We start from the raw sequence: 56,702 nt of genomic DNA on the forward strand, positions 1-56,702 counted from the left end.
CCTCGGCCGAGGAGGTCGTCACCACCAACCTGCTCGGCCCGATCCGGCTGATCGGCGCGCTCGTGGAGCACCTGCGGGGCAGGCCGGTCGCGTCGGTCGTGACCGTCTCGTCGGGGCTGGCGTTCGTCCCGCTCGGCGCGACACCCAGCTACAACGCCACCAAGGCCGCGGTGCACATGCTCACCGAGTCGCTGCGCCTGCAGCTCTCCGACACCACCGTCGAGCTCATCGAGATCGTGCCGCCGTCGGTGGCGACCGAGCTGCTCCCCGGCCAGCAGGACAGCCCGATCGCGATGCCGCTCGACGACTTCGTGGCCGAGGTCCTCGCCCTGCTCGAGGCCGGAGCGCCGGACGGGGAGGTCCTCGTCGAGCGGGTGCTGCCGCTGCGCCGCGCGGAGGCCCGCGGCGAGTACGCCGACGTCGTCGCCCGGCTCAACGCGGCCGACCCGCACTGACCACCACGCCGTACCCGGCCGTCCACCCGGGACAGGAGACACCCGTGCCGTTCGCCGACCTCGAGGTCCCTGCGGGCCTGCTCGACGCCGACGCCGAGCGCGAGCTCGTCGAGAAGGTCACCGACGTGTACGCCGCCACCTTCGGCGACGAGGTCCGCGCCACCACCATGGTCCTCGTCGACGAGGTCGTCGACGGCGGCTGGGGGATCCGGGGGCAGGTCCTGACCCTCACCGACCTGAGGGGACGGTGACCGTCCCGCCCGCCACCCGCCACCGCAGGCGATCCCGGTCGCCGTCGTCCCGGGGCGGGCGGCGCGGCCCGTAGGCTGGCCGCGCGACGACGGGGGAGGGCGCCATGACGGCACCGGGCCGGGCTCGGCAGGAACGGATCTACCGGTACGGCGTCTCCGGCGTCCGGCCCCGCGTCCCGACCGGTCCCGACGAGCGGGAACGCCGCGCCCGGCGGGCGATGAGCCGGCGGGCCGACGCCTACGTCACCGGCGGTGCGGGCGCCGAGACCACGATGCGCGCCAACCGGGCCGCGTTCGCCCGTCACGAGATCGTGCCGCGGGTGCTGCGCGACGTCGGCGAGCGCGACCTGACCGTCGGGCTGTTCGGTCGCACGCTGCCCGCCCCGCTGCTGCTCGCCCCGATCGGCGCGCTGGACCTGGTGCGCCGTGGCGCCGACCTCGCGGTCGCCCGCGCCGCCGCGGCCGCCGGGGTCCCGATGGTCATCTCCAACCAGGCCGGCACGCCGATGGAGGACCTCGCCGCGGTCGGCGGCCCCACCTGGTTCCAGCTCTACTGGTCCACCTCCGACGACCTCGTCGACAGCTTCCTGGGCCGTGCCGAGGCAGCCGGCTGCGACGCCGTCGTGGTCACCCTGGACACCACGATGCTCGGCTGGCGTCCCCGGGACCTGGACCTGGGACACCTGCCCTTCGCCCGTGGCATCGGGATCGCCCAGTACACCTCGGACCCGGTCTTCCACCGGCTGGTCGAGGAGACCCTCGCGGCACCGTCGGCCGGGGCCCGGCCGACGGTCACCCCACAGGCCGTGCGCACCCTGCTGGAGATCACCCGCAACGCCCCCGGCCGGTTCCGGGACAACCTGCGCTCGCCCGTCCCGCGGGCGGCGGTGGAGACCTTCCTGCGGGTCTACTCGCGACCCCGGCTGTCCTGGGAGGACCTGGCGACCCTGCGCTCGCGGACCCGGCTCCCGATCGTCCTCAAGGGAGTCCTGCACCCCGACGACGCCCGCCGCGCCGCCGACGCGGGCGTGGACGGCGTCGTCGTCTCCAACCACGGCGGTCGCCAGGTCGACCACTCCGTGGCCTCGCTCGACGCGCTGCCCGGTGTGGTCGACGCGGTCGGGGACGCGCTCCCGGTGCTGCTCGACTCCGGGGTGCGCACCGGGGCCGACGTGGCCACCGCCGTGCGGCTCGGTGCCCGCGCCGTGCTGCTCGGTCGCCCGTTCGTGCACGGCCTCGCCCTCGACGGGGCCCGCGGTGTCGCGCAGGTGCTGCAGGACGTCGTCGCGGAGCTCGACCTGGTCTGCGGGCTGGCCGGCGCCACGAGCCCCGCCGGGATCGACCTGCGCGGGCGCCCCTGACGGGTCGCCCGCCGCGCCCGTGGGCACCCTCCGTGGCACGGTCGGACCATGACCCGTGTCAGCACCCGTACCCGGCAGGACGCCGCCCGCCTCGCGCTCGGCGCGATGCTGGTCCTCGCCGGGGCCTCCCACCTCACCGTCGCCCGCCGCGAGTTCCGGGCCCAGGTCCCGCCGTGGATCCCGATGGACACCGACGACGTCGTGCTGCTCTCCGGCGCGGCCGAGATCGCGCTGGGTGCCGCGCTGGCCGGCCTGCCGAAGGAGCGGCGCCGGGTCGGCGGCCTGGCCGCGGCGTTCTTCACCGCGATCTTCCCCGGGAACATCTCGCAGTACCGCAACCGGGTCGACGGTTTCGGGCTCGACACCGACACGAAGCGCGCGGCGCGGCTGGCCGGACAGCCGCTGCTGGTCGCGTGGGCGCTCTACGCGGGCGGGCTGGTCCCGCGCCGGTGAGCCGGTGCCCGGCGGGGACCGGGCGTCGGCCATGATCACCCGGTGGACGCGATGGTGCGGATCGGGCTCGTCGAGCTCGCGCTCGGTGCGGTGCTGGGCTGGGCGGTCGTGGTGTCGGTGACCCGTCCCGACGCCTGGCGGCGGATCGGGATCGTGGAACCGCGCCGGCTGTTGCAGGCCCACCTGGACTTCGTGCTGATGGGGCTGATCCTGGTCGCGGTCGGGCTGGCCGCCCCGGACCTGCCCGGCTGGCTCGTCGCCGTGCTGGTGTTCGGCACCTGGGTCAACCCGGCGCTGTTCCTGCCGATGGCCTGGGGGCCGGGCGTCGTGCGCCACCCGGTCTTCCGGGTCGTCAGCGGACTGTCGTTCGTCGCGACCAGCGGCGGGCTGGTGCTGGCCGCGGTCCTCGGCTGACGTCCCGCGGGCCGACGGGAACGGGGCGAACGGGACGGACGGTGCGACGCGCCGGTACCCGATCGCACGTCGCCTGTAGCACGGCGGGGTCCGGTGCGGCTAATGTCCACCCCGTAGGAACCGGCAAGACGCGAGGAGACATCCGGATGCCACAGGGAACCGTCAAGTGGTTCAACGCGGAGAAGGGGTACGGGTTCATCACGCCGGACGGAGGCGGGCAGGACCTGTTCGTCCACTTCAGCGCGATCCAGTCCTCCGGATACCGCAGCCTCGACGAGGGGCAGACCGTGACCTTCGAGGTCACCCAGGGTCAGAAGGGTCCGCAGGCGGACCAGGTCGTCCCCACCTGACCGCCTGATCCGACGCCGACGCCCGGGGTGCTCACGCGAAGCACCCCGGGCGTCGTCGTGTCCGGGTCAGGACGCCAGACGGGTCTCCAGGCCCGCGACGACGAGCTCGACGCGGCTGAGGGTCCAGCTGCGGGGAGGGTCGTCGATCCGGTCCCGGACCACCGCGCGGACCGCGGCGTCGAACGGCTCGGCCGAGTCCAGCAGCTGCTCGCGCCGCCGCGCGTCCCCGGTGCCGGGGGAGTGCGCCGTCAGCCACGGCTGCATTCCCATGTGGATGGCGGTCGAGGCGCCCAGCACCGCGTCCTCCGCGGTGAACCCGGCCTCCAGCAGCCGGTCGGCGAGCCTGCGGAAGGCCGACAGCAGGGCCTCGGGGGACTCCGGCAGCCGCACCATGGCGGGGGCGAGGCCGGGGTGCTCGGCCATCACGTCGAACGTCGCTGCGGCGAAGGCGAGCATCTGCTCCTGCCAACGGCCCTCGTCGGTCGCGGGGAACACGTCGTCGGTGACCACGTCGTCGACCAGGGCGGCGACGAGCGCCTCCAGGCTGGGGAAGTGGCGGTAGAACGTGGAGTACTTCACCCCGACCCGCGCGGTCACCGCGCCGACCGTCAGGTCGGAGAAGCCGAGCTCGCGCGCTGCGGCCAGGAGTGTCGCGCGGTCGGTCAGGGGCGGGCGGCCGGTGCGCCGTGCCGGTCTGCTCTCGGTCTCGGTCACGCTCGCATGCTACTGCCCGTGCCCACGTCCGGGACAGGGTAGTCGCGATCGGCCTGACGACTACCTGTGACCTGGCCCATCTCCGGTTCGGAACCGGGTCGTAGCGGTAGCCGCCCGGGCGTGCGGTGGTCTCGCAAAGCAGTCCGGACGTGACCCAGCGTCACGGCGGGACGGGCGCCCCGGCGACGATCCGGCCGAGCGTGGACAGGCTCGGTGATCCGGGGTCCCAGTAGCCGCCGTGGGCGGAGGCGAACGCCGTCTCGTCGTTCGGGGTGGCCGGGTCGTCCGGCCGCGGCAGCGGCGACCCCGGCGCCGAGGCGAACACCCGGGCGCCGAACCCCGGTGCCGCCGGGTCGGGGCCGTGCAGGAGCCCGGTCGGGGAGAGCCCCCGCGACGTGGCGAACACCTCGACCCCGGGCACCCGGCCGATCGGGTCGTGCCCGGCGGTCGTGGCCCACACGTGCCCGGGCGCGGTGCCGAGGTCCGAGGCGTGGGCCGCGCCGGTCCCGGGGCTGCCGACGAACACGACGTCGTCGGCGGCGAGGCCGGCGCCCCGGGCGGCGTTCCCGGCCACCACCGAGCCGTAGGAGTGCCCGACGACGGTCAGGTGCACCGGCCCGTCGTGTCCGGTCCGCAGACCGTCCTGGAAGTCCCGCAGGTCCCCGGCGGCGGCGCGGGCGGCACCGGGGTCGGCCGCGGCGAGCAGGTCCGGGGGCGCGTCGTAGCCGGTCCACAGCACCGCGGCCACCGACCCGCCGGGCGCGACCGCCCGTGCGGCGGCCCGGGTCGCCTCGACCCGGGCCAGGTCGCCGGGCACCGTGTCCCAGCCCGCGGTGGTCCCGGGGACGTGGGTGAGGACGTGCGTGGCGCGTTCCGGGTCGCCGACGGCGAGCACGATCCGGCCGCCCGTGGTGCCGCGCTCGAGGCGGAGCAGGCTCGCGCCGCCGGCGTCCAGGCGGCGGCGGGTCGCCTCCAGCCCGGCCGCCGTGCGTCCGGCGCGGTCCGCGCCGACCGTGTCCCCGGCCCGTTCCAGCAGCGCCACCCGGGCCCGCAGCCGGGACAGCTCGTCCTCGAGCAGGATCCGGTTCGCCCGGTCCCGGTCGGGGACCGGTACACCGTCGCGCCCGCCGACGAGCGCGGGACGGGTGCGCAGCAACCGTTCCCGCTCGGCCGCCGCCAGCCCGGTCCACCAGGCGCGCACGGTGCCGGGGCCCGCACCGGCGGGCGGTTCCGCTGCGGGGGTGACCGGGAGGGGAGCGGGGCCGGGCGCCGGGCGGAGCGCGTCCAGCGCGGCGGCCGTGGCGCGGTCGGACCGGGGCGCCGCCCCGACGGCGTCGGCGACCGCACCGGACAGGCGGACCAGGTCCGCGGCGAAGCGCGCGACCGTCGCGGGCAGCCGCCACATGCCGAGCGGGAGCGCACCGGCACCGGCCGAGAGCGTGCCGCGCTCGAGGTCGACCGAGAACTGCGGGTGCACCGCCAGCGCGGCGACGACCAGGCGCCGCTGGGCGTCGAGCACCTCGCCGGCGTGGGCGCCCAGGACGTGTGCGGCCCGGGTGGCGGTCCCCGCGTCGTCGCGCAGCCGGCGTACCTGCTCGGCGCGGGACCGGGCGGCCGCGTCGGCGTCGGCTCCGGCCCAGGCGCCCGGCGCCGAGCGCTCCAGCTCCGTCGCCCGGTCGGACAGCGCCCGGGACAACCCGTCCCAGGTGCCGGCGCGGCGCAGCCACGCGCCGGGGTCGGCCGCCACGACGTCGCCCAGCGCGGGCCCGGCGCTCACGACGTGCGCCCGGCGAACGCCGACGCGGTGTCGTCGTCGGCCGCACGCCAGGCGGCCGCCGCCGCACGCAGGGCCGACGCGTGGGACGCGGTCCGCCCCGCCTGCTCCCGGACCGCCCGCACCATGGAGTCCTCCCAGGCCGTCGCCGCCGATCCGGTCGCGAAGCCCGGTACCGGTGCGGCGCCGCCGAGCAGCGCCGCGTCGGCGGCGAGTCCGTCGGCGGTCCGGTCCAGGGCCGCGGCGGCGGCGTCGAGCGCGTCGGGATCGGAGCGCACCGGTCCGCCGGGGGACGGGTGCGGCGCGGTCGGGCACCGCCCGGTCCACGGCGTCCCGGGTCGGTCTCGGTCGTGCACCGCGGCACCTCCGTCGTCGGTGGCGGACCCACCGGGCCCGCGTCGGGAGGAGTGTGCGTGCCGCGCGGCCGCGGCACGGGCGATCGGAGGAATCCGACGCGGGCGCTCTCGATCATGAGAGGTCGTCGTGAGACCATCTGCGCCGGTCGGGAGCAGCGGGCCGGGCCCGCGGCGCCCGGCCGGGGAGAGGAGCGTCGTGGTCGGCGTCCAGCGGGTGATGACGGTGTCCACCCCTGTCCCGACGGTGCTCGGCTACCTCGCCGACCACGGGCACAGCGAGGTCTGGGACCCCACGGTGCGCGCCAGCACCCGGTCCGACGGGGGCGGCCCCGTCGCGGTCGGTGCCGCCTGGCGCACGGTGTCGGTGTGGAGCGGGCGGGAGAGCGAGCTCGACCACACGCTGTGCGAGCTCACGGCGCACCGGGTCGTGTTCGTCGGGGAGAACGCGACGGTCACCGCGACCGAGGAGATCGTCGTCGAACCCACCGAGACCGGTGGGAGCGTCGTGAGCTTCCACGCCCACGTCCGGCTCAAGGGGCTGCTGAAGCTGGCGGCGCCGTTCCTGCGGCGCGAGTTCGAGCGCCACGGCGACGAGCTGGAACGCACCCTGCCGCCGGTACTGGAACGTCTGCAGGGCCCCGCCCCCGCACCACCCCGGTAGACGCCGCTCAGCGCTCGCGCCAGAACCCCATCCGACGGCTGATCTCCCGCCCGGCGGCGACGACCTCGGGCGTGATCCGTTCGATCCGGTCGGCCGGGAGGCGGTAGGCGGGGCCGGACACCGACAGGGCCGCGACGACGGCCCCGCCGTGGTCGAGCACCGGTGCGGCGACGGCGTTGAGCCCGGTCTCCAGCTCCTCGAGCGACCACGCGTAGCCGCGGTCGCGGACCCGGTGCAGCTCGTCGACGAGCGTGTCGCGACCCTGCTCCGGCACCGTGTCCGGCATGGTCGTCGGGTCGTCGAGGACGACCGAGGCGAGCAGCACCTTGCCGCTGGAGGTGTTGTGCATCGGGGTGATCCGGCCGAGCCAGTTGAACGTGGTGACCATCGACGGGCCGCGGGCCTGGTCCACGTTCACCGCCCATCCGCGGTCCGGGATGGCGATGTTGACGGTCTCGCCGAGCCGCTCCGCGAGCGTCTCGCAGACCGGGTGGCCCTGGGTGGTGACCTCCAGCCGCTCGGCGACCCGTCCGGCCAGCGGGATCAGGCCGAACCCGAGGCGGTACTTGCCGCGCTCGGCGATCTGCTCGACGAGCCCGCGCTCCTCCAGGGCGCCGAGCAGCCGGAAGGCGGTGGACTTGTGCACCTCGAGCGACGCCGCGAGCTCGCTGACCCCCGCCTCGCTCCGGTCGGCCAGCAACGTCAGCAGGGTGATGGCCCGGTCGACCGACTGCACCCCGGGCTCCCGTCCACGCACCGTGTTGCCCATGGCGCAACTCTAACCGGGCATCCGGGGCGTCGCCACGCGGGGACCGGAATGCGGGACCGTGTCCTGGCGCACCGGACGCCGGTCCGGTTTGCACAGCGACCTGTTCCCGGTGAAAGCTCGCGCCGTGCCGAGCCTGTACATCGACGGAAGCTGGACCACCGGGTCCGCCGGGACCGTCCCGGTGATCAACCCCTACGACGCCTCGACGGTCACCGAGGTCGACCAGGCCGGGCCCGACGACGTCGACCGCGCGGTCGACGCCGCCCGCCGGGCCTTCGACGACGGGCCGTGGCGGCGGACGACGACCGGGGAGCGCGGCGCGCTGCTCGGTCGGATCGCCGACCTGCTGGTGCGGGACCGGGAGCGGATCGCCCGGCTGGAGACCCTCGACACCGGCAAGACGATCGCCGAGGGCCGTCAGGACGTCGACGACGTCACCGCCGTCTTCCGCTACTACGCCGGGCTCGCCGACAAGGACGCCGGCCGGATCGTCGACACCGGCAACCCCGCCGTGGTGTCGCGGATCGTGCACGAGCCGGTCGGCGTCTGCGCCCTGATCACGCCGTGGAACTACCCGCTGCTGCAGCTGTCCTGGAAGGTCGCCCCGGCGATCGCCGCGGGCAACACGATGGTGATCAAGCCCAGCGAGGTCACCCCGCTCACCTCGATCGTGCTGGTCGAGCTGTGCGAGGAGGTCGGGATCCCGGCCGGGGTGGTGAACATCGTGCTGGGCGACGGTCCCTCGGTCGGCGCCCCGCTCACCGAGCACACCGACGTCGACATGGTCAGCTTCACCGGCGGCCTGTCCACCGGCCAGAAGATCATCAGGGCCTCGGCCGAGACGGTGAAGCGCACCGCCGTGGAGCTGGGCGGGAAGAACCCGAACATCGTGTTCGCCGACACCGACTTCGAGCTCGCCGTCGACTACGTGATACTCGCGGTGTTCCTGCACTCGGGGCAGGTCTGCTCCGCGGGCGCCCGGCTGATCATCGAGGACTCGGTCGCCGACGCCGTCGTCGACGAGGTGGTGCGCCGCGCGCAGCGGATCCGGCTCGGCGACGGCCTCGCCGACGGCGTCGAGGTCGGCCCGCTGGTCTCCGCCGCGCACCTGGCCAAGATCGAGGACTTCGTCGCGGCCGCCCGCGCCGAGGGCGCCACCATCCGGTGCGGCGGTGCCCGCCCGGACGACCCGGACCTGGCGCAGGGCTACTTCTACCTGCCGACGGTGATCACCGACCTGGCCCCGGGGTCGCGGCTGATCCGCGAGGAGACCTTCGGTCCGCTGCTGACCGTGGAGCGGTTCCGCACCGAGGACGAGGCGGTCCGGCTCGGCAACGACACCGAGTACGGCCTGGCCGGTGCGGTGTTCACCGCCGACATGGGCCGCGCCCACCGGGTGGCGTCCGCGCTGCGTCACGGCACCGTCTGGATCAACGACTTCCACCCGTACTTCCCGGGCGCGGAGTGGGGCGGCATGGGCCGGTCCGGCAACGGCCGCGAGCTCGGACCGACCGGCCTTGCCGAGTACCAGGAGATCAAGCACGTGTGGACCAACACCGCTCCGCAGCCCCAGGGATGGTTCTCGGGCCGTTGAGGCCGCCATGATGACGCGACGCAACGGCCCAGGAGGTCCACGATGACCGTTCCCGAACCGACCCGGCGGGACCCCTCCCGCGACGCGGACGGAGACGGGGGAGGGCTCGCCGAGTTCGGCTACAGCCAGACCCTCGACCGCAGCATCGGCAAGTTCGCCAGCTTCGCGGCCGGGATCAGCTACATCTCGATCCTGACCGGCACGTTCCAGCTGTTCTACTTCGGCTTCGGCACCGGCGGCGCGGCCTACTGGTGGTCCTGGCCGATGGTGTTCGCCGGCCAGTTCATGGTCGCGCTGTCCTTCGCCGAGCTGGCCGGGCGCTACCCGGTCGCCGGATCGGTCTACAACTGGTCCAAGCAGCTCGCCGGGCCGACCGTGTCCTGGCTGGCCGGCTGGATGATGTTCACCGCCTCGGTGGTGTCGCTGGCGGCGGTCGCGCTGGCCGCGCAGCTCACGTTCCCGCAGATCTGGTCGGGCTTCCAGCTCGTCGGCGACGCCTCCGACGCGGGAGACGCCGCCGTCAACGGCGTGCTGCTCGGTGCGATCCTGATCGTGCTCACCACGGTGATCAACGCCGTCGGTGTGAAGCTGATGGCGCGGATCAACTCCACCGGTGTGTTCATCGAGCTGATCGCCGCCGTCGTCATCGTCGTGGCCTTGCTGCTCAGCATCCGTAACCCCGTCTCGGTGCTGTTCGAGACCCCGGCCCCGGCCGCGGGTGGCGGCGGGTACTTCGGCACGTTCCTCGTCGCGGCGCTCGCCTCGGCCTACGTGATGTACGGCTTCGACACCGCCAGCTCGCTCGGCGAGGAGACGGTCGACCCGCGCCGGACGGCCCCGGCGGCGATCCTGCGCGCGGTGGTCGCCTCGTTCGTGCTCGGCGGGCTGATCCTGCTCGGCATCATCCTGGCCGCGCCCGACCTGGCCGACCCGCGCCTGGGCAGCAAGGACGGCGGGGGGCAGCTGGTGCTGCTGGAGGTCGCCGGCGGCACGATCGGCCGGGTCTTCCTGATCACGATCAGCATCGCGGTGATCGTCTGCCTGCTCGCGGTGCACACCGCCGCGATCCGGCTGATGTTCGCGATGGCCCGCGACAACGCACTGCCCGCCGGTTCGGTGCTCGCCCGGATCGACCCGAAGCACAAGACGCCGGTGGTGCCGGCGATCGTCGTCGGTGTCGTCGCGATCCTGATCCTGGTCGCGAACATCGGTGTGCCCGAGGTGTTCACCGCGGTCACCAGCGTGGCGATCATCATGATCTACATCGCGTACCTGCTGGTCACGGTGCCGATGCTGGTCCGGCGGCTGCGCGGGCAGTGGCCGGACGAGGGGCAGGAGGGGTACTTCTCCCTGGGGCGCCTCGGCCTGCCGGTGAACGTGCTGGCGGTGCTGTGGGGCGCGGCGATGGCGATCAACCTGGCCTGGCCGCGTGAGGAGGTCTACGGCACCGGGTGGCTGCGGTTCGTCGCGTTCCTGTTCATCGGCGTCGTCGCGCTGGCCGGGCTGGCGTGGTTCCGGTTGCGCGGCAGGCACGGGCTGGGCTGCCTGCCCGAGCACCGGGCGAAGGAGATCGAGCAGGGCATGGGGGAGACGGCATGACCGACCGGTTCGACTACGTCGTGGTGGGGGGCGGCTCGGCGGGCTGCGCGCTCGCCGCGCGGCTGTCCGAGGACCCCGCGGCGCGGGTGCTGCTGCTGGAGGCCGGGCCGTCCGACGTCGGCGACCCGAACATCCTGCGGCTCACCGACTGGATGGCGCTGCTCGACTCCGGCTACGACTGGGACTACCCGGTGGAGCCGCAGGAGCGCGGCAACTCCCACATGCGCCACGCCAGGGCCAAGGTGCTCGGCGGCTGCGGCTCGCACAACTCCTGCATCGCCTTCTGGACCCCGCGCGAGGACCTCGACGAGTGGGCCGCGTCCGGCCTCACCGGCTGGTCCGCGGACGAGTGCTGGCCGCTGATCCGCCGCCTGGAGACCAACGACGGCGACTGGGACGGCCACGGCCGCTCCGGTCCGGTCAACCTCATGCAGATCCCGGCGACCGACCCGTGCGGCGACGCCGTGCTGGCCGCCGCCGCACAGGTCGGCATGCCGACGGTGCGGTTCAACGAGGGCCACACCGTCACCGACGGCGCCGGGTACTTCCAGATCAACTCCTTCCCCGACGGCACCCGCGCGTCGGCGTCGGTGTCCTACCTGCACCCGATCCTGGACTCGCGCCCGAACCTGGAGGTGCGCACCGACTGCTGGGCCTCCCGGGTGCTGTTCGACGGCACCCGCGCCACCGGCGTGGAGTACCAGCGGGGCATCGGCCCGGGCCGCGAGACCGTGCAGGCCGGGCGTGAGGTCATCCTCTCCGCGGGCGCCATCGACACCCCGAAGCTGCTGATGCTCTCGGGCATCGGCCCGGGCGAGCACCTGCGCGAGTTCGGCATCGAGGTCCGCTCGGACCTGCCCGGTGTCGGGTCGAACCTCGACGACCACGTGGAGGGCCTGGTCTTCTGGGACGCGGCGAAGCCGATGGTCACCGAGTCCTCGCAGTGGTGGGAGATCGGGCTGTTCCACCGCACCGACCCGGCCCTGGACCGGCCGGACCTGATGATGCACTACGGCTCGGTGCCGTTCGACATGAACACGCTGCGCTGGGGCTACCCGACCACCGACAACGGGTTCTGCCTCACCCCGAACGTCACCCGCGGCCGCTCGCGGGGCACCGTGCGGCTGCGCACCCGCGACTTCCGCGACCGGGCCCGGGTCGACCCGCGCTACTTCACCGACCCCGAGGGCCACGACATGCGGGTGATGACCGAGGGCGTCCGGCTGGCCCGCCGCATCGCCGAGCAGCCGCAGCTGAAGGAGTGGATCGCCGCCGAACTGGCCCCGGGGCCGGAGGCCGTCACCGACGACGAGCTCGCCGACTACATCAGCAAGACCCACAACACCGTCTACCACCCGGCGTGCACGGCGAGGATGGGGACCGACGACGACCCGGGCGCCGTCCTGGACCCGGCGCTGCGGGTCCGCGGGGTGCAGGGGCTGCGGGTCGCCGACGCCTCCGCGATGCCGTTCCTGCCGGCGATCAACCCGAACATCACCACCATGATGATCGGGGAGAAGTGCTCGGACCTGGTGCGGGCGGCGCACGCCTGAGCGGGTGCCTCACCCCTGCGCGACGACCTCGACGTCGGCGTGCAGCGGGGTGTCGGTGACCGAGAACCCCAGGTGCAGCGTCCAGGTCCCGGGCTCGGTGGCCCAGGTGGCGCCGGCGCGGTGCCGGAACGCACGGCGGGAGACCGGGACGGTGACCGTCGTCGTGCCGGGGGCGGCGTCGACGACGGCCCAGCCGGCCAGCCACCGGGCCGGGCGCTCGACCTCGCCGCCGGACCGTGCGAGGTAGGCCTGGACGACCTGGCGCCCGGCCCGGGTGCCGGTGTTGGTGAGCGTGACCGTCACCGCGACGCCGTCGGCCGACCAGGGACCGGCGGTGGCGGCGTCGAGGGTCCAGCTCGTGTAGCCGAGACCGTGCCCGAACGGGTACGCCGGCGTCTCGCCGTGCCGCAGCCAGTTGCGGTACCCGAGGTGGATGCCCTCGTCGTAGCGCAGTACCCCGTCGGTCGGGGCACCGGTGAGCACCGAGCGCTCCCGTCCGGTCGCGGGCCAGGTGGTGGGCAGCCGTCCGCCCGGCTCGGCCACACCGAGCAGCACGTCGGCGACGGCCTCGCCGAAGCGCTCACCGCCGAACCAGCCGAGCAGGACCGCGGCCACCTCCTCGCGCCACGGCAGCAGGACCGGCGCGCCGGCGTTCACCACGACCACGGTGCGCCGGTTCGCCGCGGCGACCGCCCTGACCAGGGCGTCCTGGTGCCCGGGCAGCGCGAGGGTGGTCCGGTCGAACCCCTCGCTCTCGATCCGGTCGTTCGTCCCGACCACGACGACCGCGACGTCGCACTCCGCGGCGAGCGCGGCCGCGGCGGCGACCTCGGCGTCCGGGTCGGCGACGACGGTCTCGGTCCCCACGGTGACCGCGCACAGTGCCATCCCCGCCTCCCGGCCGGACGGACGGAACCGCAGCACCACCTCGACCGGCCCGTCCACGGTGACCCCGGCGGTCACCGACGGGGCCTCGAAGATCGCCGCGCCGGGGCCCTCGTCGCCGGTCAGGACGCCCTCGGTGTCGAGCACGGTGGTGCCGTCCACGTCGAGCGTGACGTGTCCGACGGCGGCCGCGCCGAGCCGGTGCGTCCCGGCGGGTGCGTCCCAGCGCAGGGAGATCTCGACGTGGTCGGCGCCCTCGGGGATCTCCGGGCCCATCCAGATCAGCGCGGCCCCGAGGCGGTCCTCGGCGCGCAGCGCGGCGCCGTCGGCGTCCCGGAACACCGCGCGCAGCCCGGGGCCTCCGGTGACCGGGTTGGTGATGCGGTCCGGCGCGAACGGCTGCACACCCTCGGCGACCTGCGCGCCCAGCCGGTACCGGACGCGGTCCGGGCCCAGCGCCCCGCGCAGACCCTCCAGCGGGGAGACGACGGCGGCCGGCCGCACGGTCGCGCTGCCACCACCCTGGGTGCGGGCGAGTGCTGCGTTGTGGCCGAGCACCGCGACCGTGCCGAGCGCCGTGGCGTCCCACGGCAGCTCACCGGTGTTGCGGACCAGGACGCTGCCCGCCGCGGCCAGCCCGCGGGCCACGGCGGGCCCGTCCTCGGCGGGCCCACCGGAGACGCCGGACACGGGCGGGGAGCCCGCGGCGTCCAGTGCGCCGACCCGGGCGGCCAGGCGCAGCAGCCTGCGCACCTTGTCGTCCACCGTGGCCTCCGCGACCCGGCCGTCGCGCACGGCGCCGACGAGCCGCTCGCCCCAGACCCCCACCGGCCCGGGCATGACCAGGTGCTGCTCGGCGTTCGCCGAGGCCTCGGTCGTGCGCACGGCGCCCCAGTCGGACACGACCGGCCCGTCGAAGCCCCACTCGCCGGTCAGCGGCTCGCCGAGCAGCGGGTTCTCGCTCATCGTCGGCCCGTTGACCGCGTTGTAGGCCGACATCACCGCCCAGGCCCCGGCCCGGGTCACGACCGGCTCGAACGCGGCCAGGTACAGCTCGTGCAGCGCGCGCTCGTCGACCCGGTTGTCGACGGTGAACCGTTCGGTCTCGGCGTCGTTGGCGACGTAGTGCTTCGGCGTCGCGGCGACACCGTGGGACTGCACCCCTTCCACGTAGGCCGCGGCGAGCTCCCCGGTCAGCAGGGGGTCCTCGGACAGCGACTCGAAGTGCCGGCCGCCGAACGGGCTGCGGTGCAGGTTGATCGTCGGACCGAGGACGACGTCGGCGTGCTGACGGCGGGCCTCCGCGCCCAGGGCCGCGCCGTAGCGGCGGGCCGCGGCCGGGTCCCAGGTCGCGCCCAGCGCGGTCGACGAGGGCAGCGAGAGCGACGGGTCGCGCTCGTCGAAGCTCTCCCCGCGCACCCCCGACGGACCGTCGGACAGCACCATCCGGCGCAGCCCGACGGACGGCTCGGCCGGGGTGGACCAGAAGTCGGCCCCGGTCAGGAGCCGGACCTTCCGTTCCAGGTCGAGCCGGGAGACGAGCGTGCTGATCAGGTCCTCGTCGACGGGTGCCATGGCCCCACCGTACGCACCAAATTCTAGTGTCACTAGGTATTGGCGCGGTAGCCTCCGCCGGTGACGACGGCACGCGGGCGCTACGACAAGGGCCGCCGGCGCCGGGCCCAGATCCTGGACACGGCGCTGGAGGTGTTCACGACCGGTGGGTTCCACGCGTCGTCGACGAAGGAGATCGCGCGCCGGGTGGGGGTCACCGAACCGACGTTGTTCCACTACTTCGGGTCCAAGCAGGCGTTGCTGGCGGCGGTCCTCGAGGCCCGCGACGAACGCTCGGCCGCGACGTCGCCCGGGCCGGAGGGGCTGCTGGACGCCGTGCGGGACAACAGGTCCGAGCCCGGCCTCGTACGGCTCTACGCGGTCACCTCGGCGGAGGCGACCGACCCGGACCACGCGGCCCACGCCTGGTTCACCGACCGCTACGCCCGGCTGCGCTCCTCGATCGCCGCGGACCTGGAGCGCCGGTCCGGTGCGGAGCCGCCCGCGGCGGTGCCGTCGGGAGCGGAGCCGCCCGAGGCGCTGTCGTCCGGTGCGGTGTCGTCCGGGGCGGTGCCCTCCGGGGCGCCGGCCGCCGCGGGCCTCGACCCGCAGCGGGTGGCGCGGCTGCTCCTCGCCGCGGCCGACGGGCTGCAGATCCAGTGGCTGCTCGATCGCGCCGGCGCCGACCCCGAGGGCATCGACATGGCCGCCGACCTGCGAGCCCTGGCCGAGGTCCTCGTCGGGCCTCCCGGCTGAGGTGGCTCAGCGAACGTCGAGTGCGGCGGGCAGCTCCCGCGCCGCCTCCAGCAGGCTGGGCCCGTACCAGGTCAGCAGCCGGCCGCTGACCAGCACCGACGGCGCGTCGAAGGCCTCGGGGCCGTCGTCGGCGGTGAACAGGTACGGCTCGTCGGGCAGCACCACGAGGTCGTGGGCGGGCAGGTCGGCGGGGTCGAACCGGGGATAGCGCTCCGGGGAGTCGTCCAGGACGTTGACGGCGCCGAGCCGGTCCAGCACGGCGCCGGTGAAGGTGTCCGAGCCGACCGCCATCCACGGCCTGCGCCAGATCGGCACCACGGCGCGGCGACGGACCGGGGCGGGCTCGACCGCCGCCCACAGCGCGCGGGCCTCCCGCAGCCAGTCCGGCTCGTCGAGGCCGCACGCCGCGAGCATCCGGCCCAGTGAGGCGAGACCGCCGTCGACGTCGCGGATGTCGGTCACGTACACCGGCAGGCCCGCCGCACGCAGCGCGTCGAGGTCGGGCAGCCGGTTCTCCTCCTGGTTGGCGACGACCAGGTCCGGCGCCAGCGCGACGATCCGCTCCACGTCGGGGTTCTTCGTCCCGCGGATCCGCTCCGCCCCGAGGTCGGCGGGATGGGTGCACCAGTCCGTCGCGCCGACCACGATGCCGGGCGCGGTCGCCTCCAGCGCCTCGGTCAGCGACGGCACGATCGACACGACCCGTCGCACGGTGGCCGGGACGGCGACCGCACGGCCCTCGTCGTCGACCGGTGCCGCCACTCGCGCAGTCATGGGACCGACCGTAGCCCGGCGGCCGCCGACCGGCCGGGGCCGGGCGGCCGGGCCGGGCCGCGGCGCCGGGTCAGCCGGCGGGCGCCAGCCACCGTGGCCCGTGCTCGGTGACGAACGCCCGCAGGTCCCGCACGGGCGCGGTCGGCCGCGGGTCGGCCGCGTGCACCATCCCCAGCGTCCGCACGGTGTGCGGGTGGCGCACCGGCACCTGCACCACTCCCGGCACGTCGGGGCCGGCCGGGAGCAGCGCGACGCCCAGTCCGGCCCCGACCAGCCCGCGCAGCGTCGCCGTCTCGCCGCCCTCGAACGCCCGGTGCGGCCGGAACCCGGCCTGGGCGCACCACGACTCCACCACGCCCTGCAGCCCGTAGCCGCGGGCGAACAGCAGGAACGGGTCGTCGGCGACCTCGGCGAGGTCCGCGGCACCCGCCCCGGCCAGCCGGTGCCCGGACGGCACCGCCAGCCGCAGCTCCTCCTGCGCCAGCGGGGTCGCGACCAGGCCCGGCTCGTCGGGCATCGGGGAGGTGAGCGCCAGGTCGACCCGCCCGTCGCGGACCCGCTCCACCAGTGCCGCGTGCGGCACCTGCACCAGCTCGATCCGCACCCGCGGGTGGTGTTCCCGGAACTCGCGCAGGATGCCCGGCACGGCACCGGTGCCCAGCGTGCCGAGGAAGCCGAGGGCGACCCGGCCGGTGACCGGGTCGGCGTCGCCCGCCAGCTCCGCGACGCCCGCGGTCAGCTCGGCCAGCGCGGCCTCGGCCCGGGGCAGCAGGGTCCGCCCGGCGGCGGTCAGCACCAGCCCGCGCCCGGCCCGCCGGAACAGTGCGACGTCCAGCTCGTCCTCCAGCCGGGCGATCGCCCGGGACAGCGTGGGCTGGGGGACACCGATCCGCTCGGCGGCGCGGGTGAGGTGCCCCTCCCGCGCGACCGCGACGAAGCGGTGGAGCGCCGGGGCCAACGACTCATGCACATACGCATGGTACCGAGAAAGAACATGCATTGGACGCATGCGACCTCCGCGCCTACGGTCGTGTGCGATGACAACGACCGAGCGTCCCACGGCTCCGACCGCCACCCGGCCCGCCCCGCCGCACGAGCGGGGGACCCCCGGGTACCGGCGCCTGGGCATCGCCCTGTGGCTGTCCGGGATGGCCACGTTCGTGCTGGTCTACAGCGTGCAGGGACTGCTCCCGACGCTGTCGGCGGAGTTCGGCGTCTCCTCGTCCACGGCGAGTCTCGTCCTGTCGGCGACCACCGGCACCCTCGCCCTGGCCGTGCTGCCGCTCTCCGCGCTCACCGAGTCGTGGGGCCGGGCGCGCGTGATGACCTGGGCACTGGCCGCGTCGGCGCTGCTGGCGTTGCTGGCCCCGCTGGCGCCCACGTTCGAGACCCTCGTGGTCGTGCGCGGGCTGCAGGGGATCGCCTTGGCGGCGCTGCCCGCGTTGTCGATGGCCCACCTCACCCACGAGGTCGCCCCCCGGCACCTCGGCGGTGCGGTCGGGCTGCTCATCGCGGGCAACACCCTGGGCGGGCTGTCCGGGCGGCTCGTCGCCTCGTGGGTCGCCGAGCTGGGGGGATGGCGCGCCGGACTCGCCGCCGTCGGTGCGGTCTCGGTGCTCGCGACCGTCGCCTTCCGGCTGCTGCTCCCGCCCGCGACGGCTCCCACCCCGGCCCGCAGCCGGCTGCGCGACCTCGGCGGCCCGCTGCGCCGTCATCTCACCGACCGGGGCCTGCTCTGCCTGTTCGGGATGGCGTTCCTGCTCATGGGCGCGTTCGTGACCGTGTACAACTACCTGGGCTTCCGGCTGCTGGCGCCGCCGTTCTCGCTGCCCGGCACCCTCGTCGGGCTGGTGTTCCTCGGCTACGTCGCCGGCAGCTGGGCCTCCACCCGCGCCGGAACGCTGGGTGACCGGTTCGGTCGCCGTCCCGTGCTGTGGGTGGCGACGGTCCTCGCGCTCGCCGGGATCTGGGTGACGCTGCCCGACCTGCTCGTCACCACCCTGGCCGGGCTGCTGATGGTCACCGTCGGGTTCTTCGGGGCCCACTCGGTCGCCAGCTCGTGGGTGGGGCGCCGCTCGGCGATGCTGCCGGGAGCGGTGCCGGCCCAGGCCTCGTCGCTGTACCTGGTCGGCTACTACGCCGGGTCCAGCATCGGCGGTGCCCTCGGCGGGGTCGCCTACGACCACGCCGGCTGGGCCGGGGTGACCGGCTACGTCAGCGCCCTGCTGCTGGGGGCCCTGGTCCTGGCGCTGGTGCTGCGCCGGACCCCGGCGCCCGCGGTGTGACACACGCTTCTGCCCACCTGGAGCAGTGATCCGCGGTGTCCGGCCGCTCGCTGCTCCGTCGGTGCCGCCGCCACCCGACACGCCGCACGGCGATGGTCCGAGCGGGTGGCGGACGCCCGGAGCGGGGAGTGGCGCCTGTCCGGTTCGTCACCCTCACGGAGCAGTGCCCCCGTGCTCGGGGTCCGTCGCGGTCTGTCACGGTGGGGTCTCGTCCCCAGCACCACAGAACTTTCGGAGGAACCCGATGCGGAAGGCCGGACGCAAGCTCTCCAAGGCCGCCGAGTCGTTCGTCGAGGCGATCGGCATCCTCGGCGGCTGGAACCGCGGGCGCCGCCGCAGCCGCTCGCGCCGCTGACGGCGGGCGGGCGGTCGATCCGCCCGAGGTGTTTAGCTTGTGGTAAGCACATCATGTCCGGTTCCTCCGGGAAGATCAGGTGTGCCCACCACGTGACCGACGCCGCCCACGACACCCACCACCACCCCGAACGCACTCCCGCCGGCCCGCCCGGCGACGACCCGCTGCCGCGCCGGGTGCCGGTCTTCGCCGTCGTCGGGCTGGCGCTGCTGATGTTCTCCCTCGACGGGACGTCGGTCGCCACCGCGCTGACCACGATCAGCGGTGACCTGGGCGCCGACCTGGCCTGGACCGGCTGGGTGGTGACCGTCGCCGCCGTCGGGCAGATCCTCGCGCTGCCGCTCGGCGGGTGGCTGTCCGACCGCTTCGGCGGGCGCCGGATGTTCCTCGCCGGGGTCGCCGTGTTCACGGTGATGTCCGGGCTGAGCGCGCTCAGCCCCTCGATCGGTGTGCTCATCGCCTGCCGCCTGGTGCAGGGGCTCGCCGGCGGCGTGATGCTGCCGGCCGCCAACGGGATCGTCGCGCACCAGTTCGGACGGGACCGCGACCGGGCGCTCGCGCTGTTCACCAGTGTGTTCCCGATCGGCGCGATCCTCGGGCCACTGGTGGGTGGGCTGGTGCTCACCTCGTGGACCTGGCACGGCATCTTCCTGGTGAACCTCCCGATCGGGATCCTGCTCGTCGCCGTCGGCCTGGCCCTGGTCGACGACCCGCCGCACCGGCGGACCGCACGGATCGACAGCGCGGGCATCGCGTTGCTGGTCGTGACCCTGCTCGCGGCCATGCTCACCATCACCCGGCTCGGTTCCCCGGGATCGGGCCCGGGCTGGACGGTCCTGGCCGGCGTGGTCGCCCTGGTGGCGGGCGGGGCGTTCGTCCGGCACGCCCGGCGGCGGCCCGACGCGGTCGTCCCGATGCACCTGCTCGCCGGCCGCGGCCTGGGGATCATGAACGTCACCAACGTCGTCTTCGGCGCCGTGGTGATCGGGTTCTCGGCGACCCTGCCGCTCTACGCCCAGGTCCGCTACGACCTGCCCGCGTTCGTCGCCGGGGCGCTGCTGACCGGACGCGCGGTCGGCACCATCGTCACCTCCGCGGCCGCGGTGGCGCTGCTGCGCCGGCTGGGCTTCCGGCCGCTGCTGCTCGGCGGGCTGGTCGCCGTCGTCGCCGGGCTGGTGGTCACCGCGGTGACGCCCCCGGTCGGGGGGCCCACGGTGTGGCTGCTGGCCGGGTCCACCCTGCTCGGGCTGGGCACCGGGCTCTCCGGCCCGGCCGCCAACAACGCCGGGATGCACCTGGTGCCCGACGAGGTCGCCGCGGTGTCCGGGCTGCGCATCATGTTCCGCCAGATGGGCGGGATCGCCGCGGTGTCGGTGCTGACCGCCGCCGACGACCCGGGCGTCGCCGCGGGGATCGCCTACGGGGTCCTGGCGGTGGCGCTCACCGCGGTCGGTCTGGCGGCCGCGCGGATCCCGAACCGGCGCGGTCGCTGGTGAGGGACCCGGCCCCCGCCGGTGCGGGTGCGGCGCCCGCGGGCGGCCGGGGAGTGCCCGGCCCGCCCGCGGCGTCACATGTTGCGCCGGTACTGCCCGCCGACCTCGAAGAACGCCGTCGTCAGCTGACCCAGCGAGCACACCCGCGCGGCCCGCATCAGCTCGTCGAACACGTTGCCGTCACCGGTCGCGACGTCCTGCAACCGGCGCAGCGCCTGCTCGGCCTCGGTGCGGTGCCGGGACTGGAAGTCCGCGAGCCGGTCGAGCTGGGACTGCTTCTCGGCCTCGGTGGCGCGGGCCAGCTCGATCTCCTGGTGCTGCTCGTCCGGGTCGGCCGGCTTGAGGAAGGTGTTCACGCCGACGATCGGCAGCTCGCCGGTGTGCTTGCGGTGCTCGTAGAGCATCGACTCGTCCTGGATCCGGCCGCGCTGGTAGCCGGTCTCCATCGCGCCCAGCACGCCGCCGCGCTCGGCGATCGACTCGAACTCCCGCAGCACCGCCTCCTCGACGAGGTCGGTCAGCTCATCGACGACGAACGAGCCCTGCAGCGGGTTCTCGTTCAGCGACAGGCCCCACTCCTTGTTGATGATCATCTGGATGGCCATCGCGCGGCGTACCGACTCCTGCGACGGCGTGGTGACCGCCTCGTCGTAGGCGTTGGTGTGCAGGGAGTTCGCGTTGTCGTAGAGCGCGCAGAGCGCCTGCAGCGTGGTGCGGATGTCGTTGAAGTTCATCTCCTGCGCGTGCAGGGACCGTCCCGAGGTCTGGACGTGGTACTTCAGCTTCTGGGAACGCTCGTTCGCGCCGTAGCGCTCCTTCATCGCGATCGCCCAGATGCGGCGGGCGACCCTGCCGATCACCGTGTACTCGGCGTCCATGCCGTTGGAGAAGAAGAACGACAGGTTGGCCGCGAAGTCGTCGACGTCCATCCCGCGCGCCAGGTAGCTCTCCACGAAGGTGAACCCGTTGGCGAGGGTGAACGCGAGCTGGCTGATGGGGTTCGCCCCGGCCTCGGCGATGTGGTAGCCGGAGATCGAGACCGAGTAGAAGTTGCGCACCTTGTGCGCGATGAACCACTCCTGGATGTCGGCCATCATCCGCAGCGAGAACTCGGTGGAGAAGATGCAGGTGTTCTGGCCCTGGTCCTCCTTGAGGATGTCGGCCTGCACCGTGCCCCGCACGTTCGCCAGCGCGTAGGCGACGAGCTCCTCGCGCTCGGCCGCGTCGGGCTCGCGGCCCTGCTCGTCACGGAACCGCTCGACCTGCTGGTCGATGGCGGTGTTGAGGAAGTAGGCGAGGATCGTCGGGGCCGGCCCGTTGATCGTCATCGACACCGAGGTCGTCGGCGAGCACAGGTCGAACCCGTCGTAGAGGGCCTTGAGGTCCTCCAGCGTCGCGATCGAGACGCCCGAGGTGCCGACCTTGCCGTAGATGTCGGGACGGGTGTCGGGGTCGTGTCCGTAGAGGGTGACCGAGTCGAACGCCGTCGACAGGCGCTTGGCCTCGGAGTCCTGCGAGAGGTACCGGAAGCGCCGGTTGGTGCGGAACGGGTCGCCCTCGCCGGCGAACATGCGCGCCGGGTCCTCGCCCTCGCGCTTGAACGGGAACACCCCGGCGGTGAACGGGTAGAAGCCCGGCAGGTTCTCCTTGCGCAGGAAGCGCAGCAGCGCGGCGTGGTCGTCGAACCGGGGCAGGGCGACCCGGCGGACCTTGCTGCCCGACAGCGTCTCCTTGGTCAGCTTCGTGCGGAACTCCTTGTCCCGCACGGTGTAGACGTACTCGTCGCCGGAGTAGTCCGCGACCCGCGACGGCCAGGCCTCCAGCAGCTCCGCGGACTCGGCCGGGACCTTCTTCTCGGCGCTGCGCAGCGCCTCGGCCAGGTCGTCGCCGCCGACGACCTCGGCCGCGGTGCGCAGGTGCTGGGCGGTGCGCGCGGCCTGCGCGTGGGCCTCGGTGTCGGCGTGGTAGCCGCGCACGGCCTCGGAGATCTCGGCGAGGTAGCGGACCCGGTCGGGCGGGATGACCGCGGCGTAGTCGCTGGAGGTCTTGGTGTCGACGCGGGGGAGGCGGCCCTCGCCGACGGTCAGCCCGCCCTCGGCCAGCAGGTCGCGCAGGTGCTGGTAGAGCGCGGTCACGCCGTCGTCGTTGAAGGTGGCGGCCGAGGTGCCGTAGACCGGCATGTCCTCCCAGGTCGCGCCGAACTCCTCGCGGTTGCGCACCAGCTGACGGCCCACGTCGCGGCGGGCGTCCTCGGCGCCGCGACGCTCGAACTTGTTGATCGCGACGACGTCGGCGAAGTCCAGCATGTCGATCTTCTCGAGCTGGGAGGCGGCACCGAACTCCGGTGTCATCACGTACAGCGAGTGGTCGACGAACGGGACGATGCCCGCGTCGCCCTGGCCGATGCCGGGCGTCTCCACGATCACCAGGTCGAACCCGGCCGAGCGGAGCACGGCGATGGTGTCGCCGAGCCGCTCGGGCAGCGAGCCGCCCTCGTTGCCGCGGGTGGCGAGACTGCGGAAGAACACCCGGTCGCCGGACAGCGCGTTCATCCGGATGCGGTCGCCGAGCAGCGCACCGCCGCCCTTGCGCCGTGTCGGGTCGACCGCCAGCACCGCGATCCGGAGCTTGTCCTCCTGGTCGAGGCGGAACCGGCGGACCAGCTCGTCGGTCAGCGACGACTTGCCGGAGCCGCCCGTGCCGGTGATGCCCAGGACCGGCACCGGACGCTCGGAGGCGGCGATGCGCTCGCGGACCCCCTCGGGCAGCGTGCCGGACTCGGCCATCGTCAGCGCGCGGGCGAGGGTGGAGGTCTCGCCGGAGAGCACCCCGTCCGCGAAGGCGGAGCCCGCCGAGCCCCCGGACACCGTCGACGGCGGCTCGGCCGCGAGGTCGGTGTCGCACTCGCGGATCATGATGTTGATCATCCCGGGGAGGCCGAGGTGCTGGCCGTCCTCGGGGGAGAAGATCCGTGCGACGCCGCGGGAGTGCAGCAGCTCGATCTCCTCGGGGGCGATCACGCCGCCGCCCCCGCCGTAGACCCTGATGTGGCCCGCGCCCCGCTCGCGCAGCAGCTCGACCAGGTAGGAGAAGTACTCGACGTGCCCGCCCTGGTAGGAGGAGATCGCGACGCCCTGCACGTCCTCCTGGATGGCGGCGGTCACGACCTCGTCCACCGACCGGTTGTGGCCGAGGTGGATCACCTCGGCCCCCTGGCGCTGCAGGATCCGGCGCATGATGTTGATGGCCGCGTCGTGTCCGTCGAACAGGCTGGCCGCGGTCACGAATCGGACCGGGTGCGTGGGGACGTGCAGCTCGGCCTGCGTGTTCGTGCTCATCGGCGACGTTCCTCCCGCCGGGCGGACGGCGGTGTCCCGGCCGGTTTAGTTTGACATCCTAGTATCGGACGTACAAGGAACCGGGCGAGCGTCACAGGGGGCTGCGGTGCGGCTCAGGCGGCGTCGCGGGCGACGGGCTCCTCGCCGGTCGGGGCGGCCTGCTCACGGACCCGGCGGGCGTGCCGTCCGGTGGGCCAGGCGACGTCGGGACCGGACGCGTCGGACTCCGCCGCGGGCCCGGTGGTCCCGCCCGCGGTGGGCAGCAGCGGCTCGGCGGCGTCGGACAGCAGGCGCCGGGCACGGGCGAGCCTGCGCGCACGCCACCGCTTCCCGGCGAGACCGGCGACGAGGCCGAGAGTGGGCAGCAGGATCCCGGAGGCGATGACCAGCACCACGGAGTACGCGGGGAACGCGGCCACCAACAGGAAGGCCGTCAACGGCCAGTACAGCAGCGCCCGCCCCGCGCCCCGTCGCGTCCAGTCGCGATGAGGCGGCATGATCCATGCCTACCCGAACCGGGTGATCGTCATGCACGACTCGCCGCAACCCGCCCACATGTTCCGCGACCGGGGGTACGAATTCATGACCACGACACCGGACCGCAGCACCGTCGACCCGTACGCCGCCGTCCTCCTCTCCGAGAACGACCGGCTCGCCGCGATGCTGACGACGGCCGACCCGGTCCCGACCTGCCCGGGCTGGTCGCTGCTCCAGCTGCTCCGCCACGTCGGGCGCGGGCACCGGTGGGCGGCCCGGATGGTCGCCACCGGCGCGACCGAGGCGCTCGACCCGCGGCAGGTGCCCGGTGGGAAGCCGCCCGAGGGTGGTCCGGAGGTCGCGGCGCAGTGGCTGCGCGACGGGGCGACCGAGCTGCTCGACGCCGTCGCCGCGGCCGGCCCCGCCGCGCCCGTGTGGACCTTCACCGGGCCCCGGCCGTCGGCCTGGTGGGTCCGGCGCCGGCTGCACGAGGCGACGGTGCACCGTGCCGACGTCGCCGTCGCGCTCGGAGTGCCGTTCCCGATCGACCCGGCGGTGGCCGCCGACGGTGCCTCGGAGTGGCTGGGTCTGCTCGCGGCCCGTCCCGCCGCCGAGGAGCCGCCACTGGCCGACGGCGCCACGCTGCACCTGCACGCCACCGACGACCTGCCCGGAGCGGCGGGGGAGTGGATGGTGCGCGGCGAGGGCGGGCGGGTCGTCTGGGAGCACGGGCACGGCAAGGGCGACGCCGCCGTCCGCGGCACCGCGGCCGACCTGCTGCAGGGCCTCACCCGCCGGATCCCCGCCGACGACGACCGCCTGCAGGTCCTCGGTGACGCCGGCGTCTGGACCGCCTGGCTGGAGCGCACCGGGTTCTGAGCACCGGGGCCGCGCTCAGGCCGCCGGGGCGGTCCCCCTGCGCTGCCGGGCCGCCGCCGGCGGGGCCTGCGGGGTCAGCACGACCTCGGCCGCGGTGTCCAGCGCCGCGGCCGAGCGGGGCCGCTCGAACCGGCACGACGCGCGGCGCCCGTCGGTCTCCAGCGTGGCGACGAGGTTGCCGAACAGCGGCCCGGCCGTGCGTTCCCAGGCCACCCCCGCGCGCTCGGCACCGGTCCGCCGGGTCCACCGGGTCGTGAGCCGGCCCAGCAGTCCCGACCAGGTGATCCGGAACATCACCCGCATCACCGCGGGCACGACGTTGTGCACCGGTGAGCAGGTCAGCTGGTGGACCCGGGTGCCCTCCGGGCCGCGTCCCGGCCGGCCCCCCGGCTCCCGGGTGTGCACGTCGGCGACGGCGGCGTAGGAGTGGTGGACGTCGCCCGACAGCACCGACACCGTGGCGGGCGGGGCGTCCCCACCGCGCGGGCGGCAGGCCGCGCGGACCAGGTCGGCGAGCCGGGCGAACGAGTGCCCGAACGCGGGCCAGTGCTCCAGGTCGGCCTCCTGGCGGGCCCATTCGGCGGCCGCGGCGACCCGGCCGGTGCCGTTCGCGCCCTTCTCGGTCGCGGCCTCCAGGTCGGAGATGACCTGCGGCATCAGCCAGGGGACCGAGGTGCCGAGCACGAGGTGGTCCATGTCGCCGGGCGCGAGCGCCCTGGCCGAGATCCAGTCGAACTCGGCGTCGAAGACCATCCGCCGCGGTGTGGACTCGACGATCCGTCCGTTGCGGGAGTCGATGACGATCAGCCGGGTGCGGCCGAGCTCCCAGCAGAAGGAGAAGCGCTCGTCCTTGTGGGTGTCGTCGCCGTCGCCGGTCTCGCGGTCCCAGAGGGCGGCCCGCTCGGACAGCAGCGGCCAGACGTCGCCCTCGGCGGCCTGCACCTCCTGCCAGGTCCGGTCGGCGGCCAGCTCGGCGGGGGAGAGGTTGCCCAGGTGCTGGTGCACCCAGTAGGAGGCCAGGCCGGACCGGATGCGCTCGGACCACCACGGCAGGCGGGCGATCTGCTCGCGCCAGGCGCCGGAGGTGTTCCAGTCGTCGCGGACGTCGTGGTCGTCGAAGATCATCGCGGTCGGGACGGTCGACAGCATCCACCGCACCTCCGGGTCCGACCAGGTGTCGCGGTAGAGACCGGAGTACTCGTCGAAGCCGACGATCTCGTCGTCGGGCCAGTCGGGGTGCCGCTCCCGGCGCCCGGCGATCCGCCGCCGGGTCTGCGGGGTGAGCTCGTCGGCGTAGACCTGGTCGCCGAGCAGCAGCAGCGTGGTCGGCCACGTCTCCGGGGGCAGCCCGGCCATCCGGCCGGCGTAGGCGTCGAGCGCGTCGAGGCCGTACTGCCGGGCCAGCTTCGGGTCGGCCAGCTTCACGTACCGGCAGGACCCGAAGACGATCCGCTGGTGGTCGTCGGTGTCCGCGCCGCGCGTCGCGATCAGGCTCGGGGGGAACGGCGAGTGCGGCAGCGGCCAGACCTGCTCGCCGTCGAGGTGGACCTCGTAGGCGGTGCGGGTGCCCGGCGTCAGCCCGGTCACCCGCACCAGGGCGAAGTGGTGACCGGCCACCTCGAAGGTCGCGGCGTCGCTGCCGAGCACCGAGACGCGGCACGGGCCGGAGGTCCGGACCCAGATCAGTGCGCTGGTCTCGTCGACGTGCCGCAGCACCGGTCCGAGCAGGAGTGTCACCCGTCCGAGCGTAGTCGTGCCCCGGTGCGGTTGCGGAGCGAGATCAGGTCTCCTCCAGTGCCAGCAGGCCCGCGCCGATCTTCCCGGCGTCGCCCTTGTAGGTGGCGGGCAGCACCGGCGGGATCGGGCGCACCTCGGGCGGTCCGTAGTGGAACTCCCGGGCCGCCCGGCGGGCCGGCTCGAGCAGCAGCTCGCCGGCGTCGACCAGGCCGCCGCCGATCAGCACGACCTCGAACTCGAAGATCGCGTTGATGCTGGCGATCCCGATACCCAGCGAGCGCCCGAGCCGCTGGAACAGCGACGCCGCCGTGCTGTCGCCCGCCATCGCGGCCATGGTCACGTGCTGGCCGGTGACCTCGCCACCGGCCTCGGCGGCCAGGGTCGCGATCATGCCCTTCGGGTCGTGCAGAGCGGCGCTGCGGCCCATCCGGGTCAGCGCGGTGCCCGAGGCGACGGCCTCGAGGCAGCCGTGGTTGCCGCAGCCGCACCGCGGGCCGTCGGGGTTGACGTTCATGTGCCCGACCTCGGCGCCGAGCCCGTGCGGCCCGCGGTAGATCCGGCCGTCGAGCACGATCCCCGCTCCGACGCCGGTACCCACGGTGAGCAGCACCATGTCGTCGTTGCGGGTGTCCCCGAGCCGGGCCTCGGCCAGGCCCGCGACGTTGCCGTCGTTGTCGACGACCACCGGCAGCCCGCAGGCGGACTCCAGCAGGCCGCGGACGTCCCAGTTCTCGTAGTTGTTGTTCGGCGCCCAGCGGATCCGGCCGACCGGCCACTCGACGGTCCCGGCGGCGCCGACGCCGATCGCGACGACGCCCGCCCCCTCGGTGCCGTCCCGCAGCTCCTCGACCATCTCCCGCAGCAGGGTGGTCATCGTGTCCGCATCGGACGTGTCCGGGGTGTTGCGCCGCAGCTCGGCGTGGACCGTGCCATCCTCGCCCACGATCGCTCCGGCGACCTTCGTTCCTCCGATGTCGAGCCCGATGGCCCGCCGTCCGTTCGTCACCCGGGCATGATTGCCACTCCCCGGCGGTGACGCCACACCCACCCCGGGTTTGCGGACGGACGAGCCGGGGAAAGGTGCCCCATGCCAGTCTTGCGACGTGTAGCCCGACCCGCCCTCGCGGCCGTGTTCATCTACGGCGGTATCAACGAGCTGCGGAACGCCGACGCGTTGACTTCCGCCGCACAGCCCGTCCTCGACCAGGCCGCCCCGGCCATCGACAAGGTCGTGGAGAACGCCCCGCTGGACCGGCGCCCGGACAACGAGACCCTGATCAAGGTCGACGCCGGGGTGAAGATCGTGGCGGGCTCGCTGCTCGCCCTGGGCCGGTTCCCCCGTCTGTCGGCGACCGCGCTGGCCGCCTCGCTCGTGCCCACCACGCTGGCCGGGCACCGCTTCTGGGAGGAGACCGACCAGCGCAAGCGCGCCGACGAGCAGATCCACTTCCTGAAGAACGTCGGTCTGCTCGGCGGGCTGCTCATCGCGGCCGCCGACACCCACGGCAAGCCGTCGACGGCCTACCGGACGCGCAAGGCGGCCGAGCGGGCGCAGGCCCGGCTGTCCGGCTCGGGCTCGGACACCGGCGCCCAGCTCGCCGCGGGACTGGCCGGCGCGGGCACCTCGATCGCCGCGGCCGCCGCGGGCAGCCGGGAGAAGCTGGCCGGGGCCGTCGAGGAGTACGGCCCGGTCGTGCGTGAGCGCGCCACCGAGTGGGGCGGCAAGGCCTCCGAGCAGGCCGCACACCTGAGCGAGGTCGCCTCGGACAAGGCCTCGACGTGGTCCGAGCAGCTCTCCGCCGCCGCCGAGCGGACCTCGAAGGCCGCCGCCACGCAGGCCGCAGCCGCCGAGAAGCGCGGTGCGAAGCTGGCCAAGGCCGCCGAGAAGCGGGGCGCCCAGCTGGAGAAGGTCGTCGACAAGAAGGGCGCCCAGTACCGCAAGGCCGCCGGGAAGACCGGCGACCGGTGGGTGCGTGAGGCCGAGAAGCGTCGCGTGCGCTGGGAGAAGCAGGCCCGCAAGGCCGCCGCCCGCGCGGAGAAGCGTGCGCCCGAGTACGTGGACCGCTTCTCCACGCTGGTCACCCAGGCCCAGTCGCAGGCCGCGAAGCTCGGCTCGGACCTGGCAGACCGCGCGTCGGTGGCGGGCGCCGAGGCCGCGAAGCAGGCCAAGGCGTCGGCGAAGGACGCGCGCAAGCGCGCCAAGGCCGTCGCCCGCTGACCCACCGCGACACCCGTCCCGGCCCTCCCGACCGGCTCCGCGCCGGCCGGGAGGGCCGCGGTGTGTCCGGGGTCAGACCGGGCGCAGCACCTGCAGCTCGCCCGACTGCAGCGACCGCACCTCGACCACGACCCGGCCGTCCCACGTGGGGGACCGCAGTGCGTTCGCCATCCGCGTGAACAGCGCCTGGCTGCGGGCGTTGGCTGCCGCCTGGTCGGCGATCAGGTTGGGCATCATCCCGCCGGAGCGCTTGCGCACGGTCTGCGGCAGCGTCGACAGCGTGGTCAGCAGCCGCCGCAGCCGCGCGACGTCGGCGGCCCGGCCCGCGAGATCGCTCTCGATCAGCGGCCGGAGCGCGGGCAGCGGCCGGTTCGGGGCCCGCAGCAGGTGGTCGGTCGCGCTGAGCAGGATCCGGCGCGCGTCCAGGACGAGCGCCTGGTAGGCGCCGTGCACCGCGGCCGGGAACCCGGTCCAGCCGAGCTTGCCGACCTCACCGAGCGCGTCGCGCATCGCCGGCCCCGGTGTGCCCGAGGGGTCCGCGCCGGCGACGACCCGTTCCCAGCCCGCGATCCAGGCGTGGGTCTGGTGGCGCAGCACCGACAGGTTCGCCACCGCGGTCTCCAGGCCGCGTGACGGGGAGCCGCTGTCGGTCGCGTCGCGGTCCACCACGAGCGACCCGCGTTCGAGCAGCTCGGTCTGGGCCTCGCGCAACGACTCCTCGGCCGCCCGCAGCCGCGAGTCCAGCCGCATCACGCAGGACGGGGCCAGCTGGTCGACCGCGGCGGTCAGCTCGTCGAGCACCCGGGTCTGGGTGCCGGTCGCGGCGATCTCGGCCGCGGTGGTCAGGGTGAGCAGACCCAGCCCGGCGCCGTGCCGGTCGCCGGGCGCGGTCGGGGCGACCGGCACCAGTGCCGAGGACCCCGGAGCGGCGGGGACCGTCTCACCGCCGGCCAGCCGCAGGAGCGGCTCGGCGCCGAACGCCTCGGGCATCGCGAGCCGGAAGGTGAGCCCGGCCGCGGGGGCGCGGCCCGCGTCGGGCGCGAGCCGGCGCGCCAGCTCACCGGCGGCCGACACCGTCGCCCAGGTGCGGTCGTCGTCGACGGCGGGGGTGCGGGTCCAGCTCAGCAGCAGCGCCGGGCCGGGCGGGGTCCCGTTGCGGAGGGGACGCGGGCCACCGCCCCGTTCCGGGGCGCCGGTCTCCGCCCCGCCGGGCCGCCCGTCGAGCGTGAGCACGATGCCACGGGGATCGTCCGGTTGACCGAGCATGTCTCTCCAACGACGTCACGGGCCCTCAGGTCACGAGCCCGGCGGAAGGGGGCGGTGCCCATGGTGCCCTGCGCCGTCCGGGCTCCGGCTCTCGCCCCGGGCACCCGGCAACCGGTAGAACTCCGGTGTGGGGACCGCATACGTCGTCGGGACGTTCGACACCAAGGGCGCGGAGCTCGGCCACGTGGCCGAGCTGATGGCCGCCGACGGTGCCGAGGTGTGCCGGGTCGACGTCTCGACCTCCGGCGTCGCGGCCCCCGGGCCGGACGTCACCGCCGCCGCGGTGGCGGCGTGCCACCCGGGTGGGGCGGACGCCGTGTTCACCGGTGACCGCGGCAGCGCGGTGGCGGCGATGGCCCGGGCGCTGCGGGCGTTCCTCGCCGGCCGCGACGACGTCGGCGGCGTCCTCGGGCTGGGTGGCTCGGGCGGGACCGCGCTGGTCACCCCCGCGATGCGGGACCTGCCGGTGGGCGTGCCGAAGCTGATGGTCTCCACCGTCGCCTCCGGGGACGTCGCCCCCTACGTCGGCGCGAGCGACGTCGCGATGCTCCACGCCGTCACCGACGTGGCCGGGCTCAACCGCATCTCGCGCCGCGTGCTCGGCAACGCCGCGCACATGCTCGCCGCCGCCGTCACCGCGCCGCCCCCGGAGGCCGGCCGGGACCTGCCCGCGGTCGGCCTGACGATGTTCGGGGTGACGACACCGCTGGTCACCGCGGTGCGCGAGCGGCTCGGCGACGGGGTCGACGCCCTGGTCTTCCACGCCACCGGCTCCGGCGGGCCGTCGCTGGAGAAGCTCGTCGACTCCGGTCTGGTCGACTCGGTGCTCGATCTGACCACCACCGAGGTCGCCGACCTGCTGGTCGGCGGCGTGATGGCCTGCGGCCCGGACCGGCTGGACGCGATCGCCCGCACCGGCGTGCCCTGGGTCGGTTCCTGCGGCGCGCTGGACATGGTCAACTTCGGCGCGCGGGACACCGTCCCGGCCCGGTTCGCCGACCGGCTGTTCCACGAGCACAACGCGAACGTGACCCTGATGCGCACCACCGTGGCCGAGAACCGGGAGATCGGGGCCTGGCTGGCGGCGAAGCTGAACGCGCTCACCGGGCCGTGGCGCTTCCTGCTGCCGCTGGGCGGGGTGTCCGCACTGGACGCGCCGGGCGCCCCGTTCCACGACCCCGAGGCCGACGCCGCGCTGTTCGCGGCGGTCGAGTCCGCTGTGGACCACCCGGACCGGGTCCGGCGGGTCGGGCACCACGTCAACGACCCCGAGCTCGCCGCCGCGGTGCTCTCGGCCTGGCAGGAGGTACGGCGATGAGGCGCTTCACCCGCGCGGAGCTGATGGAACGCTTCACCGACATGGCCGCGCGCGGCGAGCCGATCGTCGGCGGCGGCGCCGGCACCGGGCTCTCGGCCAAATGCGAGGAGGCCGGGGGCATCGACCTCATCGTCATCTACAACTCCGGCCGCTACCGCATGGCGGGCCGCGGCTCGCTGGCCGGGCTGCTGGCCTACGGCAACGCCAACGACATCGTCGTCGAGATGGCGGCCGAGGTGCTGCCGGTGGTCCGCCGCACCCCGGTGCTCGCGGGCGTCAACGGCACCGACCCGTTCCTGTTCACCGACCGCTTCCTCGACGAGCTGGCCTCGCTCGGGTTCGCCGGTATCCAGAACTTCCCGACCGTCGGGCTGATCGACGGCACCTTCCGGGCGAACCTGGAGGAGACCGGGATGGGCTACGGGCTGGAGGTCGACCTGGTCGCCGCGGCCCGCGCGAAGGAGCTGCTGACCACGCCCTACGTGTTCTCCGCCGCCGACGCCCGCGCGATGGCCCGGGCGGGCGCCGACATCGTGGTGTGCCACATGGGGCTCACCACCGGCGGCGCGGGCACCGCGAAGACCCTCGACGACTGCGTCGCGCTCGTCGACGAGTGGGCGGCCGCCGCCCTGGAGGTCCGTGACGACGTGCTGGTGCTCGTGCACGGCGGGCCGGTCGCGATGCCGGAGGACGCCGCGTACGTGCTGCGGTCGGCGAGGGTCTGCCACGGCTTCTACGGCGCCTCGTCGATGGAGCGGCTGCCGACCGAGACCGCGCTGACCGAGCAGACCCGCGCGTTCAAGAACGTGCTGGTCCGATGATGGCCCGCGGGATGCCCGCCCCGCCGCCGGGCGGGGACTGGCGACGGCGGATGGCGGTGCGCGGCGGGAAGGTGTCGCACACCCTGGCCTCGCACGGCTGGCTGGTGCTCCTGCTCGCCGGTGCGGTCCTCGGCGTGCTGGTCGGGGTGATCGTCGGGATCACGCAGGTGGGGCAGTACCCGGCCGACGAGCTGCTGGGCCGGACGCTGGGCTACGCGATCGCCTCGGCGGTGTTCTGCGCGGTCCCGTCGGTGCTGTTCGTCGGCCTGCCCGCGCAGGCGCTGGCCCGTTCCTACCTGCGCTCGGCGAGCCCCGCCGAGCGGGAGGCCATGCGCCGTGCCGCCGAGAACGCCCCGGAGGCGCTGCCCGCCGGGCTCGTCGCCGGCTCGCGCTGGGCGCGGGCGTACTCCGGCTGCGTCGGCTCGGTGACCGCCTTCCACGGCGTCGTGCGCACGGTGCCCGACGGACCCGCCAAGGACTGGCTGCGCGACATCGGACGCAACCTCGACGCCGAGCTCGCGGAGGCCCTGCGCACCGCACGGATGGGGGAGAGCCTGGAGTCCGCGGGCCAGGGCAGCGAGGTCGCCCGCACGGTCGGCGCCCGCCTCGAGGTCGCCCGCACCGCGTTCCACGACACCGCCGAGCACGCGGCGTCGATCGCCCTGGACCTGCGGGTCGACAGCGGCTTCGACGACGTCCGCAGCCAGCTCGACCAGCTCGCGGCGCAGGCCCCCCACCTGCGCCGGCAGTCCTGACACCCCCGAGGAGGAGTCCCCGATGCCCCGTCCCTACTCCAGCGCCGTGATCACGGCGCCGCTGGCCGAGGTGTGGCCGCACGTCCGCGACTTCGGTGGTCTGCACCGCTGGCACCCGGCGATCGCGACCTGCGAGCTGATCCGCGGTGCGTCCGGCAGCGAGATCGGCGCGCAGCGACGGCTGACCCTCGCCGAGGGCGGCGGCACCGTCGTCGAGGAGCTGACCGCCCTCGACGAGCGCGGTCACGCCCTCACCTACGAGATCCTCGAGTCGCCGTTCCCGGTGCGCCGCTACGTCTCCACCGTGCGGCTGGCCCCGGTCACCGCGGTCGGGCACACCTTCGGCGAGTGGTGGACCGAGTTCGACGCCGACGGGGCCGACGAGGGCGACCTCGCGGGCCTGTTCGCGAACGGCGTGTTCGGTGCGGGCCTGGCGGCGCTGGGGGAGAGGTTCGGCCGGTAGGCGTCACCAGCCGCGCAGGTCGACCTCCCACGTCTCCAGCACCTCGTCGCCGTCGACGAGGTGCATCCGCTCGTGCAGCGCGACGGTCGGGTCGACGTGGGCAGGCAGGATCCGGACCCGGTCCCCGGTGCGTGGCGGGGTGTCGGCGGCGAACACCAGGTGCTCGTCGGCGCAGAACCACACGGTCCCGCCGGGGACGGTGGGGTTGCCGTGGTCCATGCCGAACGCCTTGAGCCCGGCGTCGGCGACCGCCCAGCCGGGCAGGTCACCGTCCGGCGCGGTCGTCGAGACCACGGTGGACAGGACGGTGAGCGCGGGGCGGAACGGCAGCCCGGCGGCGGTGTAGGCGGTGTCCATGAGTGCGTAGGAGCCCGCCTGGATCTCGGTGCAGACGGTGTTCATCGCGTGCGTGCCGGTGCCGCCGCCGGAGACGATCTCGCCGCCGACGTCGGCGTGCGCGGCGCGGAGCCGGTCGGTGCACTCGGCGGTCAGCCGGGCCCGCTCGGCCTCGTCGGCGACCATCTGCAGGTGGCCCTCGTAGCCCATGACCCCGCGCACCGTGAGCCCGACGGCGCGGGCCGCATCGGCGAGCGTGCCCGCGCGGGCGGGCGCGATCCCGCAGCGCGGCATCCCGATGTTGACGTCGACCAGCACCTCCCGCACCCCACCGTCGACGGCGGCGCGCAGCGTCTGCTCCGAGTCGATCGCGACGGTGACCCGCGCGCCCGACTCGACGACGGCGCCGAGCCGACGGGCGTCGAGCACCTCGTTGGCCAGCAGCAGGTCCGTGCCCAGCCCGGCCGCGGCCATCCCCTCGACCTCGCGCACCGTGGCGCAGGTGAACCCGGTGTGGCCGTGCGCGGCCTGCCGGCGGGCCAGCCCGGTGGTCTTGTGCGCCTTGACGTGCGGGCGCAGCCGCGGGCCGGGCAGCAGCGCGGCCATGTCCGCCAGGTTGGCCTCCAGCGCGGCCGCGTCGACCAGCAGCGCGGGCGTGGTCAGGTCGTCGACGTGCACGGCACCCCCAGGACCCGGTCGAGGTAGGGGTTGCGGAACCGGCCCTCCGGGTCGAGCCGGTCCCGCGCGGCGACGAACGCGTCGAACCGCGGATAGCGTGGGCGCAGCTGCTCCGCGGTGCGGGTGTGCAGCTTGCCCCAGTGCGGGCGTCCGTCCAGTGCGGACAGCACCGACTCGACGGCGCCGAAGTACGCCGCGTGCGGACGCCGGGCGTGGACGTGCACCGCGAGGTAGGCGGTGTCGCGGCCGTGGGCGGTGGACAGGGCGATGTCGTCGCCGCGCAGGATCCGAACCTCGACCGGGAACGCGACGTCGTGGGCGTGCCGCGCGGCGGCGGCCCGCAGTCCGGCGAACGCCTCGGGCAACGCGGCCCGCGGCACGGCGTACTCCATCTCGAGGAACCGGACCCGGCGCGGGCTGCAGAACACCGTGAACGACGGGGCCACGTACTCCCCGGCGGCCATCCGTCCTGCCATGACCCGGTTGAGCCGCGGGACCAGCGGCGGGGCGAGCGCAGCGACGTGCTGGACGAGCCCGAACGCGCCGTTGCCGAGCACCTCGTCGCCGGCCAGCGCGGCGACCCGGCCGCGCCCGGGCGAGCGCCGTTCCGTCCGGTCGTTCGTCTTGAGCACCGCGGTGGTGGTGTGCGGGAACCAGTAGAACTCGACGTGGTCGTGCCCGGCTGCGAGGTCGTCGAGGCCGTCGAGGACCTCGGCGAGCGGGCGCGCGGCCTCGCGGGCGTGCAGGTGGAACGCGGGCACGGTCGCCAGCGTCACCTCGACCAGGACGCCGAGCGCCCCGAGCCCCACCCGCGCCAGGTCGAACAGGTCGCGGTCGACGTCCGGGCGCAGCTCGTGGAGCTGTCCGAGCCCGTCGACGAGGCGCAGCCCGCGCACACCGTCGGCGATGCCGCGGTACCCGGCACCGGTGCCGTGGGTGCCGGTGGAGATCGCGCCGGCCACGGTCTGGGCCTCGATGTCGCCGAGGTTGGGGAGCGCGCGGCCACGGTCCCACAGCCACCGGTTCAGCGTGTGCAGGGTGACCCCCGCCGGGACGGTGACGAGCCCGCCGCCGAGCCGGATCGCGGCCGGGTCGGCGGGGCCGGTGAGCGCGACGCCGTCCGGCACGCCGATGCCGGTGAAGGAGTGACCGCTGCCGAGCGGGCGCACCCGCAGGCCCTGTCCGGCGGCCCGGTGGACGGCCTCGACGACGTCGGCGGTGTCGCGCGCCCGGACCGTCCTGATCGGACGGGTGCGCTGGTTGCCCGCCCAGTTGCGCCACCGCTGCGTCACGGTGCGAGCCTGCGCGGCCCGCCGGATGCGGTCAAGACCGTCCCGAGCGTGTCGGGACCGGGCGACGCGGTGTCACGTGCTTACGTTCCGTGTTCTTCCGGAAGGGGTGGGGTCACGATGATGGGGCGTACGCACGCGTTGTCGGGTGCGGTGCTGGGACTCGCGGTGTGTTCGGCGGTGCCGCCACCGCCGGTGCTGGTGCCGGTGGTCGTGGTGGTGTGCGCGCTGGCCGCGTTCGCCCCGGACCTGGACCACCCGTCGAGCGTCGCGGCGCGGGCACTGCCGCCGGTCACCTGGCTGCTGTGCCGGGTGATCCGGTGGCTGTCGCGGGTGACGACCGGGGTGTCGCACCGCGGGCTGTCGCACTCGCCGGTGTTCGCCGCGGCGGTCGGGATGCTGGCGTGGTGGGGGACCGGGTTCCTGCTGCCCGGACAGACGGCGGTCTGGACCGGTGTCGCGGCCGGCGCGGGGTGCTGGGTCGGCGCGATCGGCGACGAGCTCACCTCGCACGGGAACCGGTTCGCGTTCTGGCCGTTGGAGGGCATCCGCTGGCCACGGGCCCTGCGCTTCCGCACCGGCGGGACGGGCGAGCACGTCGTCGTCGGGCTCCTGGCCGTCACGGGGATCGCGCTGATGACGGGCACCTGGGCGTTCTGAGCGGCCGCGGTCGACAACACTCTGTATGAGTGATACACATAGCTGTACAAGCGATACACATTCGATCGGGGAGAACGCATGACCACGCAGTCGCTGCAGGACCGGAACGTGCTCGTCGCCGCGGGCGGCAAGAACCTCGGAGGCCTGATCAGCAGGCAGGTCGCCGAGGCCGGGGCGAACGTCGCGATCCACTACAACTCCGGGTCCTCGCGCGCCGAGGCGGAGGAGACCTTGAAGGCGGTCGAGGCGGCCGGTCGCGAGGGGGTGCTCCTGCAGGGGGACCTGACCGTGCCGGCGCAGGTCGAGCAGCTCTTCGCCGACGCCGCCGGGTCGCTCGGACCGATCGACGTGGCCGTCAACGCCGTGGGCAAGGTGCTCCGCAAGCCGATCGTGGACACCACCGAGGCCGAGTACGACGCGATGTTCGACATCAACTCCAAGGCCGCGTACTTCTTCATCAAGGAGGCGGGCCGCAGCCTCGCCGACAACGGCGCCGTCATCACCGTCGTCACGTCGCTGCTGGCCGCGTTCACCGACGGCTACTCGACCTACGCCGGTGGCAAGGCCCCGGTCGAGCACTTCACCCGCGCGGCGGCCAAGGAGTTCGCCGACCGCGGAATCTCGGTGAACAACGTCGCCCCCGGCCCGATGGACACGCCGTTCTTCTACCCGCAGGAGACCCCGGAACGGGTCGAGTTCCACAAGTCGATGGCCATGGGAGGCCGGCTCACGAAGATCGAGGACATCGCGCCGATCGTGCGCTTCCTGGCGACCGAGGGGAACTGGATCACCGGGCAGACGATCTTCGCCAACGGCGGCTACACCACGCGCTGAGGGTGTCGTCGTGGGTGCCGGGGCGGGGTGGCGGCCGGTCCGCCGCCCGCGCCCCGGCCCGGGGCGGCCGCCCTACAGTGGGGCCGTGGCAGATCAACCGGTGGAGCTCGGGACCCGTGACCGGCTCCTGCACGCGGCGGCCGACCTCATCGCCGCCTCGCCGGGGGAGAGCGTTCCGCTGCGGGCGATCTGCGACGCCGCCGGTGTACGGCTCCCGACGCTGTACCACTTCTTCGGGAGCAAGGAGGGTCTGCTGGACGCCGTCGTCGAGCACGGGTTCGCCCGGTACCTGGCCGCCAAGGAGGCCCAGGAGTCCAGTGGGGACCCGATCCAGGACATCCGCGACGGCTGGGACGCCCACGTCGCGTTCGGCATCGGCCACCCGGGCTTCTACGCCCTGATGTACGGGCAGGTCACGCCCGGCCGCCGGCCCGCCGCCCAGGACGGCCCGGCGGCGGCCCTGCTCGCCCTGACCCGCGAGGCGCACCGCCGGGGTCGACTGACCGTCGACCCGGAGCGTGCCGCGGCGCACGTCCTGGCGGCCAACGTCGGCGTCACCCTGCGCCAGATCATCACCGCCCGCCCGGACCCGGGGCTGTCGGCCGACATGCGGGAGGCCACCCTCGCGGCCGTCACCGGTGGGCAGGGCTCCCCGGGCGTTCAGCGCCCCGCAGACGCCGCCGCTGCGCTGCTCGCGCTGCCCGACGACAACGACGTGCTCGGTGTCCCGGAGACGGTGCTGCTCAAGAAGTGGCTGGCCGACCTCGCACGCCGGGGATGAGCGTTCCGCGGAACGCGCGTCCCTCCCGGGGCGTCCTCGGCACGCGTCCCCGCTCTACCGGGACGGACGCACCACCGGCCGTGGCCGCATCGTGGGCGTGGGGTCGTCGTCGGTGTCGACCTCCTCGACGACAGCAGTCCCGTGCGCGGGTCCGGCCACCCCGAGGAACGGCCGCACGAAGCGCGCGGTCCGCTCCATGACCTCGTCGTGGACGTCGGCCCGCGCGGTCGACGGCTGGGCCTGGACGATGATCTCGCCCGCCCAGGGCAGGGCGGGGTCGGCGAGCAGGTCGTCGATGATCCGGCCGGTCGAGTGGCCCGCCGGGAGCGGCCGGGACAGCGCGACCCGCGGGACGCCCCGGGCGTAGGTCCAGTACCGGGCCAGCTCGGGGACGACATCCCCGCCCGAGGAGGGCACCCGGCCCGACAGCACCCCCACCCCACGGACGGCGGCGGCGTCCACCGACGACGGCGTCGACGTCGCCCACCACACCCGCTGCGCGGCCAGCGCCGGCGGCAGCGTCTCCAGTAGGACGTCGAGCGCGGCCACCGTGTCGCGGTGCCGGTCGTCGTGACGGCGACCGAACCGCCGGGCCGCATCGGGATCGGCCCCCGCGCCGACACCGAGCTCCAGTCGCCCCCCGGAGAGCGCGTCGAGCACCCCGGCGTCCTCGGCGAGCCGGCGCGGGTCCTCCAGCGGCAGTGCGACGACGGCCGTCCCGAGCCGGATCAGCCGGGTCCGCTCGGCCACCGCGGCCAGCAGCACCAGCGGCGACGGCAGCCGCCCGCCGAGATGCCCGTCGTGGTGCTGAGCTACCCAGAACGAGTCGTACCCGAGCTCCTCGGCCCGCTCCGCCAGCCGGATCGTCTCGCGGTAGGCGCGTGACGGATCGTCACCGGTGACGTGCGTGAGGTAACCGAGCCGCATGCCGGCACAGCCTAGGGCGGGGGCAGTCCGGCCCCGGCGGAGGACCGGGGTGACGCAGGTGCCGGGCGTCGCGGCTCCGGTACTCTCCGGCTCGCCGCGGCGGTAGCTCAATTGGTCAGAGCAGCGGACTCATAACCCGTCAGGTTGCCGGTTCGAGCCCGGCCCGCCGCACTCTGTCCCAGCTCAGAGCGTTGCGCCGCTTCCTGCACAGCCCGTACCGTGGTCAAATCCAACGGAAACCCAACGAAAACCACGTGGGGTTCGAGTGAGCGGCAGGTGATCGGCGTGGCCCGACCACCGTTGCCGATGGGCACACACGGCAGCATCGGGGCGCCCGACGGGCGGACAGGATGTAACGGCCGCGGGGCCGGCCGCCTAGGGCGCGTCTCCTAACCCGGCTGGTCGGGCCTGCGCGATGATCAGTAGGTGTCGCGCCGTGCCGTCCTGACCGATGCCCAGTGGGACCGACTCGAGCCGTTACTGCCCTCGTCGGACGGGATGCCAGGGCGCCCGTTCGCCGATCACCGCAGAGTGATCGAGGGGATCATCTACCGGTTCCGCTGCGGGCTGGCCTGGCGTGATGTCCCGGTCGAGTTCGGGCTGTGGCAGACCCTATGGAAACGCCACCGCCGCTACTGCGGTGACGGCACCTGGGACCAGGTTCTCGCAGCTCTGCTCGCCGATGCCGACTCCGCCGGTCTCGTGGACTGGGCCGTGTCGGTCGACTCGACGATCATCCGCGCTCACCAACACGCCGCGACCCTGAAGCGGGACACAGGGGGCCGGATCGAACTACAAGAATCTGCTGATCGAGCCGCCCGATCACGCCTTGGGCCGCTCCCGCGGAGGGCTCGGCACGAAGATCCACCAGCTCGTTGACGGACACGGCCGCCCGCTGGTCGTACTGGTCGGCCCTGGCCAGGCCGGTGACGCCCCGATGTTCGCGCACCTGATGTCACATCTGAGCGTCGGACGGGTCGGTCCGGGCCGACCGCGGACCCGACCCGAGCGGGTCCGCGCAGATAAGGCCTACTCCTCACGCGCCATCCGCGCCCACCTGCGCGGACGACGGATCGTCGCGGTCATCCCGGAGCCGGCTGACCAGCAGGGACACCGGAAACGACGCGGCACACGCGGCGGTCGACCACCGGCGTTCGACCGGGTCGACTACCGCGGCCGCAACGTCGTCGAACGCGGGTTCTGCGAGGTCAAGCAGTGGCGCGGCCTCGCGACCCGCTACGACAAACTCGCCCTGACCTACCGCGGCGGAGTTGCACTGAAGGCCATCGTCACCTGGTTGCGCACTTTAGGAGACACGCCCTAGTTCGCCGAGTACCGGTGGCGATCGAGTGCGACCGCGAGATCCGGCGCATCGGCGGTTCCGGTTCGGAGATCTGCTGCGAACTGGGCGTAGAGCCGGGCTACCCCGCTGCGGTTGGTCCGAGTTGCAGGTCGGGAGCGCATGAGCGCGGGGTCCGTAGCACTTGGACGGACTCGCTGCCGCCGGCTGCTGCCTGAACAGGGCGGCTCTGGAAGAGAAGCGTGCCGTGCTACCGGTCTGCCATCGGTGGCGCCGGTTCAGTCATGGGGCCGGATTCCGTGCAGCAGTACCGCTTGGAGCGCTCGGCGATCGTCGGGAACGCCGATCCGTATCGCGTGCTCGATCCCACACACCAGGTGCTGAAGACTCTGCGCTGTCACAGTGGGCTCCAGGACCCCGGCGTCGTGCGCGCGCCGGACGACCCGGTCGGACATGGCGAGGATGTCGGCGGTGAGCTGCCGGATCTCCGGGGAGTCGCTGGTCCGGCCCACCAGCACGCTCTGGAGGCCGTCGTCCTGGAGCTGCAGCGTCAGGGCGTCGTCGATGAGTCCGACCAGGGCGTCCCAGGGGTCGTCCCTGGCCAGCGCGGTCGTGCACGCGGAGTCGAGTCTGATGAGGGCCTCGTGTGCCAACGCTTCGAGGAGTGCCTGGGTCGTCGGGAAGTGCCGGTAGACCGTCGCCACTCCTACGCCCGCTTCTCGTGCCAGGTCGTTGTGGCGCAGCGTCTGGCGATCGTGACCCCGTGCGACATCCAGGATCCGTTGCCGGCTCCGTCGTGCGTCGGACCGTAGCGCTCCCATGTCTGCATCCTACCTCGTAAACGGATGAATCATCCGGTAGCGTCGGGCATGACGGATAAACTATCCGATTGGAGTGGGTATGTCCTGGGATCCGCATGCACTTCCCGACCAGTCCGGCCGGGTTCTCGCCGTGACGGGGGCGACGGCAGGGATTGGGTACTTCGCGGCTGAGCAACTCGCCGCGGCGGGTGCACACGTCGTCCTGCTCGGGCGTTCCGCGGGGCGGCTCGCTGCGACCGAACGTGCGATCAGCGAGCACGTACCCGGGGCGAACCTGAGCTCGGTGGTCGTCGATCTCGCCTCGCTGTCGTCGGTCGCGGCAGCGGCGGGTCCGCTCGCGGAGCTCCCGGCGCTGCACGGGGTCCTGCTCAATGCCGGACCGGTCTTCACACTGTCGGGGGCGACAGCGGACGGACTCCCGTTGCAGATCGGGACGCACGCCGTCGGGAACGCCGCGCTCGCCTCGGTCGTCCTGCCGTCGCTCTCCCGGGCCGCCCTCGAGCAGGGAGGACAGACGCGGATCGTGTCGGTCAGCACCGGATTCGTCCGGGGGATCCGAACGGCGGTCGATGATCTGCTGCGAGTGCCTCGGTTGCGGCTGCTGGCCTATGTCAAGGCCAAGGCCGTGCTCGAGACCTACGCCTACGAACTGGATCGTACGCTCCGGGACGAGGGCACCCCGGTGGCCTCGGTCGTCGCCATCCCCGGTGTCGGCGTCGATGCCAGGACCCCGGCCCGGGCAGGAGTCACTGATGCACCCGGTCGTCGATATCAGCGCAACCCCAGCACCCCGTGGGCGCAGGGTAAGGACACTGCGGCATGGCCGTTGGTGCGCGCTCTCGTCGATCCCGATGCCGTCGGTGGTGCCTGTTACGGGCCGGACGGGCCGCTGCGGGGGGCTCCCGTTCGGATCGAGCCGGTGTCGCGCACCGCTCGTCCCGCGGGTGGGGTCGCCCCCCGCGTCGCCTCGGAGCTGGACGCGATGGTGAGGACCGCGGCCCGATGGAGCCCCGATTCCGGGAATGTGCCAGACCACGGTCCGACAGCTCTCGAGTAGGCCGGGCACCCCGGCGATCCGTCCACTGCAGGCCGAGGTCACCCAGGTCGGCTGCGCGACACGGTCGGCAAGAAGTCGACGAGCTCCTGGTCGCGGATGGCGGCGACGACGCCTGGGCCGCGGGGGCGAACAAGACCTCGGCCAGGTGGTCCGGCTCGCCCGAGGATCCCGGGCCGGGACCGGGAGCCCGGAGAGATCCCCGTTCGGCGGACGGCGTCCACATGCGTGCATCCCGGAGTCGATGCCGGTTCGTCCTGCCTGGTCCGGGGCCAGTCTGCCCAACTGCCGGCCTGATCCTGGATCCATCGATCGGCACCCGGGTCACAGCCCCCTTTCGGGGGTCGGGCACGGTATGACGCAGACCTGGCGGTGGCGGCCCCTCGCCCCCGAGCGTCACCGCGGCCGCTCCGGGCGGGCCTCTCGGGCAGTGGCGAACACCGGGCCCTGCGCGGTCGGCGTCGAGCAGCGCCGCGTCCGACGTCGCTGCTGCCCGCGGACTGCTCCGTCCCTCGTCACGGCACGGAGACCGGCCCGGGTCAGCCCTGCAGCTGGCCCTGTCGACCTGGAGATCCGCTCCGTTGAGGTCCTTCATCGACCAGGTCACCTCCGAGCTCCAGCAGAGCGCCGCGGCGATCGCGGGCCGTAGGCGTACGAGTCGACGTCATCACGCCCGACCCGACCGACACCACCATGTTCGGGGACGTGTTCGACGCGCAGGCCGACGAGGTGCGGGCTCAGATCGGTACCGGACTCCCGCGCAGCGGGCGCCGGCGACGAGGGGCTGGCCGCCGCGGCCCGCGCCATGATCGATCGTTTCCTCCAGCCCGCTCAGTCCCTCGCGGGTGGCACTGGCGTGTAGCTCACCGATCAGGTGATCGTGCTCGCTCACGGCTACGCCGCCCTCGACAGCACCAGTTTCTGTCGACCGACCAGCATGAGCGAGGAGACGATGAAGGTCAGGGCTGCCTGCGCGGCGCGAGCGCTCGTCGTTCGATACTCACCGTCGGCCGTCGCGGGGCGTGCGCCCCGAGACGGAGAAGCGCTGATGACCATCGAACGCAGTGGCGGCACAGACCGCGTCGCCCAGCAACCGTCGGCGCTGTTCGTACGCCGGTGAGCCCGCCAGTCCGCGTCATCCTCACTCGTCGTGAGGCGCTCGGGGCTCGACACGTGGCGGGTGATCTGGTGTAGAGACTGCGCCGTGCCGGTCGGACTCCGAGAGCGCCGGTCAGTGTTCACCGGCGTGAACCGTGTCTTCAGTCGTCGCGACCTGGGGAGTGCTGGTCGGAGGCCTCGGAGGTGAGGATGTAGAGCATGAACCGATGATCCCGCTCTGGGTCGTGGAGCACCTCGACGTCGAAGTCCAGCCAGCCGGCGCTGGGGTGGTGGAGGCGTTTGAGGGCTGATCGCCAGGCGCCGACTTCGCCTCGTTCCCAGCATTCGCAGAAGGTAGGGCTGGTGGCGGTGAGGTCGTGGAACAGCCCGAGCAGGTAGAGGTCATCGGGGTAGCGGCTCAGTGCGGCGCGTAGTTCGGCGGCGGCCACGCGCAGCAGCTGGCGTTGGCCGTCTCGGTCGAGGCGGTCGGCGAGGGCTGATGACGTGAAAGCCCGGTGGGCGATGTTGCGGCCGTAGAGACCCTCACCAGCGACGGAGCCGAAGAGCTCGGTGGCCGAGGAGTTGGTCGCCACGAGATCGAGACGCCCGTCGTGCACGATCACCGGGATGCTCGGGTCGAGTCGGCTGATCAGACGCAGCAACCCAGGGCGCACGGCACCAGATGGCTCCGAGCGTTCCGGTGGTAGTTCCCCGGCGAGCCGGAAGAGGTGGTCGCGCTCTGGTTCGGTGAGCGCGAAGGCGCGCGCCAGGGTGGTGAGGACTTCTCGGGACGGGCGCGGAGCCCGGCCCTGCTCGAGGCGGGTGTAGTACTCGACGGAGATCGACGCGAGCTCGGCCAGCTCCTGGCGACGCGAACCGGGGACACGGCGACGCGCCCCGCTGGCACCGTCCGGGGCTGCCGGTGGCGCCACGAGCGCGCGGCGTCGTCGCAGGTAGCTGCCGAGATCGGGTCGGCCCGAGTTCACCACGGCGCCCAGTCTGCCCCGGGCCCGGCTCGTAGGAGGACCAGCAGCCTGGTCCTGCCGGGACCATCCTGGTCAGGGCCTCCTTCGCCCGGGTGTTCGCCGCGCAGTGTCATCGCCGACGGCGTCGTCGCCCCAGCTTGCAGGGCGATCGCACCCACACCGGAGGAGAACTACCGTGTCCACACCCACCCACACGCTCGTGATGACCGGCGCGACCCGCGGAATCGGGCTGGAAGCCGCGAAGGAACTGTTGCGGCGCGATCCCGGCGTCCACCTGGTCGTCCTCGCTCGGGCTTCCTCAGCGGCCCAGGTCATTCCGCAGCTCCAGGCGCTCTCTGCGCACGTTTCGGCGATCGACGTGGACCTGGCCAGCACGGCGAGCGTCGATGCCGCCGCAGGGCAGGTCGAGGATCTGCTCGACACCGGCGAGCTCCCCACCCTGAGGCGGGTGGTGTGCAATGCCGGGGTCTCCCTCGACAGCGCCCTGCACACCACGGCCGACGGCTACGAGACGACTTTCGCGGTCAACGTGCTCTCGACCCACCTGCTGCTGCGCCGGCTGCATCCTCATCTGCGACGGCCGGCGCGTGTCGTGGTCACCGTCAGCGACGCTCATTTCGGCGACCTGCGGCATACCGGCGGCACGTTTCCCTCCCCCCGCTGGACCACGCCGGAGGTCCTGTTCCACCCCGGGGCGTACCCGCGATCGGGCACGGTGCGCGCCGGGCGACGCGCCTACGCCACCAGCAAGCTCGGCGGCATCCACCTGGTGCACGAGTGGGCGCGCAGACTGCCCGACGGGGTCGACATCGTGGCCTACAACCCCAGCCTCGTGATCGGCACCGGGCTGGCCCGCGACGCGGGTGGCGTATCAGAGCTGCTGATGCGCTACGTCGTCCCCGCTCTGGCCCCCACCCCGCTTGTCGACACCCCGGTCGCCGCGGGCCACAAGCTCGCCGACGCCGTGACCGGCCGCACCGTGGCAATGACCGGGGCCTACCTGCACCGCACCACTGTCACATCCTCGTCGATGGAGTCCTACGATTCCCAACGGGAGAACGCCCTGTGGACCTGGCTGGAGAGTGCGGCACAGCGCACCGGACCTGGTGGGTCGTGAGCTCTCGACCGTGCCGGTCTGGCTGTGCTCGGCCGGGATCGAGGCCGGACGCCCATGACACTCCCGCCGAGTGAGAGGCGCTCGGCGGGTGGTCGAGGTGGGGCGCCTCGCAGGGCCGGGGCCCTTGAGGGTGAACTCGAGCAGGGCCTGGGTGTTCTCCCAGACTCACGTCGCGTCGTCGGTGTTGCGAGGTGGGGATAGAGGCGCAGCTCGGTGAGCGCGCCACCGAGCTGGCCGAGACCACGACGGCCGCAGAGGCGTCCGCCAGTGCCGAGGTGGCGGCGGCGAGCAGGGCCAGCGACCCGGCACTATGCACGGTATCGGCTTTGCGGTGGTTGCTGTGGTGTGCGGGCTGGTCTCGATATTCACGGCGACTGAGTACCGGACCGATTGGACCGCCGTGGTCGGGGCCACCGCCGGCGCGGGGCAGATAGTGCTGTCGATCGTCCTGCTTCTCGTCTGAGCCGGGAGCGCGGGGTCGTCAGCGCGGTGTCACGAGCCCCGCGTCGTATGCCGTGATGACCAGCTGCACGCGGTCGCGTGCCGGAACCTTCTGCAACAGCCTTCCGACATGGGTCTTGACCGTCTGCTCCCCGATGAACAGCTCGGCTGCGATCTCGCGATTCGACAGTCCGCGCCCGATCAGCACGAAGACCTCGCGTTCGCGATCGGTGAGATCGTCCAGCGCGAGCGACGTACGCGAGTGCACCGGCTCGCGCCGGTCGGCGAAGTGCTCCAGGAGTTGACGTGTGACGCTGGGGGACAGGAGCGCGTCGCCGGCGGCGACCACGCGCACGGCGCGCGTGAGTTCGTCGGGCGAGGCGTCCTTCAGCAGGAAGCCGCTCGCTCCGGCGCGCAGTGCTTCGTGCACGTAGTCGTCGACGTTGAACGTCGTCACCATCACCACTCTGGGCACGTGCGGCGACGGACGTTCGGGGCTCAGGATGCGGCGGGCCGCCTCGAGACCGTCCATCACGGGCATCCGCACGTCCATGAGGACGACATCCGGGTTGGTGTCTTCTGCGCATCGCACCGCCTCGGCGCCATCAGCCGCCTGCGCGACGACCCGGATGTCGGGCTGCGCGTCGAGCAGGGCGGCGAAGCTTCCCCGCACCATCGCCTGGTCGTCCACGATCATCACCGTGATGTCGACGCTCGTGTTGGCTGGCTCCGGCATCATCGGCCCGTCTCTTCTCGCTCAGCCGTGTCCGGCGCTGTCGGAGGGACATCGCCTGCGGAAAGGCGGTTGTCAAGCGGAAGGGATGTCGCGACGCGGAAACCGCCGGAGGTGGTGTGTCCCGCTGTCAGCGTGCCGCGGAGCATCGACGCGCGCTCGCGCATGCCGATGAGTCCGTGTCCCCGCGCGGAGGCGACCTTCTCCAGCCGCTCGCTGTTCCCCGCTTCGTTCTCGATCGCCATGAGCACTGCGCCGTCGTGTGCGCCTGCCGACACGTCGATCGCAGCGCCGGGGCGTGCCTGACCGCGTTGCTGATCGCCTCCTGCGCGATCCGGTAGGCGGCGATGCCCACCGCCGTGGGTACGTTCGAGGGAACGTCGAGGTGCAGACGGATGGTCGCACCGGCCCGGACGGCTTCTTCGACGAGTGCGGGGAGCTCATCGAGTGCCGGTTGAGGAGCTCGCTTAGTACTCCAGCCGCAGTTTGTGATGTTGATGTGCGCTAAGCTTCGATCTTGTGCAGGTGGAGGAGGATCTCGAGGCGTGGGCCGGTGGCCTGGATGGGCTGTTCGGGCTGGTGGCGGGCCGGTTCTTCCGGACGGAACCGCGGCGTCGGGCGCGGGCGTATGTGCGGGGGTTGTTGGCGCCGTTGGCGGGGAAGAACGGGTGGACGCTGGCCGAGGTCGCCGGTGACACGACTCCGGATGGGATGCAGCGGCTGCTCAACTCCGCGACCTGGGATGTCGACGGTGTCCGTGATGACCTGCGGGATTACGTCGTCGAGCACCTCGGCGAGTCCGGTGGGGTGCTGATCGTCGATGAGACCGGGTTCCTGAAGAAGGGGACGAAGTCGGCGGGGGTGCAGCGCCAGTACTCGGGCACTGCCGGGCGGGTGGAGAACTGCCAGCTCGGAGTCTTCTGTGCCTATGCCACGAGCAAGGGCCGGACGTTGATCGACCGCGAGCTCTACCTGCCCAAGTCCTGGACCGGTGATCGGGAACGCTGCCGAGCCGCGGCGGTGCCTGAGGAGATCGAGTTCGCCACCAAGGCCACGCTGGCCAAGGAAATGCTCGGCCGTGCCCTCGATGCCGGGGTTCCCGCAGGATGGGTGACCGCGGACGAGGCATACGGGCAGGACTACAAGTTCCGCACCTGGTGCGAGCAGCGCCGGATCGGCTACGTCGTCGCGGTTCCGCGCAGCCAGTCCGTCCCGTTGTCCCTGGACGCCGACATCTGTCAGATCAGCGGCTCACGACGGGCCGACGACCTGGTCGCCCGCGCTCCCGGACGGGCGTGGAAGCGCCGCTCAGCCGGTCCGGGTGTGAAGGGAGAACGCTTCTACGACTGGGCCGTGGCCTCGCTGTATCCGCCCGAGAACGCCCCGGCCGGATGGGGCCGATGGCTACTGGTCCGACGTCAGATCCTCACCGACACACAGCTCTCCGCCGGCGAGGAGCACGATCTGGCCTACTACCTGTGCGCCGGCCCGCCCGGCACCACCGACGACGACCTCATCCGCGTCGCCGGCACGCGGTGGGCGATCGAGGAGTGCTTCCAGACCGCGAAGAACGAGGTCGGGCTCGACCACTATCAAGTGCGGCGTTACGACGCCTGGTACCGCCACGTCACCCTGGCTATTCTCGCCCACGCCTACCTCTCGGTCACCGCGGCGATCGCCCCAAAAGACCTGATCACGGGCTCATCCCGCTCACCCTCGCCGAGATCCGACGTCTCCTGGCACCTCTGATCCACATTCCCACCCAGGCGCCGTGCTGGGCCTGGTCGACCTGGCGACGTCGCCACCAACACCGAGCCCGCGAAAGCCACTATCGACGACGAAGACAGCTCAGCTAACGAAGTGCGGCTGGAGTATTAGAGGTCGTTTCAGAAGTCGGCGTGTCGGTCCTGTGTGGATCGGCGCTGGTAGCTGATCATGTCCGGTCGTGGCGCGGCGATCTTGTGTCGAGCGATTGGTGAGCGACGAGCTGTGGGCGCTGGTGGAGCCGCTGCTGCCCAAGCCGCGCAAGCACAAGCGGGGACGGACAGGCCGTCCGCGGGTGCCGGATCGGGCCGCTCTGGCCGGGATCGTGTTCGTGCTCAAGACCGGGATCAGCTGGAACGCGCTGCCCGCCGAGCTCGGCTGTGGGTCCGGAGTGACCTGCTGGCGGCGGCTACGGCAGTGGCAGCAGGCCGGGGTCTGGGCCCAGCTGCACCGGGTGATGCTCGACCGCCTCGCCCAGCAGGGCCTGCTGGACTGGTCGCGGGCGGCGGTGGACAGCGTGAGCGTGCGGGCCAAGCGCCGCGGCGAGGCCACCGGGCCCTCGCCGACCGATCGCGGGAAGGCGGGCAGCAAGTACCACGTGCTCTGCGACCGAGGCGGGCTCCCGCTGCATGCGCTGGTCACCGGGGCGAACGCCCACGACAGTCGGATGCTCGCCCCGCTGCTGGACACCAACCCCGGCGTCCGCGAACGGGCGGGACAGCCGGGGCGTCCGCGACGTCGGCCGGACAAGGTGCACGCCGACAAGGGCTACGACTATCCCCGCTGCCGCCGCTACCTGAGTGGGCGTGGGATCGGGGTGCGGATCGCCCGGCGCGGGATCGAGGACTCCACCCGGCTCGGGCGGGTCCGCTGGGTCGTCGAGCGCACCATGTCCTGGCTGCTGGACTTCCGCCGCCTCGCGCTGCGCTACGACCGCGCCGAATCCACGATCACCGCGCTGTTATCGCTGGCCTGCGCCCTGATCTGCCACCGCCGCCTCACCAAGCCGAAGCCGAAGCCGAAGTGATGGTCGACCCAGCCCTCGCTGAGGCACTCGCCTACGAGGTCGGGGCCAGCGGCCGCCAGGCCAGCCACTCCAAGGCCCGGTCGGCCTCGTCAGGGTCGAAGCGGTGCGGGTCGAACGGCCCGCCCGCCCACTCCAGGCGCTCGGCGCGGTCGGGATGGTCAGGGTCGGCGAGCACGGCCTGGAAGTCCTCATACCCCCCGATCCCGCCGACGTCCTCGGGCGGGCACGCCCCCTGCCCGGCGACGCATCGCGGATAGCACACTCCCGGCTCGACGGCCGCGACCGCCTCGACGGTGATCTCGTGGGCCCAGTTGTCACCGAAGTCGTAGACGTAACCGAACCGGTCACCAGCCTTGACCAGCCGAAACAGCTTCTCTTTCGTCTCGTCGGCGACATCCTGTCCGGGCCAGTCCGGGTCTGGGATCCCGTAGCGGCGCCCGACGATCTCGAACTCGTGCAGATGAGAGTTCGTCCAGCCCATCACTGACTGCACCACCTCGTGTAACACCGCCAAGTCGACCTCGCCCGGCACCTGCACCCGACGCCGGCCCGCCGGCACCACCTCGGTCAGGACGATCTCCAACTCGAAAATCTTCGTCTTCTCAGACACACGAGGCGCGACCATCAGCCGATGCTGCCAGCCCCGCCGTCACCGGCAGAACCGGGCCCACCACTTCTGAAACGACGTCTAAGAGGTCGCGCGGATTGGTTGGTGATCATGGACGTCGTGCAGGTCGGGCGTTCCAGCGGTGTGTGGTCCAGGCCTGCCGAATCAAGCTACGGAGTGTGACGATCGTGTCGGCGAGGTCGAAGAACGCGTCGACGACGATTTCTCGTCGTTCGTAGCAGCGCTGCAGCCGGTTGAAGCTGTTGTGCCAAGCGTTGGTCCGCTCGACGTGCCAGCGGCGGGTGGCCTGGATCGGCGCTTTCTCACCCTTGTGCGCGATCTCGCCGTGCAGGCCTCGTTCGGCCAGCGTGTCGCGGGTCTTGCCGGAGTCATAGCCGGCGTCGAGGTGCACGGTGATGTCGTCGGGCAGCGGGCCGAGAGCATCGAGGCGGTCGAGGGTGGGGCCCAGTAGCGGGGAGTCGTGCCGGTTGGCTCCGGCCAGGACTCGGCCCAGCGGGATGCCGTATCCCTCGACGAGCACCGAACGTTTCATACCCTGTTTGCGCCGGTCCACCGGCGACGGACCGGCGACCTCGCCGCCGCCGGGGGCCTTGGTGATGGCGCCATCGACGGCGATGTCGTGCAGCAGCAGACCGACGATGCGGTCGTAGGCGTCCAGGACGATCCGACGCAGCTGGGCGAAGACCCCGAGCCTGATCCACTCGTCACGACGATCGCGGATGGTGGTCGCCGAGCAGGTGCTGTCAGCGATGCCCTCATACGAGCAGCCGAACCGCAGTACCTGCAGGAGCTTGTCGAACACGATCCGATCCGCGATCCGGCGGCGATGGCAGCCCAGCGGATGGGTGGGATCGAACTCGTCTCGATGAGGCAGCAGCGCGGTGAACTGGTCCCACAACGGCTCGGTCAGCCATGATGGCAGGGTGGGCACGCGGCCTCCAGACGATCACGAAGCGTAGATAACTTCATGATCGGCAGGCCCGTACCCGCCCTCGCCCCCAGACACTCGACCGCGGCCAAGCTGTGACCAATCCGCGCGACCTCTAAGAGGTCATTTCAGAACGAGGTCGACGTGTCTGTTGTAGACGACAAGCGGCTATCTGACCTGCCGTTTGATCTGTCGTCGAGGGGTCAATGGAAACTCGACAAGTCGTTCTGAAACGACCTCTAAGCTTGGTTTTTAACCTGTGTGTTGTCGTCGCGCGGTGATGGTGCGGTCGCGTTTGACCGTTTTCCCGACGTCGTGGCTGGTCGGGGTGTGCCGGTTGCGGGAGCCGGGTGGGCGGCCGGGACCGGGTCGGCTGGGTTTCGGTGCACTGGCCGGGAGGACGGTCCGCGCGCGGATGTTCCGAAAGGCGCGGCGAACCCGGGCCGGGGTGAGCCGGGTGGGGGCGGCGGGTCGTTCCCAGGGGCGGCGTAGGTCGGCGGCCAGTGGTCGGGCCAGGCGGAGTTGGGTGTGGGAGGCGATGATCAGCCAGGTCCAGCGGTCGGCGGCTTCGGGGGTGCGCAGCTTCGGGGTTGTCCAGCCGAGGGTCTGCTTGAGCAGGCGGAATGTGTGCTCGAGATCGAATCTGCGGAGGAACGCCTGCCACCAGCGGTCCACGTCGGCGGCGCTCGCGTCGGTGGCGGAGCTCCATAGCCACACGGGCTTCGGGTCGCGGTCGCCGGGTAGGTGGTCGACCTGCAGCCGGAGCAGGGTGCCCTCGATGATCGGCAGTTCGCCGGCGTGGTCGATCCAGCACGTGCGCCGGGTCAGCCGGGGGTGGACCCGGTCCCAGCTGGTCGCGACGGCAGTGCCGTAGCGGGTGGTCTTGGTCGTCGTGGTGTGCACCGGTTCGATCCAGGTGGCGGGCCGGTTCAAGGCGATCTCCGGGCCGTGCTTGGGTGGGCGCCCGGTCGTGCCGGGCAGCCGTGGCGGCTTGGGCAGGCGCAGGACCCGGTCCGAGCGCAGTCGTCCGACCAGCTCGACGGGCAGATCGGCCAGTACGTAGGCGAGGCGGGTGATGTCGTATCCGGTGTCGGTGACGATCACGATGTCCGGGTCCCCGGGGCGCCAGTGCCCGGCGCTGGTCAGTCGCTCGATGACCGCGCGTAGCTGGGTGGCGGTCACCGCGGTGGCGTCGTCGGCCGGGCCGAGTCGAACCGCGTCCAGGACCGCCGTCCACGACGTCCGGCCCGTCTCCAGGGCGGCGACGAACGAGTATGGCCAGCCCGGGATCAGCTGCGCGTTGCCCTTTCCGCGTCCGTAGACATGGCAGAACAGCCGCTGATCGCTGGTCGTAGCGTCCGGGCGCAGCCACGGGCTGACATCCACGGCGAGCACGATCCGACCGTCGACGGCACGGGGCAACGGGAGACCGGCCAGCACCCGGCGCAGCCTCCGGGCGGAGATCCTGCCACAGGCCAACGCGTCGTACATCGCGCCGTGCCCGCGACGGTGCTCAGCCACCAAGGTCAGCTCCGGTAGCGAGCGAACCGGGCCGTCCGCGCACAACACGGCGTCGGTGAGCTCGAACAGCGCATCCGCTCGCGCAGTCAACGACGCGTAGAACTCCTGCCGAAACCCGGCAAGATCACCCCGCCCGACCGGAGTGTCACCGAGCACCACTGGCCCGGCAGAAGCCACACTGACCACCACGGCCACCGCTTTCGTCTTCGATGTTCTGTGGAAGGAACCCGAAGATGATCAAGCGGTGGCCGTACCCATGTCCCGCCGACACGCCGCCCGAACTACATCAACCTCCCAGCAGCAGCTCCGGAAGGTTAAAGATCAAGCTAAGAGGTCGCGCGGATTGGTTGGTGATCATGGACGTCGTGCAGGTCGGGCGTTCCAGCGGTGTGTGGTCCAGGCCTGCCGAATCAAGCTACGGAGTGTGACGATCGTGTCGGCGAGGTCGAAGAACGCGTCGACGACGATTTCTCGTCGTTCGTAGCAGCGCTGCAGCCGGTTGAAGCTGTTGTGCCAAGCGTTGGTCCGCTCGACGTGCCAGCGGCGGGTGGCCTGGATCGGCGCTTTCTCACCCTTGTGCGCGATCTCGCCGTGCAGGCCTCGTTCGGCCAGCGTGTCGCGGGTCTTGCCGGAGTCATAGCCGGCGTCGAGGTGCACGGTGATGTCGTCGGGCAGCGGGCCGAGAGCATCGAGGCGGTCGAGGGTGGGGCCCAGTAGCGGGGAGTCGTGCCGGTTGGCTCCGGCCAGGACTCGGCCCAGCGGGATGCCGTATCCCTCGACGAGCACCGAACGTTTCATACCCTGTTTGCGCCGGTCCACCGGCGACGGACCGGCGACCTCGCCGCCGCCGGGGGCCTTGGTGATGGCGCCATCGACGGCGATGTCGTGCAGCAGCAGACCGACGATGCGGTCGTAGGCGTCCAGGACGATCCGACGCAGCTGGGCGAAGACCCCGAGCCTGATCCACTCGTCACGACGATCGCGGATGGTGGTCGCCGAGCAGGTGCTGTCAGCGATGCCCTCATACGAGCAGCCGAACCGCAGTACCTGCAGGAGCTTGTCGAACACGATCCGATCCGCGATCCGGCGGCGATGGCAGCCCAGCGGATGGGTGGGATCGAACTCGTCTCGATGAGGCAGCAGCGCGGTGAACTGGTCCCACAACGGCTCGGTCAGCCATGATGGCAGGGTGGGCACGCGGCCTCCAGACGATCACGAAGCGTAGATAACTTCATGATCGGCAGGCCCGTACCCGCCCTCGCCCCCAGACACTCGACCGCGGCCAAGCTGTGACCAATCCGCGCGACCTCTTAGAGGTCGTTTCAGAACGACTTGTCGAGTTTCCATTGACCCCTCGACGACAGATCAAACGGCAGGTCAGATAGCCGCTTGTCGTCTACAACAGACACGTCGACCTCGTTCTGAAATGACCTCTAAGCCGGCGCAGGTGGCCCCCCGGTGCGCCCGGCGGCCGGCCCGGGCGCACCGGCGGGGGTCAGGCGTGGATGTCCGACGGGTGCGTGGCCAGCGGGGTGACCTGCATGGTCATGTACGGGAACAGCGGCAGACCCCACAGGATCTCGTGCAGCTGCTCGTTGTCGCGCACCTCGAAGATCGACAGGTTCGCGTACTCGCCGACGCAGCGCCAGATGCTCACCCACTCACCCGAGCGCTGCCACTGCTGCGACCACGCCTTCTCCCGGGCGAGCAGGTCGGCCCGGACGTCGGCGTCCATGTCGGCGGGGAGGTCGACCTCCATCCGCACCGCGAAGCGGGCCATCAGGCGGGGTCCAGCGCGAAGTCGTGGGTGACCTCGTGACCGGTGCCGCTCGCGGCCGGGCCGGGCCGCAGGACGAGCTCGGGCTTGACGGCCTGGGCGACGTCGTCGGTGACGTAGTCGCCGCCGTCGAAGTAGAGCTGGGTGGTGACCGGCGCCTTCCCGGGTGCGGACACCTTGAGGTGCAGGTGCGCGGGGCGCCACGGGTGCCAGCCCGCGGCGGAGATGAACGCGCCGGTCGAGCCGTCGGTCGGGATCTGGTAGGGCGCGGGCTGCACGGTGTGGAAGGCGAAGTGCCCGTCGGTGCCGGTGTGGACGACCGCACGCAGGTTCCACTCCGGGATGCCGGGGGCGAACTGGGAGTAGTACCCCTCGTCGTCGGCGTGCCACAGGTCCACGGTGGCGCCCTCGACCGGCGCGCCGTCGAGGTCGGTGACGGTGCCCTGGAACAGCAGCGGGGTCCCCTTCTCGTCGGGCCGCATCGGCACCGCGGTCCCGGACCCGATCACCGGGGCGCCCGGCACGTAGTAGGGGCCCTCGATGGTGCCGACCGCGCCGCGGCGGTCGGCGTGGGCGACCTCCTCGACGACGTGCTCGACGAAGACGTCGAGGAACAGCGGCCACTCGCCGTCGGCGCCGAGCTCGATCAGCCACGCCTTCAGCGCGTCGTACTCGGCGTAGCTGACCTGGTGCCTGCGGATGACCTCGTGCAGGGCGTGCAGGGTGTCGGTGGCGATGGCGGACACCCGGGCCGGGTCGGCGGCGGCGCCCGCGCGTTCCTTGCGCGCGAAGGTCGCGGTGGCGTTCGCGCCGGAGCCGGCGGCGGTGGCGGTCTCGGACATGGCTGTCACTCCTGTGGTGGGGCGGTGGTCAGGTGTCGGTGCGGTAGTGGGCGAGCTTGTCCGGGTCGATCTCGATCCCGAGGCCGGGTCCGGTGGGCACGCGCAGCTCGCCGCCGGTGATCCGCAGCGGTGCGGTGAGCAGGTCGTCGGTCATGTCCAGGAAGTTCGACAGCTCGCCGGCCCGGGCGCTGGTGTGCCGGTGCGCCGCCCCGAAGGCGACCGAGCAGACGGTGCCGAGCTGGCCGTCGATCTGGTTGCCCATGACGACCTCGCTGCCGAGCCCCTCGCACAGGTGCAGCACCCGTTGCGAGCCGGTGAACCCGGTCCGCGCGGTCTTGATGCTGATCATGGTTGCGGCGCCGTCGAGCAGCTCGCGGGTCACCTCGCCGGGGCGGGTGGCCGACTCGTCGGCGACGGTCGGGACCGTGGTGCGGGCGGTGAGCCACCGGCGTCCGAGGACCTGGTCGGCGGGCATGAGCTCCTCCGACAGGGTCAGGCCGAGGTCGGCCATCTCGTCCAGGGCGCGGGCGGCCTCGGCGGCGGTCCAGCCGCGGTTGCCGTCGACGTAGAGCTCGACGTCGGGGCCCAGAGCCTCGCGCAGCGCGCGACAGGCACCGGTGTCCAGCGCGACGGGGCGGCGGCCGACCTTGACCTTGAAAGTGGTGACGCCGTGCTCGTCGCGCATCCGCCGGGCCTCGGCGACCATCACCTCGTCGGGGGCGAAGCCGACCATGTGCGAGACCCGCATCCGGTCGGTCCAGCCGCCGAGCAGCTCCGAGACGCCGACGCCGAGCCGGCGGCCGATGACGTCCCAGACGGCCATGTCGATCGCGGCCTTCGCGGTCGGGTTGCCGATCGTGCGGTCGAGGACGGCATGGATCCGCTCCCGCTCGAACACGCTGAGCCCCACGATCTCCGGGGCGAACACGGTGTCGACCACCGCGCGGATGGAGGCCTGGGTCTCCCCGTAGGTGTAGGGGCGGGGCGGGGCCTCGGCGACGCCGACGACGCCGTCCTCGGCGTGCACCCGGACCAGCACGTGGTCGGCGGTGTGCACCTCGCCGGAGGCGAACCGCAGTGGTTTGCGGTAGGGCACGGCGAACGGGATCGCCTCGACGGCCACGATCTTCACTGCGGTCCTCCGGGGGCGGTGGCGGTGCGGGGGTCCAGTTCGTGGGCGCGCTCGGCGAGCACGTCGAGCAGCCGGCCGAGAGCGGGGGAGTCGTCGTCGGTCCGCCAGGCCAGGGCGAGGTCGACGCGCAGCTCGCGGTCCAGGTCGGCGTAGACGACGCCCTCGGTGCCCAGGGCGCGCACCGACTCGGGCAGCAGCGCGACCCCGGCACCGGCGGCGACGTGGGTGAGCAGGATGGGGGTGTCGCGGGCCTCGGTGCGGCGCCGCGGGAGGAAGCCGGAGTCCAGGCACCCCTGGGTGGCGACCGAGTCGACCACCGAGCCGGGGGCGCCGTAGGCGACGAAGTCGTC

The 56,702-nt window shown here is 73.1% G+C and carries 54 protein-coding genes, 1 tRNA gene and 1 pseudogene (2 of these 56 only partly in view); 29 read left to right on the forward strand and 27 right to left on the reverse strand.

Annotation, left to right across the window (positions count from 1 at the left end; genetic code table 11):
- From KPF47_RS01125 to KPF47_RS01150, 6 genes are all read left to right on the forward strand, one after another.
- Positions 1-455: the 3' portion of an SDR family oxidoreductase gene (locus KPF47_RS01125; RefSeq protein WP_224386340.1), read on the forward strand. 304 nt of this gene lie to the left of the window's left edge; the window shows 455 of its 759 coding nt (coding positions 305-759); its start codon lies off the left edge, out of view; it ends in the stop codon at positions 453-455.
- 44 nt (positions 456-499) lie between these two features.
- Positions 500-706 carry a tautomerase family protein gene (locus KPF47_RS01130; protein WP_224386341.1) on the forward strand — a complete coding sequence of 69 codons (207 nt, stop codon included), beginning with the start codon at positions 500-502 and terminating at the stop codon, positions 704-706.
- Positions 707-810: 104 nt separating this feature from the next.
- Entirely contained in the window at positions 811-2,067 is a 1,257-nt protein-coding gene (locus KPF47_RS01135) for an alpha-hydroxy-acid oxidizing protein (protein ID WP_224386342.1), read from the forward strand.
- 48 nt (positions 2,068-2,115) lie between these two features.
- A complete protein-coding gene (locus KPF47_RS01140) occupies positions 2,116-2,520 on the forward strand; it encodes a hypothetical protein (RefSeq protein WP_224386343.1) in 405 nt (134 codons plus the stop codon).
- A 51-nt stretch (positions 2,521-2,571) separates the two neighbouring features.
- Positions 2,572-2,934 (forward strand): hypothetical protein, encoded by a 363-nt coding sequence (locus tag KPF47_RS01145; protein ID WP_224386780.1) that lies wholly within the window; start codon positions 2,572-2,574, stop codon positions 2,932-2,934.
- Positions 2,935-3,080: 146 nt separating this feature from the next.
- Complete coding sequence (locus KPF47_RS01150) at positions 3,081-3,284, forward strand: cold-shock protein (protein ID WP_020624259.1); 204 nt, start codon at positions 3,081-3,083, stop codon at positions 3,282-3,284.
- A gap of 66 nt (positions 3,285-3,350) precedes the next feature.
- Here KPF47_RS01150 and KPF47_RS01155 read toward each other — a convergent pair whose 3' ends face one another.
- From KPF47_RS01155 to KPF47_RS01165, 3 genes are all read right to left on the reverse strand, one after another.
- Positions 3,351-3,998, reverse strand: a complete 648-nt coding sequence (locus KPF47_RS01155) for a TetR/AcrR family transcriptional regulator (protein WP_224386344.1) — start codon at positions 3,996-3,998, stop codon at positions 3,351-3,353.
- A gap of 160 nt (positions 3,999-4,158) precedes the next feature.
- A complete protein-coding gene (locus KPF47_RS01160; protein WP_224386345.1) occupies positions 4,159-5,775 on the reverse strand; it encodes an alpha/beta hydrolase in 1,617 nt (538 codons plus the stop codon).
- The gene (locus KPF47_RS01165) at positions 5,772-6,128 is read right to left on the reverse strand and encodes a hypothetical protein (protein ID WP_224386346.1); all 357 of its coding nucleotides are present in this window, start codon (positions 6,126-6,128) and stop codon (positions 5,772-5,774) included. Before KPF47_RS01165 ends, KPF47_RS01160 begins: the two co-directional genes overlap by 4 nt.
- Positions 6,129-6,324: 196 nt before the next feature.
- On the opposite strand from KPF47_RS01165, the gene KPF47_RS01170 reads away from it, so the two are divergent.
- Complete coding sequence (locus KPF47_RS01170; RefSeq protein ID WP_224386347.1) at positions 6,325-6,789, forward strand: SRPBCC family protein; 465 nt, start codon at positions 6,325-6,327, stop codon at positions 6,787-6,789.
- A gap of 7 nt (positions 6,790-6,796) precedes the next feature.
- Here KPF47_RS01170 and KPF47_RS01175 read toward each other — a convergent pair whose 3' ends face one another.
- On the reverse strand, positions 6,797-7,525 hold the full coding sequence (locus KPF47_RS01175) for an IclR family transcriptional regulator (protein WP_308015284.1): 729 nt from the start codon (positions 7,523-7,525) through the stop codon (positions 6,797-6,799).
- Between the two features lie 157 nt (positions 7,526-7,682).
- Between KPF47_RS01175 and KPF47_RS01180 the strand changes: the two genes are divergently transcribed.
- The 3 genes from KPF47_RS01180 to KPF47_RS01190 are packed head-to-tail and all read left to right on the forward strand — an operon-like array spanning position 7,683 to position 12,304.
- Positions 7,683-9,152 carry an aldehyde dehydrogenase family protein gene (locus KPF47_RS01180; protein ID WP_224386349.1) on the forward strand — a complete coding sequence of 490 codons (1,470 nt, stop codon included), beginning with the start codon at positions 7,683-7,685 and terminating at the stop codon, positions 9,150-9,152.
- 42 nt (positions 9,153-9,194) lie between these two features.
- A complete protein-coding gene (locus KPF47_RS01185) occupies positions 9,195-10,751 on the forward strand; it encodes an APC family permease (protein ID WP_224386350.1) in 1,557 nt (518 codons plus the stop codon).
- The gene (locus tag KPF47_RS01190; RefSeq protein ID WP_224386351.1) at positions 10,748-12,304 is read left to right on the forward strand and encodes a GMC family oxidoreductase; all 1,557 of its coding nucleotides are present in this window, start codon (positions 10,748-10,750) and stop codon (positions 12,302-12,304) included. The genes KPF47_RS01185 and KPF47_RS01190 overlap by 4 nt, the downstream gene beginning before the upstream one ends.
- Positions 12,305-12,313: 9 nt before the next feature.
- On the opposite strand, the gene KPF47_RS01195 is transcribed toward KPF47_RS01190, so the two are convergent.
- A complete protein-coding gene (locus KPF47_RS01195) occupies positions 12,314-14,764 on the reverse strand; it encodes a glycoside hydrolase family 3 C-terminal domain-containing protein (protein WP_224386352.1) in 2,451 nt (816 codons plus the stop codon).
- Between the two features lie 60 nt (positions 14,765-14,824).
- On the opposite strand from KPF47_RS01195, the gene KPF47_RS01200 reads away from it, so the two are divergent.
- A complete protein-coding gene (locus KPF47_RS01200) occupies positions 14,825-15,499 on the forward strand; it encodes a TetR/AcrR family transcriptional regulator (protein WP_224386353.1) in 675 nt (224 codons plus the stop codon).
- A gap of 6 nt (positions 15,500-15,505) precedes the next feature.
- On the opposite strand, the gene KPF47_RS01205 is transcribed toward KPF47_RS01200, so the two are convergent.
- Together KPF47_RS01205 and KPF47_RS01210 are read right to left on the reverse strand one after the other, a co-directional pair.
- Positions 15,506-16,273 (reverse strand): helical backbone metal receptor, encoded by a 768-nt coding sequence (locus KPF47_RS01205; protein ID WP_224386354.1) that lies wholly within the window; start codon positions 16,271-16,273, stop codon positions 15,506-15,508.
- A gap of 70 nt (positions 16,274-16,343) precedes the next feature.
- Positions 16,344-17,231: a LysR family transcriptional regulator gene (locus KPF47_RS01210; RefSeq protein WP_224386355.1), complete on the reverse strand. Its 888-nt coding sequence runs from the start codon at positions 17,229-17,231 to the stop codon at positions 16,344-16,346.
- Between the two features lie 79 nt (positions 17,232-17,310).
- Between KPF47_RS01210 and KPF47_RS01215 the strand changes: the two genes are divergently transcribed.
- On the forward strand, positions 17,311-18,558 hold the full coding sequence (locus KPF47_RS01215) for an MFS transporter (protein WP_224386356.1): 1,248 nt from the start codon (positions 17,311-17,313) through the stop codon (positions 18,556-18,558).
- A gap of 408 nt (positions 18,559-18,966) precedes the next feature.
- The gene (locus KPF47_RS01220) at positions 18,967-20,409 is read left to right on the forward strand and encodes an MFS transporter (protein ID WP_224386357.1); all 1,443 of its coding nucleotides are present in this window, start codon (positions 18,967-18,969) and stop codon (positions 20,407-20,409) included.
- Positions 20,410-20,480: 71 nt separating this feature from the next.
- On the opposite strand, the gene icmF is transcribed toward KPF47_RS01220, so the two are convergent.
- Positions 20,481-23,744, reverse strand: a complete 3,264-nt coding sequence (gene icmF / locus KPF47_RS01225) for a fused isobutyryl-CoA mutase/GTPase IcmF (RefSeq protein ID WP_224386358.1) — start codon at positions 23,742-23,744, stop codon at positions 20,481-20,483.
- 113 nt (positions 23,745-23,857) lie between these two features.
- Positions 23,858-24,241, reverse strand: coding sequence for a hypothetical protein (locus KPF47_RS01230; RefSeq protein ID WP_224386359.1), 384 nt, complete (start codon positions 24,239-24,241; stop codon positions 23,858-23,860).
- On the opposite strand from KPF47_RS01230, the gene KPF47_RS01235 reads away from it, so the two are divergent.
- The gene (locus KPF47_RS01235) at positions 24,240-25,100 is read left to right on the forward strand and encodes a maleylpyruvate isomerase family mycothiol-dependent enzyme (RefSeq protein ID WP_224386360.1); all 861 of its coding nucleotides are present in this window, start codon (positions 24,240-24,242) and stop codon (positions 25,098-25,100) included. The genes KPF47_RS01230 and KPF47_RS01235 overlap by 2 nt on opposite strands.
- A gap of 15 nt (positions 25,101-25,115) precedes the next feature.
- Here KPF47_RS01235 and KPF47_RS01240 read toward each other — a convergent pair whose 3' ends face one another.
- On the reverse strand, positions 25,116-26,837 hold the full coding sequence (locus tag KPF47_RS01240) for an alkaline phosphatase D family protein (RefSeq protein ID WP_224386361.1): 1,722 nt from the start codon (positions 26,835-26,837) through the stop codon (positions 25,116-25,118).
- 43 nt (positions 26,838-26,880) lie between these two features.
- Positions 26,881-27,843: an ROK family protein gene (locus tag KPF47_RS01245; protein ID WP_224386362.1), complete on the reverse strand. Its 963-nt coding sequence runs from the start codon at positions 27,841-27,843 to the stop codon at positions 26,881-26,883.
- A 90-nt stretch (positions 27,844-27,933) separates the two neighbouring features.
- Between KPF47_RS01245 and KPF47_RS01250 the strand changes: the two genes are divergently transcribed.
- The gene (locus KPF47_RS01250; protein WP_224386363.1) at positions 27,934-29,055 is read left to right on the forward strand and encodes a DoxX family protein; all 1,122 of its coding nucleotides are present in this window, start codon (positions 27,934-27,936) and stop codon (positions 29,053-29,055) included.
- Positions 29,056-29,127: 72 nt separating this feature from the next.
- Here KPF47_RS01250 and KPF47_RS01255 read toward each other — a convergent pair whose 3' ends face one another.
- Positions 29,128-30,321 carry a hypothetical protein gene (locus KPF47_RS01255; protein ID WP_224386364.1) on the reverse strand — a complete coding sequence of 398 codons (1,194 nt, stop codon included), beginning with the start codon at positions 30,319-30,321 and terminating at the stop codon, positions 29,128-29,130.
- Between the two features lie 127 nt (positions 30,322-30,448).
- Here KPF47_RS01255 and KPF47_RS01260 point away from each other — a divergent pair, with 127 nt between their 5' ends.
- Genes KPF47_RS01260 through KPF47_RS01275 form a run of 4 tightly spaced genes read left to right on the forward strand, consistent with a single transcriptional unit; the run spans position 30,449 to position 33,678 of the window.
- Positions 30,449-31,639: a Tm-1-like ATP-binding domain-containing protein gene (locus tag KPF47_RS01260; RefSeq protein ID WP_224386365.1), complete on the forward strand. Its 1,191-nt coding sequence runs from the start codon at positions 30,449-30,451 to the stop codon at positions 31,637-31,639.
- On the forward strand, positions 31,636-32,460 hold the full coding sequence (locus KPF47_RS01265) for a phosphoenolpyruvate hydrolase family protein (RefSeq protein ID WP_224386366.1): 825 nt from the start codon (positions 31,636-31,638) through the stop codon (positions 32,458-32,460). The genes KPF47_RS01260 and KPF47_RS01265 overlap by 4 nt, the downstream gene beginning before the upstream one ends.
- An 11-nt stretch (positions 32,461-32,471) precedes the next feature.
- Positions 32,472-33,215 carry a hypothetical protein gene (locus KPF47_RS01270; protein ID WP_224386367.1) on the forward strand — a complete coding sequence of 248 codons (744 nt, stop codon included), beginning with the start codon at positions 32,472-32,474 and terminating at the stop codon, positions 33,213-33,215.
- 22 nt (positions 33,216-33,237) lie between these two features.
- A complete protein-coding gene (locus tag KPF47_RS01275) occupies positions 33,238-33,678 on the forward strand; it encodes an SRPBCC family protein (RefSeq protein WP_224386368.1) in 441 nt (146 codons plus the stop codon).
- Between the two features lie 3 nt (positions 33,679-33,681).
- Here the strand turns inward: KPF47_RS01275 and KPF47_RS01280 are convergent, their stop codons facing one another.
- Both KPF47_RS01280 and KPF47_RS01285 read right to left on the reverse strand, forming a co-directional pair.
- Complete coding sequence (locus KPF47_RS01280) at positions 33,682-34,692, reverse strand: alanine racemase (RefSeq protein ID WP_224386369.1); 1,011 nt, start codon at positions 34,690-34,692, stop codon at positions 33,682-33,684.
- Complete coding sequence (locus KPF47_RS01285; RefSeq protein WP_224386370.1) at positions 34,674-35,984, reverse strand: D-arabinono-1,4-lactone oxidase; 1,311 nt, start codon at positions 35,982-35,984, stop codon at positions 34,674-34,676. The genes KPF47_RS01280 and KPF47_RS01285 overlap by 19 nt, the downstream gene beginning before the upstream one ends.
- A 117-nt stretch (positions 35,985-36,101) precedes the next feature.
- Here KPF47_RS01285 and KPF47_RS01290 point away from each other — a divergent pair, with 117 nt between their 5' ends.
- From KPF47_RS01290 to KPF47_RS01300, 3 genes are all read left to right on the forward strand, one after another.
- Positions 36,102-36,641 (forward strand): metal-dependent hydrolase, encoded by a 540-nt coding sequence (locus KPF47_RS01290; RefSeq protein ID WP_224386371.1) that lies wholly within the window; start codon positions 36,102-36,104, stop codon positions 36,639-36,641.
- 78 nt (positions 36,642-36,719) lie between these two features.
- A complete protein-coding gene (locus KPF47_RS01295) occupies positions 36,720-37,475 on the forward strand; it encodes an SDR family oxidoreductase (protein ID WP_224386372.1) in 756 nt (251 codons plus the stop codon).
- Between the two features lie 85 nt (positions 37,476-37,560).
- Positions 37,561-38,256, forward strand: coding sequence for a TetR/AcrR family transcriptional regulator (locus tag KPF47_RS01300; protein ID WP_224386373.1), 696 nt, complete (start codon positions 37,561-37,563; stop codon positions 38,254-38,256).
- A gap of 54 nt (positions 38,257-38,310) precedes the next feature.
- On the opposite strand, the gene KPF47_RS01305 is transcribed toward KPF47_RS01300, so the two are convergent.
- Positions 38,311-39,183 (reverse strand): LLM class flavin-dependent oxidoreductase, encoded by an 873-nt coding sequence (locus KPF47_RS01305; protein WP_224386374.1) that lies wholly within the window; start codon positions 39,181-39,183, stop codon positions 38,311-38,313.
- Positions 39,184-39,279: 96 nt separating this feature from the next.
- On the opposite strand from KPF47_RS01305, the gene KPF47_RS01310 reads away from it, so the two are divergent.
- Positions 39,280-39,354 (forward strand) — tRNA-Ile (locus KPF47_RS01310).
- A 255-nt stretch (positions 39,355-39,609) separates the two neighbouring features.
- Positions 39,610-40,507 (forward strand): annotated as a pseudogene (locus KPF47_RS01315) (IS5 family transposase).
- Between the two features lie 254 nt (positions 40,508-40,761).
- Here KPF47_RS01315 and KPF47_RS01320 read toward each other — a convergent pair.
- The gene (locus KPF47_RS01320) at positions 40,762-41,304 is read right to left on the reverse strand and encodes a TetR/AcrR family transcriptional regulator (RefSeq protein ID WP_224386375.1); all 543 of its coding nucleotides are present in this window, start codon (positions 41,302-41,304) and stop codon (positions 40,762-40,764) included.
- A gap of 79 nt (positions 41,305-41,383) precedes the next feature.
- On the opposite strand from KPF47_RS01320, the gene KPF47_RS01325 reads away from it, so the two are divergent.
- The gene (locus KPF47_RS01325) at positions 41,384-42,361 is read left to right on the forward strand and encodes an SDR family NAD(P)-dependent oxidoreductase (protein ID WP_224386376.1); all 978 of its coding nucleotides are present in this window, start codon (positions 41,384-41,386) and stop codon (positions 42,359-42,361) included.
- Between the two features lie 1,256 nt (positions 42,362-43,617).
- On the opposite strand, the gene KPF47_RS01330 is transcribed toward KPF47_RS01325, so the two are convergent.
- Positions 43,618-44,445: a helix-turn-helix transcriptional regulator gene (locus KPF47_RS01330; RefSeq protein ID WP_224386377.1), complete on the reverse strand. Its 828-nt coding sequence runs from the start codon at positions 44,443-44,445 to the stop codon at positions 43,618-43,620.
- Positions 44,446-44,617: 172 nt separating this feature from the next.
- Here KPF47_RS01330 and KPF47_RS01335 point away from each other — a divergent pair, with 172 nt between their 5' ends.
- Entirely contained in the window at positions 44,618-45,559 is a 942-nt protein-coding gene (locus KPF47_RS01335; RefSeq protein WP_224386378.1) for an SDR family NAD(P)-dependent oxidoreductase, read from the forward strand.
- A 310-nt stretch (positions 45,560-45,869) separates the two neighbouring features.
- Positions 45,870-46,022 (forward strand): hypothetical protein, encoded by a 153-nt coding sequence (locus KPF47_RS01340; protein WP_224386379.1) that lies wholly within the window; start codon positions 45,870-45,872, stop codon positions 46,020-46,022.
- A gap of 18 nt (positions 46,023-46,040) precedes the next feature.
- Here the strand turns inward: KPF47_RS01340 and KPF47_RS01345 are convergent, their stop codons facing one another.
- Together KPF47_RS01345 and KPF47_RS01350 are read right to left on the reverse strand one after the other, a co-directional pair.
- Positions 46,041-46,739: a response regulator transcription factor gene (locus KPF47_RS01345; RefSeq protein ID WP_224386380.1), complete on the reverse strand. Its 699-nt coding sequence runs from the start codon at positions 46,737-46,739 to the stop codon at positions 46,041-46,043.
- Positions 46,736-46,978, reverse strand: coding sequence for a hypothetical protein (locus KPF47_RS01350; protein ID WP_224386381.1), 243 nt, complete (start codon positions 46,976-46,978; stop codon positions 46,736-46,738). Before KPF47_RS01350 ends, KPF47_RS01345 begins: the two co-directional genes overlap by 4 nt.
- A 280-nt stretch (positions 46,979-47,258) precedes the next feature.
- Here KPF47_RS01350 and KPF47_RS01355 point away from each other — a divergent pair, with 280 nt between their 5' ends.
- Positions 47,259-48,482 (forward strand): IS701 family transposase, encoded by a 1,224-nt coding sequence (locus KPF47_RS01355; RefSeq protein WP_374108784.1) that lies wholly within the window; start codon positions 47,259-47,261, stop codon positions 48,480-48,482.
- Between the two features lie 196 nt (positions 48,483-48,678).
- A complete protein-coding gene (locus KPF47_RS01360; RefSeq protein ID WP_224386382.1) occupies positions 48,679-49,524 on the forward strand; it encodes an IS5 family transposase in 846 nt (281 codons plus the stop codon).
- Positions 49,525-49,555: 31 nt separating this feature from the next.
- Here KPF47_RS01360 and KPF47_RS01365 read toward each other — a convergent pair whose 3' ends face one another.
- The 8 genes from KPF47_RS01365 to KPF47_RS01400 form a co-directional block, all read right to left on the reverse strand.
- Entirely contained in the window at positions 49,556-50,149 is a 594-nt protein-coding gene (locus tag KPF47_RS01365; RefSeq protein ID WP_224386383.1) for a plasmid pRiA4b ORF-3 family protein, read from the reverse strand.
- A 91-nt stretch (positions 50,150-50,240) separates the two neighbouring features.
- The gene (locus KPF47_RS01370) at positions 50,241-51,083 is read right to left on the reverse strand and encodes an IS5 family transposase (RefSeq protein ID WP_224386276.1); all 843 of its coding nucleotides are present in this window, start codon (positions 51,081-51,083) and stop codon (positions 50,241-50,243) included.
- A 249-nt stretch (positions 51,084-51,332) separates the two neighbouring features.
- Complete coding sequence (locus tag KPF47_RS01375; protein ID WP_224386384.1) at positions 51,333-52,757, reverse strand: NF041680 family putative transposase; 1,425 nt, start codon at positions 52,755-52,757, stop codon at positions 51,333-51,335.
- Between the two features lie 198 nt (positions 52,758-52,955).
- Entirely contained in the window at positions 52,956-53,798 is an 843-nt protein-coding gene (locus tag KPF47_RS01380; protein ID WP_224386276.1) for an IS5 family transposase, read from the reverse strand.
- Positions 53,799-54,096: 298 nt separating this feature from the next.
- Positions 54,097-54,381 (reverse strand): muconolactone Delta-isomerase family protein, encoded by a 285-nt coding sequence (locus tag KPF47_RS01385; RefSeq protein ID WP_208825673.1) that lies wholly within the window; start codon positions 54,379-54,381, stop codon positions 54,097-54,099.
- Complete coding sequence (gene catA / locus KPF47_RS01390) at positions 54,381-55,229, reverse strand: catechol 1,2-dioxygenase (protein WP_374108772.1); 849 nt, start codon at positions 55,227-55,229, stop codon at positions 54,381-54,383. Before catA ends, KPF47_RS01385 begins: the two co-directional genes overlap by 1 nt.
- Before the next feature lie 19 nt (positions 55,230-55,248).
- The gene (locus tag KPF47_RS01395; RefSeq protein ID WP_224386386.1) at positions 55,249-56,352 is read right to left on the reverse strand and encodes a mandelate racemase/muconate lactonizing enzyme family protein; all 1,104 of its coding nucleotides are present in this window, start codon (positions 56,350-56,352) and stop codon (positions 55,249-55,251) included.
- Positions 56,349-56,702 carry the final stretch of a LysR family transcriptional regulator gene (locus tag KPF47_RS01400; protein ID WP_224386387.1) on the reverse strand. It continues 567 nt past the right edge of the window, so only the last 354 of its 921 coding nucleotides appear in the window; its start codon lies beyond the right edge, outside the window; the stop codon is at positions 56,349-56,351. Before KPF47_RS01400 ends, KPF47_RS01395 begins: the two co-directional genes overlap by 4 nt.

Origin of the sequence: Pseudonocardia sp. ICBG1293 (assembly GCF_020131355.1) — a bacterium.
Taxonomy (GTDB): domain Bacteria; phylum Actinomycetota; class Actinomycetes; order Mycobacteriales; family Pseudonocardiaceae; genus Pseudonocardia.

Coding starts and splice junctions, on each gene's coding strand:
- KPF47_RS01135 (WP_224386342.1), top strand. CDS start 811: ATGACGGCACCGGGCCGGGCTCGGCAGGAACGGATCTACCGGTACGGC.
- KPF47_RS01140 (WP_224386343.1), top strand. CDS start 2,116: ATGACCCGTGTCAGCACCCGTACCCGGCAGGACGCCGCCCGCCTCGCG.
- KPF47_RS01145 (WP_224386780.1), top strand. CDS start 2,572: ATGGTGCGGATCGGGCTCGTCGAGCTCGCGCTCGGTGCGGTGCTGGGC.
- KPF47_RS01150 (WP_020624259.1), top strand. CDS start 3,081: ATGCCACAGGGAACCGTCAAGTGGTTCAACGCGGAGAAGGGGTACGGG.
- KPF47_RS01185 (WP_224386350.1), top strand. CDS start 9,195: ATGACCGTTCCCGAACCGACCCGGCGGGACCCCTCCCGCGACGCGGAC.
- KPF47_RS01190 (WP_224386351.1), top strand. CDS start 10,748: ATGACCGACCGGTTCGACTACGTCGTGGTGGGGGGCGGCTCGGCGGGC.
- KPF47_RS01195 (WP_224386352.1), bottom strand. CDS start 14,764: ATGGCACCCGTCGACGAGGACCTGATCAGCACGCTCGTCTCCCGGCTC.
- KPF47_RS01205 (WP_224386354.1), bottom strand. CDS start 16,273: ATGACTGCGCGAGTGGCGGCACCGGTCGACGACGAGGGCCGTGCGGTC.
- KPF47_RS01215 (WP_224386356.1), top strand. CDS start 17,311: ATGACAACGACCGAGCGTCCCACGGCTCCGACCGCCACCCGGCCCGCC.
- KPF47_RS01220 (WP_224386357.1), top strand. CDS start 18,967: ATGTCCGGTTCCTCCGGGAAGATCAGGTGTGCCCACCACGTGACCGAC.
- icmF (WP_224386358.1), bottom strand. CDS start 23,744: ATGAGCACGAACACGCAGGCCGAGCTGCACGTCCCCACGCACCCGGTC.
- KPF47_RS01235 (WP_224386360.1), top strand. CDS start 24,240: ATGATCCATGCCTACCCGAACCGGGTGATCGTCATGCACGACTCGCCG.
- KPF47_RS01230 (WP_224386359.1), bottom strand. CDS start 24,241: ATGCCGCCTCATCGCGACTGGACGCGACGGGGCGCGGGGCGGGCGCTG.
- KPF47_RS01255 (WP_224386364.1), bottom strand. CDS start 30,321: ATGCTCGGTCAACCGGACGATCCCCGTGGCATCGTGCTCACGCTCGAC.
- KPF47_RS01265 (WP_224386366.1), top strand. CDS start 31,636: ATGAGGCGCTTCACCCGCGCGGAGCTGATGGAACGCTTCACCGACATG.
- KPF47_RS01270 (WP_224386367.1), top strand. CDS start 32,472: ATGCCCGCCCCGCCGCCGGGCGGGGACTGGCGACGGCGGATGGCGGTG.
- KPF47_RS01275 (WP_224386368.1), top strand. CDS start 33,238: ATGCCCCGTCCCTACTCCAGCGCCGTGATCACGGCGCCGCTGGCCGAG.
- KPF47_RS01290 (WP_224386371.1), top strand. CDS start 36,102: ATGATGGGGCGTACGCACGCGTTGTCGGGTGCGGTGCTGGGACTCGCG.
- KPF47_RS01295 (WP_224386372.1), top strand. CDS start 36,720: ATGACCACGCAGTCGCTGCAGGACCGGAACGTGCTCGTCGCCGCGGGC.
- KPF47_RS01305 (WP_224386374.1), bottom strand. CDS start 39,183: ATGCGGCTCGGTTACCTCACGCACGTCACCGGTGACGATCCGTCACGC.
- KPF47_RS01320 (WP_224386375.1), bottom strand. CDS start 41,304: ATGGGAGCGCTACGGTCCGACGCACGACGGAGCCGGCAACGGATCCTG.
- KPF47_RS01325 (WP_224386376.1), top strand. CDS start 41,384: ATGTCCTGGGATCCGCATGCACTTCCCGACCAGTCCGGCCGGGTTCTC.
- KPF47_RS01340 (WP_224386379.1), top strand. CDS start 45,870: ATGCACGGTATCGGCTTTGCGGTGGTTGCTGTGGTGTGCGGGCTGGTC.
- KPF47_RS01345 (WP_224386380.1), bottom strand. CDS start 46,739: ATGATGCCGGAGCCAGCCAACACGAGCGTCGACATCACGGTGATGATC.
- KPF47_RS01350 (WP_224386381.1), bottom strand. CDS start 46,978: ATGGCGATCGAGAACGAAGCGGGGAACAGCGAGCGGCTGGAGAAGGTC.
- KPF47_RS01365 (WP_224386383.1), bottom strand. CDS start 50,149: ATGGTCGCGCCTCGTGTGTCTGAGAAGACGAAGATTTTCGAGTTGGAG.
- KPF47_RS01385 (WP_208825673.1), bottom strand. CDS start 54,381: ATGGCCCGCTTCGCGGTGCGGATGGAGGTCGACCTCCCCGCCGACATG.